General features: G+C 73.0%; 52 protein-coding genes, 1 pseudogene and 1 riboswitch (1 of these 54 only partly in view). Of the genes and pseudogenes, 23 read left to right on the top strand and 30 right to left on the bottom strand.

Annotated features, from left to right (window positions below; genetic code table 11):
- Window positions 1-865: the 5' portion of an adenosylmethionine--8-amino-7-oxononanoate transaminase gene (locus tag ABTY59_RS30765; RefSeq protein ID WP_352022349.1), read on the bottom strand. 416 nt of this gene lie to the left of the window's left edge; only the first 865 of its 1281 coding nucleotides appear in the window; the start codon lies at window positions 863-865; the stop codon falls past the left edge of the window.
- On the bottom strand, window positions 858-2117 hold the full coding sequence (gene bioB / locus ABTY59_RS30760) for a biotin synthase BioB (protein ID WP_352022348.1): 1260 nt from the start codon (window positions 2115-2117) through the stop codon (window positions 858-860). The genes ABTY59_RS30765 and bioB overlap by 8 nt, the downstream gene beginning before the upstream one ends.
- A gap of 143 nt (window positions 2118-2260) precedes the next feature.
- Between bioB and ABTY59_RS30755 the strand changes: the two genes are divergently transcribed.
- Both ABTY59_RS30755 and ABTY59_RS30750 read left to right on the top strand, forming a co-directional pair.
- Window positions 2261-3463 carry an 8-amino-7-oxononanoate synthase gene (locus ABTY59_RS30755; RefSeq protein ID WP_352022347.1) on the top strand — a complete coding sequence of 401 codons (1203 nt, stop codon included), beginning with the start codon at window positions 2261-2263 and terminating at the stop codon, window positions 3461-3463.
- 170 nt (window positions 3464-3633) lie between these two features.
- Window positions 3634-4071, top strand: a complete 438-nt coding sequence (locus ABTY59_RS30750) for an ATP-binding protein (RefSeq protein WP_352022346.1) — start codon at window positions 3634-3636, stop codon at window positions 4069-4071.
- A gap of 257 nt (window positions 4072-4328) precedes the next feature.
- On the opposite strand, the gene ABTY59_RS30745 is transcribed toward ABTY59_RS30750, so the two are convergent.
- From ABTY59_RS30745 to ABTY59_RS30735, 3 genes are all read right to left on the bottom strand, one after another.
- Entirely contained in the window at window positions 4329-4805 is a 477-nt protein-coding gene (locus tag ABTY59_RS30745) for a C40 family peptidase (RefSeq protein ID WP_352022345.1), read from the bottom strand.
- Window positions 4806-4808: 3 nt separating this feature from the next.
- Window positions 4809-4930, bottom strand: a riboswitch (cyclic di-AMP (ydaO/yuaA leader).
- Window positions 4931-5330: 400 nt separating this feature from the next.
- Entirely contained in the window at window positions 5331-5636 is a 306-nt protein-coding gene (locus ABTY59_RS30740; protein WP_352022344.1) for a hypothetical protein, read from the bottom strand.
- A 7-nt stretch (window positions 5637-5643) separates the two neighbouring features.
- Window positions 5644-6261, bottom strand: coding sequence for an ATP-dependent Clp protease proteolytic subunit (locus tag ABTY59_RS30735; RefSeq protein ID WP_352022343.1), 618 nt, complete (start codon window positions 6259-6261; stop codon window positions 5644-5646).
- A gap of 63 nt (window positions 6262-6324) precedes the next feature.
- Here ABTY59_RS30735 and ABTY59_RS30730 point away from each other — a divergent pair, with 63 nt between their 5' ends.
- On the top strand, window positions 6325-6603 hold the full coding sequence (locus ABTY59_RS30730) for a type II toxin-antitoxin system Phd/YefM family antitoxin (RefSeq protein ID WP_352022342.1): 279 nt from the start codon (window positions 6325-6327) through the stop codon (window positions 6601-6603).
- Between the two features lie 228 nt (window positions 6604-6831).
- On the opposite strand, the gene ABTY59_RS30725 is transcribed toward ABTY59_RS30730, so the two are convergent.
- Window positions 6832-7836 carry an ABC transporter permease gene (locus ABTY59_RS30725; protein ID WP_352022341.1) on the bottom strand — a complete coding sequence of 335 codons (1005 nt, stop codon included), beginning with the start codon at window positions 7834-7836 and terminating at the stop codon, window positions 6832-6834.
- 104 nt (window positions 7837-7940) lie between these two features.
- Between ABTY59_RS30725 and ABTY59_RS30720 the strand changes: the two genes are divergently transcribed.
- The 8 genes from ABTY59_RS30720 (at window position 7941) to ABTY59_RS30685 (ending at window position 14953) form a co-directional block, all read left to right on the top strand.
- Window positions 7941-8600 (top strand): TetR/AcrR family transcriptional regulator, encoded by a 660-nt coding sequence (locus tag ABTY59_RS30720; RefSeq protein ID WP_352022340.1) that lies wholly within the window; start codon window positions 7941-7943, stop codon window positions 8598-8600.
- A gap of 137 nt (window positions 8601-8737) precedes the next feature.
- Window positions 8738-9040: an urease subunit gamma gene (locus tag ABTY59_RS30715; RefSeq protein WP_352022339.1), complete on the top strand. Its 303-nt coding sequence runs from the start codon at window positions 8738-8740 to the stop codon at window positions 9038-9040.
- Window positions 9041-9054: 14 nt separating this feature from the next.
- Complete coding sequence (locus tag ABTY59_RS30710) at window positions 9055-9396, top strand: urease subunit beta (RefSeq protein ID WP_352022338.1); 342 nt, start codon at window positions 9055-9057, stop codon at window positions 9394-9396.
- A complete protein-coding gene (locus ABTY59_RS30705) occupies window positions 9389-11110 on the top strand; it encodes an urease subunit alpha (RefSeq protein WP_352022337.1) in 1722 nt (573 codons plus the stop codon). Before ABTY59_RS30710 ends, ABTY59_RS30705 begins: the two co-directional genes overlap by 8 nt.
- Window positions 11110-11772, top strand: a complete 663-nt coding sequence (locus ABTY59_RS30700) for an urease accessory protein UreF (protein WP_352022336.1) — start codon at window positions 11110-11112, stop codon at window positions 11770-11772. The genes ABTY59_RS30705 and ABTY59_RS30700 overlap by 1 nt, the downstream gene beginning before the upstream one ends.
- Before the next feature lie 44 nt (window positions 11773-11816).
- Window positions 11817-12494 (top strand): urease accessory protein UreG, encoded by a 678-nt coding sequence (gene ureG / locus ABTY59_RS30695; RefSeq protein WP_352022335.1) that lies wholly within the window; start codon window positions 11817-11819, stop codon window positions 12492-12494.
- Window positions 12491-13234 (top strand): urease accessory protein UreD, encoded by a 744-nt coding sequence (locus tag ABTY59_RS30690; RefSeq protein WP_352022422.1) that lies wholly within the window; start codon window positions 12491-12493, stop codon window positions 13232-13234. Before ureG ends, ABTY59_RS30690 begins: the two co-directional genes overlap by 4 nt.
- Window positions 13235-13429: 195 nt before the next feature.
- Window positions 13430-14953: an alpha/beta hydrolase gene (locus ABTY59_RS30685; RefSeq protein ID WP_352022421.1), complete on the top strand. Its 1524-nt coding sequence runs from the start codon at window positions 13430-13432 to the stop codon at window positions 14951-14953.
- 57 nt (window positions 14954-15010) lie between these two features.
- Here the strand turns inward: ABTY59_RS30685 and ABTY59_RS30680 are convergent, their stop codons facing one another.
- The gene (locus tag ABTY59_RS30680) at window positions 15011-16045 is read right to left on the bottom strand and encodes an NAD-dependent epimerase/dehydratase family protein (RefSeq protein ID WP_352022334.1); all 1035 of its coding nucleotides are present in this window, start codon (window positions 16043-16045) and stop codon (window positions 15011-15013) included.
- Window positions 16046-16108: 63 nt separating this feature from the next.
- Window positions 16109-16828 (bottom strand): lysophospholipid acyltransferase family protein, encoded by a 720-nt coding sequence (locus ABTY59_RS30675; protein WP_352022420.1) that lies wholly within the window; start codon window positions 16826-16828, stop codon window positions 16109-16111.
- Between the two features lie 79 nt (window positions 16829-16907).
- On the opposite strand from ABTY59_RS30675, the gene ABTY59_RS30670 reads away from it, so the two are divergent.
- The gene (locus ABTY59_RS30670) at window positions 16908-17921 is read left to right on the top strand and encodes a DUF3048 domain-containing protein (RefSeq protein ID WP_352022333.1); all 1014 of its coding nucleotides are present in this window, start codon (window positions 16908-16910) and stop codon (window positions 17919-17921) included.
- A gap of 84 nt (window positions 17922-18005) precedes the next feature.
- Window positions 18006-18116, top strand: a pseudogene (locus tag ABTY59_RS30665) (CGNR zinc finger domain-containing protein); the annotation flags it as partial.
- 13 nt (window positions 18117-18129) lie between these two features.
- On the opposite strand, the gene ABTY59_RS30660 reads toward ABTY59_RS30665, so the two are convergent.
- From ABTY59_RS30660 to ABTY59_RS30640, 5 genes are all read right to left on the bottom strand, one after another.
- Entirely contained in the window at window positions 18130-18333 is a 204-nt protein-coding gene (locus ABTY59_RS30660; RefSeq protein ID WP_352022424.1) for a hypothetical protein, read from the bottom strand.
- Between the two features lie 230 nt (window positions 18334-18563).
- The gene (locus tag ABTY59_RS30655; protein WP_352022332.1) at window positions 18564-19511 is read right to left on the bottom strand and encodes a cytochrome c oxidase assembly protein; all 948 of its coding nucleotides are present in this window, start codon (window positions 19509-19511) and stop codon (window positions 18564-18566) included.
- Between the two features lie 102 nt (window positions 19512-19613).
- Window positions 19614-20639: a 6-phosphofructokinase gene (locus ABTY59_RS30650; RefSeq protein ID WP_352022331.1), complete on the bottom strand. Its 1026-nt coding sequence runs from the start codon at window positions 20637-20639 to the stop codon at window positions 19614-19616.
- A 182-nt stretch (window positions 20640-20821) separates the two neighbouring features.
- The gene (locus ABTY59_RS30645; RefSeq protein ID WP_352022330.1) at window positions 20822-21550 is read right to left on the bottom strand and encodes a type 1 glutamine amidotransferase; all 729 of its coding nucleotides are present in this window, start codon (window positions 21548-21550) and stop codon (window positions 20822-20824) included.
- A 19-nt stretch (window positions 21551-21569) separates the two neighbouring features.
- Window positions 21570-22817, bottom strand: a complete 1248-nt coding sequence (locus ABTY59_RS30640; RefSeq protein ID WP_352022329.1) for a Mur ligase family protein — start codon at window positions 22815-22817, stop codon at window positions 21570-21572.
- Between the two features lie 126 nt (window positions 22818-22943).
- On the opposite strand from ABTY59_RS30640, the gene def reads away from it, so the two are divergent.
- A complete protein-coding gene (gene def, locus ABTY59_RS30635; RefSeq protein WP_352022328.1) occupies window positions 22944-23501 on the top strand; it encodes a peptide deformylase in 558 nt (185 codons plus the stop codon).
- 92 nt (window positions 23502-23593) lie between these two features.
- Here the strand turns inward: def and ABTY59_RS30630 are convergent, their stop codons facing one another.
- Complete coding sequence (locus ABTY59_RS30630) at window positions 23594-24241, bottom strand: TetR/AcrR family transcriptional regulator (protein ID WP_352022327.1); 648 nt, start codon at window positions 24239-24241, stop codon at window positions 23594-23596.
- Window positions 24242-24403: 162 nt separating this feature from the next.
- Between ABTY59_RS30630 and ABTY59_RS30625 the strand changes: the two genes are divergently transcribed.
- Entirely contained in the window at window positions 24404-25618 is a 1215-nt protein-coding gene (locus ABTY59_RS30625) for an acyl-CoA dehydrogenase family protein (protein WP_352022326.1), read from the top strand.
- 11 nt (window positions 25619-25629) lie between these two features.
- Here the strand turns inward: ABTY59_RS30625 and ABTY59_RS30620 are convergent, their stop codons facing one another.
- Complete coding sequence (locus ABTY59_RS30620; protein WP_352022325.1) at window positions 25630-26097, bottom strand: VOC family protein; 468 nt, start codon at window positions 26095-26097, stop codon at window positions 25630-25632.
- Between the two features lie 142 nt (window positions 26098-26239).
- Between ABTY59_RS30620 and ABTY59_RS30615 the strand changes: the two genes are divergently transcribed.
- Window positions 26240-27607 (top strand): cytochrome P450, encoded by a 1368-nt coding sequence (locus ABTY59_RS30615; protein ID WP_352022324.1) that lies wholly within the window; start codon window positions 26240-26242, stop codon window positions 27605-27607.
- 47 nt (window positions 27608-27654) lie between these two features.
- Here ABTY59_RS30615 and ABTY59_RS30610 read toward each other — a convergent pair whose 3' ends face one another.
- Together ABTY59_RS30610 and ABTY59_RS30605 are read right to left on the bottom strand one after the other, a co-directional pair.
- The gene (locus ABTY59_RS30610) at window positions 27655-28422 is read right to left on the bottom strand and encodes a putative protein N(5)-glutamine methyltransferase (RefSeq protein ID WP_352022323.1); all 768 of its coding nucleotides are present in this window, start codon (window positions 28420-28422) and stop codon (window positions 27655-27657) included.
- A complete protein-coding gene (locus ABTY59_RS30605) occupies window positions 28415-28897 on the bottom strand; it encodes a glutathione peroxidase (RefSeq protein WP_352022322.1) in 483 nt (160 codons plus the stop codon). The genes ABTY59_RS30610 and ABTY59_RS30605 overlap by 8 nt, the downstream gene beginning before the upstream one ends.
- 37 nt (window positions 28898-28934) lie before the next feature.
- On the opposite strand from ABTY59_RS30605, the gene ABTY59_RS30600 reads away from it, so the two are divergent.
- Window positions 28935-29162, top strand: a complete 228-nt coding sequence (locus ABTY59_RS30600; RefSeq protein WP_352022321.1) for a DUF6011 domain-containing protein — start codon at window positions 28935-28937, stop codon at window positions 29160-29162.
- On the opposite strand, the gene ABTY59_RS30595 is transcribed toward ABTY59_RS30600, so the two are convergent.
- Window positions 29151-29885, bottom strand: coding sequence for a hypothetical protein (locus ABTY59_RS30595; protein WP_352022320.1), 735 nt, complete (start codon window positions 29883-29885; stop codon window positions 29151-29153). The genes ABTY59_RS30600 and ABTY59_RS30595 overlap by 12 nt on opposite strands.
- Before the next feature lie 149 nt (window positions 29886-30034).
- Between ABTY59_RS30595 and ABTY59_RS30590 the strand changes: the two genes are divergently transcribed.
- Window positions 30035-31105, top strand: a complete 1071-nt coding sequence (locus ABTY59_RS30590) for an RNA ligase (ATP) (protein ID WP_352022319.1) — start codon at window positions 30035-30037, stop codon at window positions 31103-31105.
- A gap of 10 nt (window positions 31106-31115) precedes the next feature.
- Here the strand turns inward: ABTY59_RS30590 and ABTY59_RS30585 are convergent, their stop codons facing one another.
- Both ABTY59_RS30585 and ABTY59_RS30580 read right to left on the bottom strand, forming a co-directional pair.
- A complete protein-coding gene (locus ABTY59_RS30585; protein ID WP_352022318.1) occupies window positions 31116-31979 on the bottom strand; it encodes an acyl-CoA thioesterase in 864 nt (287 codons plus the stop codon).
- A gap of 12 nt (window positions 31980-31991) precedes the next feature.
- Complete coding sequence (locus tag ABTY59_RS30580; RefSeq protein ID WP_352022317.1) at window positions 31992-34550, bottom strand: DEAD/DEAH box helicase; 2559 nt, start codon at window positions 34548-34550, stop codon at window positions 31992-31994.
- A gap of 86 nt (window positions 34551-34636) precedes the next feature.
- On the opposite strand from ABTY59_RS30580, the gene ABTY59_RS30575 reads away from it, so the two are divergent.
- Window positions 34637-35428, top strand: coding sequence for a metal-dependent hydrolase (locus ABTY59_RS30575; RefSeq protein WP_352022316.1), 792 nt, complete (start codon window positions 34637-34639; stop codon window positions 35426-35428).
- Between the two features lie 111 nt (window positions 35429-35539).
- On the opposite strand, the gene ABTY59_RS30570 is transcribed toward ABTY59_RS30575, so the two are convergent.
- Both ABTY59_RS30570 and ABTY59_RS30565 read right to left on the bottom strand, forming a co-directional pair.
- Window positions 35540-37321, bottom strand: coding sequence for an ABC transporter ATP-binding protein (locus ABTY59_RS30570; protein WP_352022315.1), 1782 nt, complete (start codon window positions 37319-37321; stop codon window positions 35540-35542).
- The gene (locus tag ABTY59_RS30565) at window positions 37318-39123 is read right to left on the bottom strand and encodes an ABC transporter transmembrane domain-containing protein (RefSeq protein WP_352022314.1); all 1806 of its coding nucleotides are present in this window, start codon (window positions 39121-39123) and stop codon (window positions 37318-37320) included. The genes ABTY59_RS30570 and ABTY59_RS30565 overlap by 4 nt, the downstream gene beginning before the upstream one ends.
- 207 nt (window positions 39124-39330) lie before the next feature.
- Between ABTY59_RS30565 and ABTY59_RS30560 the strand changes: the two genes are divergently transcribed.
- Window positions 39331-40938 (top strand): peptide-N4-asparagine amidase, encoded by a 1608-nt coding sequence (locus ABTY59_RS30560; RefSeq protein WP_502995445.1) that lies wholly within the window; start codon window positions 39331-39333, stop codon window positions 40936-40938.
- A 49-nt stretch (window positions 40939-40987) separates the two neighbouring features.
- On the opposite strand, the gene ABTY59_RS30555 is transcribed toward ABTY59_RS30560, so the two are convergent.
- The 3 genes from ABTY59_RS30555 to ABTY59_RS30545 all read right to left on the bottom strand — a co-directional run bounded on the left by ABTY59_RS30555 (window position 40988) and on the right by ABTY59_RS30545 (window position 46040).
- Window positions 40988-42403, bottom strand: a complete 1416-nt coding sequence (locus tag ABTY59_RS30555; protein ID WP_352022313.1) for a Gfo/Idh/MocA family protein — start codon at window positions 42401-42403, stop codon at window positions 40988-40990.
- Between the two features lie 193 nt (window positions 42404-42596).
- Window positions 42597-45521 (bottom strand): FAD-binding and (Fe-S)-binding domain-containing protein, encoded by a 2925-nt coding sequence (locus tag ABTY59_RS30550; protein WP_352022312.1) that lies wholly within the window; start codon window positions 45519-45521, stop codon window positions 42597-42599.
- A gap of 39 nt (window positions 45522-45560) precedes the next feature.
- Complete coding sequence (locus ABTY59_RS30545) at window positions 45561-46040, bottom strand: MarR family winged helix-turn-helix transcriptional regulator (protein ID WP_352022311.1); 480 nt, start codon at window positions 46038-46040, stop codon at window positions 45561-45563.
- An 87-nt stretch (window positions 46041-46127) separates the two neighbouring features.
- Here ABTY59_RS30545 and ABTY59_RS30540 point away from each other — a divergent pair, with 87 nt between their 5' ends.
- The 3 genes from ABTY59_RS30540 (at window position 46128) to mltG (ending at window position 49146) form a co-directional block, all read left to right on the top strand.
- Window positions 46128-47972 carry an ABC transporter ATP-binding protein gene (locus ABTY59_RS30540; protein WP_352022310.1) on the top strand — a complete coding sequence of 615 codons (1845 nt, stop codon included), beginning with the start codon at window positions 46128-46130 and terminating at the stop codon, window positions 47970-47972.
- Window positions 47973-48015: 43 nt separating this feature from the next.
- Window positions 48016-48153 carry a hypothetical protein gene (locus ABTY59_RS30535; RefSeq protein ID WP_352022309.1) on the top strand — a complete coding sequence of 46 codons (138 nt, stop codon included), beginning with the start codon at window positions 48016-48018 and terminating at the stop codon, window positions 48151-48153.
- Between the two features lie 105 nt (window positions 48154-48258).
- Complete coding sequence (gene mltG / locus ABTY59_RS30530; RefSeq protein ID WP_352022308.1) at window positions 48259-49146, top strand: endolytic transglycosylase MltG; 888 nt, start codon at window positions 48259-48261, stop codon at window positions 49144-49146.
- Window positions 49147-49201: 55 nt separating this feature from the next.
- Here the strand turns inward: mltG and ABTY59_RS30525 are convergent, their stop codons facing one another.
- From ABTY59_RS30525 to ABTY59_RS30505, 5 genes are read right to left on the bottom strand one after another with little or no spacing between them, the layout of a single operon-like run.
- Entirely contained in the window at window positions 49202-50302 is a 1101-nt protein-coding gene (locus ABTY59_RS30525; RefSeq protein WP_352022307.1) for an NAD(P)-binding domain-containing protein, read from the bottom strand.
- 59 nt (window positions 50303-50361) lie between these two features.
- Window positions 50362-51573, bottom strand: coding sequence for an LLM class flavin-dependent oxidoreductase (locus ABTY59_RS30520; RefSeq protein WP_352022306.1), 1212 nt, complete (start codon window positions 51571-51573; stop codon window positions 50362-50364).
- Entirely contained in the window at window positions 51573-52604 is a 1032-nt protein-coding gene (locus ABTY59_RS30515) for an ABC transporter substrate-binding protein (protein WP_352022305.1), read from the bottom strand. The genes ABTY59_RS30520 and ABTY59_RS30515 overlap by 1 nt, the downstream gene beginning before the upstream one ends.
- 29 nt (window positions 52605-52633) lie before the next feature.
- Window positions 52634-53368 carry an ABC transporter ATP-binding protein gene (locus ABTY59_RS30510; protein WP_352022304.1) on the bottom strand — a complete coding sequence of 245 codons (735 nt, stop codon included), beginning with the start codon at window positions 53366-53368 and terminating at the stop codon, window positions 52634-52636.
- Window positions 53341-54201, bottom strand: a complete 861-nt coding sequence (locus tag ABTY59_RS30505) for an ABC transporter permease (RefSeq protein WP_352022303.1) — start codon at window positions 54199-54201, stop codon at window positions 53341-53343. The genes ABTY59_RS30510 and ABTY59_RS30505 overlap by 28 nt, the downstream gene beginning before the upstream one ends.
- Window positions 54202-54678 lie beyond the last annotated feature (477 nt).

Genomic DNA, 54678 nt, shown 5'->3' with positions numbered 1-54678 from the left:
GCGTCGCCGCCATCGACAGGTAGCCACCGGTCAGCGCCTTGCCCACGCACATCACATCGGGCGAGACCCCGGCCTGGTCGGCGGCGAACAGCGTGCCCGTCCGCCCGAACCCGGTCGCGATCTCGTCGAACACGAGCAGCACGTCGTGCGCGTCGCAGGCCTCGCGCAGCACCCGCAGATAGGCCGGGTCGTGGAAGCGCATGCCGCCCGCGCCCTGCACGACCGGCTCCACGACGACCGCGGCCAGCTCGTGCGCGTGCTCGGCGATCCGTGACCGCAGCAGCTCCGCGTACGCCTCCTCGTGACCGGCGGGCGGGGCGTCCACGAACACCTGCCGCTGGAGCACCCCCGTCCACAGCTCGTGCATCCCGCCCTTCGGGTCGCACACGGACATCGGCTGCCAGGTGTCGCCGTGGTAGCCGCCGCGCCAGGTGAGGAGCCGCTGCTTCTCCGGGCGGCCGAGGGAGCGCCAGTACTGCAGGCACATCTTCGCCGCCACCTCGACGGAGACCGAGCCGGAGTCGCTGAGGAAGACGTGCCGCAGCGGCTCCGGGGTGATCTCCACGAGCCGGGCGGCGAGCCGGACGGCCGGCTCGTGGGTGAGCCCGCCGAACATGACGTGGCTCATCTTCTCCAGCTGGCCGCGCACCGCCTCGTTGAGCACGGGGTGGTTGTAGCCGTGGACCGCCGACCACCACGAGGACATCCCGTCGACCAACTCGGTCCGTCCCTCGACGGGTTCGGCGAGGCGGAGCCGCACGCCGGACGCGGACTCGACGACCAGCGGCTCCGCCCGGCCCGGCATGGGGCCGTACGGATGCCAGACGTGCGCCCGGTCCAGGGCGAGGAGCTCGTCGTTACGCATTCGGTGCCAGGTCCGTGCCGGCGCCGCGGCGGCGCACGGCCACCAGGTCGGTACGGGCGCCGTTCGGCGCGGCCTCGGGCTCGGGCGCCGTGTGACCGCCGCACGGGCCGCAGCCGCCGGCCTCGTCCGCGTGCGAACCGCAGCCCGCCGAAGCCTCCGAACCGCAACCGGCCGATGCCTCCGTACCGCAGCCCGCCGGGGCCGCCGAACCGCAGCCGCCCGTCGCGCCCGCCGCCGCGAGCGCGTCCGCGCGGTGCTTCGGCAGCGTGGTCGTGCCCGCGCCCTCCACCTCGAAGCCCGCGTCCGCGATCATGTCCAGGTCGGCCTGGCCGGCCTGGCCCTCGCTGGTCAGGTAGTCGCCGAGGAAGATCGAGTTCGCGATGTTCAGCGCCAGGGGCTGCATCGACCGCAGGTGCACCTCGCGGCCGCCGGCGATCCGCACCTCGACGTCGGGGCAGACGAACCGGACCATCGCGAGGATCCGCAGGCAGCGCTGCGGGGTGAGGTTCCACTCCTTGGCGAGCGGGGTGCCCTCGAAGGGGATCAGGAAGTTGACCGGCACCGAGTCGGAGTCGAGCTCGCGCAGCGCGTAGACGACGTCGACCAGGTCCTCGTCGGTCTCGCCCATGCCCGCGATCAGACCCGAGCAGGCCGAGAGACCGGCGGCGTGCGCCTTCTGCACGGTGTCCACGCGGTCCGCGTACGTGTGGGTCTTGGTGATCCCCGCGTACGTCGCCTCGGAGGTGTTCAGGTTGTGGTTGTACGCGTCGGCGCCGGCCTCCCGCAGCCGCTCCGCCTGACCGTCCGAGAGCAGACCGAGGCAGGCGCACACCTCGACGCCCTCGTTCTGCTCCTTGATCGCCTCGATCGTCTTGCCGACGCGCTCCACGTCCCGGTCCGTCGGCCCGCGGCCGCTGGCCACCAGGCAGACCCGCTTGGCGCCGCCCGCGACACCCGCCGCCGCGGCCTGGGAGGCCTCGTCCGGCTTCAGCCAGGTGTACTTGAGGATCTCGGCCTTCGAACCGAGCCGCTGCGAGCAGTACGAGCAGTCCTCGGGGCAGAGGCCGGACTTCAGGTTGACCAGGTAGTTGAGCTTCACCCGGCGCCCGAACCACTGACGGCGGACCTTCCCGGCCGCCGCCACCACATCGAGCAGTTCGTCGTCGGAGGTCGCCAGGACGGCGAGCGCTTCTTCACGGGTCGGCAGCTCGCGCCGCAGCCCCTTCTCCACCAGCGTGTTCAGCAGGTCCATAAACGGAGATCCTTGCCTACCGCCCGCCCCCGGGCCAAGGAGGATCCGAACAAACGCCCCCGATCGAGGTGTGTGGATGACCACATCCCGACCTCGGCATCCTGCGGTTAGGGTCTGTGCGCTGCCTACAAAAGGATCGCCGCATGCCACGGGACGAGGACGCACGCGCCGCGGGCGCCGACGACACGCGGGCCGGGGGCCCGCGCCGTACCGCCTTCGACTGGACCGACGCCGAGGCACGCCGCCGGGCCGAGGCCGGTCTCGTCCGGACACTGCGGCCCAGGGCGGCCGAGTCGGACCTCCTGGACCTGGCGGGCAACGACTACCTCGGCCTCACCCGCCGCTCCGAGGTCACCGAGGCGGCGGCCGAGGCGGCCAGGCGCTGGGGTGCCGGCTCCACCGGCTCGCGGCTCGTCACCGGCACCACCCGGCTGCACACCCGCCTGGAGCGCGAACTCGCCGACTTCTGCGGCTTCGAGGCGGCCCTCGTCTTCTCCTCCGGCTACACGGCCAACCTCGCCGCCCTCACCGCGCTCGGCGGCCGGGACGCGCTGATCGTCTCCGACGCCTCCAACCACGCCTCGATCGTGGACGGCTGCCGCCTCGCGCGCGCCGAGACCGCGGTCGTCCCGCACACCGACCCCGAGGCCGTCGCCAAGACCCTGGACGCGCACCCGGGGCGCCGGGCGCTGGTCGTCAGCGACTCCGTCTTCTCCGTCGACGGCGACAAGGCGCCGCTCCGCGCGCTCGCCGAGGCCTGCCGCGCGCACGGCGCCGGGCTCGTCGTCGACGACGCCCACGGCTTCGGCGTCCTCGGCGACGGCGGCCGGGGCGCCCTGCACGAGGCCGGCCTCGCGGGAGACGAGGACGTCGTCGCGACCCTCACCCTCTCCAAGTCCCTCGGCAGCCAGGGCGGTGCCGTCCTCGGCCCGGCCCGGGTGATCGAGCACCTGGTGAACGCGGCCCGCACCTTCATCTTCGACACCGGTCTCGCCCCCGCCGCCGCGGGCGGCGCGCTCGCGAGCCTGCGCCTGATCGCGGCCGAGCCGGGCCTCGCCGCGAGGGCCCGTACGGTCGCCACCTCCCTGCACCGGCTCCTCACGGAGGCCGGGCTCACCGCGGCGCGGCCCGACGCGGCCGTCGTCTCGGTGCACGCCCCCTCCCCGGAGGCGGCGCTGCGCTGGGCGGCGGACTGCCGCGAACAGGGCCTGGCCGTGGGCTGCTTCCGGCCCCCGTCGGTGCCCGACGGCATCTCGCGGCTGCGCCTCACCGCCCGGGCCGATCTGTCGGACGCGGAGATCGGGCGCGCGGTGGACACGATCCTGCGGACCGCCCCCGCGGTCTGACGGACCGTCGGCAGGTCCAAAGGCGGCCACGGGCCGCAGAGTTCACCGCTTCGGGCGACAGATGGGGACATATCTTGGTGGAACGCCTGCCGGGGCGGCACGATCGGTGGGACTCTGACGCGAAGCGCGATCCGGGGCCGAAGCCCCGGCGGGAAAGGGACAGCGTCGCCATGGCAGACCACCAGGAAGCATCCGTCACGCTGCCGAGCGATCCCGCGTCGGTCCCCACGGCCCGGCGGTACGTCGCGGAGGTCCTCGACGGGTGGGGCCTCGGGGGCGCCGACGACCTGGCGGACGCGATCCGCCTGATGGTCTCGGAGCTCGCCACCAACGCGGTCCTGCACACCTTCGGCCAGTCGCCGACCTTCACGGTCGACGTCCGTCTGGAGCGCGAGGAGCAGTTGCACATCGGCGTCACCGACAGCCACCCGCGCTGGCCCCGACGCCTCCCGGCGGCGGTCCAGCAGGACAACGGCCGGGGCATGGTCATCATCCGCTCCCTGGCCGCGGAGGCGGGCGGCCGGCTCTCGGTCACTCCGACCGAGGAGGGCGGCAAGACTGTCTGGATCACGCTTCCGTGGACTCCGGCGACCGTCTCGTACGTCTAGGGGGTGTTTCGGAAGTCCCGCACAGCACCCGCGGCGCCCGGCACGCCCCCTCGCCGCACCGGCCGAAGACCCGAGTAGCTCCGCTACGAGGGCCTTCGTCCGGCACGCCGAGGGCACGCACCGGACACCGCGGGCACCGCACAGGACTTCCGAAACACCCCCTGGTGCCGTGACCCCGGTGGACGGTCCCGGGATCCGGGTGCGGGGGTGCGGCGGCGCCACCGCACCCCCGGGGCCGGGTCAGTGCCCGGCGGGCGTCATCGGACGCGGCCGTAGTAGACCTTCGACGACCAGATCTTGTCGAGCTTCACCCAGGATCCCGTCTTGGGGGAGTGCCAGATCTTGCCGCCACCGGCGTAGATGCCCACGTGGTAGACCCTTCCACCGGAGTGGAAGAAGACCAGGTCCCCCTGTTGTCTGCCGGCCGCGGAGATGTGCCGGGTCTTGTTGTACTGCTGCTGCGCGGTGCGGGGCAGCGACTTGCCCGCCTTCTTGTACGCGTAGAGCGTCAGGCCGGAGCAGTCGAACCTGGTGGGTCCGGCGCTTCCGTACCGGTACGGGGCTCCCTTCTTGGACGCGGCGACGCTCAGTGCCTTGTTCGCGTAGGTCGTGGCTGCCTGGGCCTCGGACGCCGCACCTGGTGCGAGCATCGTGCCGCCGACGGCGGCGAGGGTGAGAGCCGAGACGGCTCCGGCCCGGGACAGCAGGGACGGGACGTGCATCTGCGCAGTCATGCGCAACCCTTCGTCAGCCGCCTGCGAAGGATGACCTGTCGGGTTCGGGCTGGCGAAGATGCCCGGCCGCGGCTGCGGCTTCACCCCAAGGGACGGCCCCGCTGCGGAAACAGCGCGTACGTCCCGTACTGCTCGGGTCCTCCACTCCTGCCGATCCACTCCTGTCGACCAGACGTCCGGGACGGCGGCAGGACTCGGCGTCCGCCCGGACCGCCCCGCCTCGGATGGCGGGGGCTTGTCGTCGACAGGGATCTTGACCCACGACATGGGCGAAAACCGAGCTGAAACGGCGATATGTGAGGCTCCTCACGACTGATCCATTCGGGTGGACAGGCTGCTTTCGTGATCGTCGGAGGTTTGGCCGACGAGCCCCGCACCAGCGGCGGAATGCCCGATTCCGCCAAATGCGTACACCTGTTGCGCAACTCACCCCGTGCACATGTCGACTCGTCGACTACGCCGAACGGGCGAGAGGTTCTGCGATCCGTGTCGGCCGTACGGACCTCGACACGACATGCCGGAATGTCAACTCGCGCGCGTGTGGGGGACGGTGACCCGGCCGGTGCGGCGCTCGCCGTCCAACACCCGCAGGGCGCGCGCCAGTGTGTCCGCGTGCACCTCGCTCTCGCCCCGCATATGCATGAGCGTCAGGGCCTCGCGCAGTGCCTCCGCCCGTCCGACCAGGGCCTGCGCCGCGCGCAGTGCCCCATAGGTATGCGTACCCCTGGAAGGGTTGATCCTTCCGAGGAGGTCGACGACTTCGAGGTACGCGTCGATCAGCTCGCCCTCGGCCCGCGTCAGCGCGGGCAGCGGCGGCAGCTCGGGCACCACGGCCGGCTCACCGCGCCGCGGCGGCGTCGCGCCGGCTCGTGATCACGTGGTCCACCAGGCCGTACGCGACGGCCGCCGGCGCGTCCAGGACGGTGAGCCGGTCGATGTCGGCCTCCACCCGCTCCCGCTCCTGCCCGGTGTACTCCGTGAGCATCCCGGCCACCAGGGCGCGCAGCCGCAGCAGTTCGCGCGCGTGGATGTCGAGGTCGCTCGGCTGCCCCTGGAGGGGTTCGTCCATGCCCGGCTGACGGAGCGTGGCCCGGGCGCCGGGGAGCATCATCCGCTTGCCCGGAGCCCCGGCGGCGAGCAGGACGGCGGCGGTGGACTCCGCCTGGCCCAGGCAGGTGGTCTCCACGTCGCAGGAGAGCGTCCGCATCGTGTCGTGGATGGCGGTCATGGCGGTGATCGAACCGCCGGGGGAGTTGATGTAGAGCGCGATGTCCCGGCCGGGGTCCGCGTACTCGAGGTGCAGGAACTGGGCGATGACGTCGTTGGCCGAGGTCTCGTCGATCGGCGTGCCGAGGAAGACGATGCGGGCTTCGAGCAGCTTCGAGTACGGGTCGAGGGTCCGGGTTCCGTAACTGGTCCGCTCCGTGAACTCGGGCAGAACGTAGCGGGCGTCCATGGCTGAGCACCTCCAGCTGTCTGTAAAAAATGTACAGGACGTACAGGCCGTAAGATGAGGAGCATGACCTACGAGATCCCGGTGACGCAAGCGCGGGCTGAGCTCGCCGACCTCATCAACCGTGTGGTGTACGGCGGTGAGCGCGTCGTCGTCACCCGCCACGGGAAGCCGCTCGTCGCATTGGTCTCCGCCGCTGACCTGGAGGAACTGGAGGCGGCCGAGAAGCCGGCCGACGAGCAGGTGGTCACCTCGCTCTCCTCCTTCCGCCCGGTCGACTCCGCTCCCGGCGAACAGGGCCGCTTCGGCATCGCCGCCCACCACCGCGAGCCCGGCACCTCCTGACGGCGGTGTCCTGACCGGTTCCTGACGGCGCACGAAGGCCGCGCACCCCCGTCCGCTACAGCGGGGGTACGCGGCCGTCTTCGGGTGCGGGCCTCGGCTCATGGCACCGGCCTCGGCTCACGGCACCGGCCTCGGCTCGCGGCACCGGTCTCAGTTCACGGCACCGGCCCTCAGCCCATGCCGCCGGTGTCAGTTCACGGCACCGGTCCCAGCCCACCGGCTGGGATCTCAGCCCACCGGCACCGGCACCGGCGCACCGTCCGCTGCGGGAGCCGCTTCCGCCCGGCGCCGCCGCGCGCCGAGAGCCGTCGCGGTCAGTCCCGCCGCCGCCCAGAGGGCGAGGACGAGCAGCGGGCCGCCCGCCGCCGCGCCGTCGAAGGCCGACACCGACCGGAGGGCGGAGCCCCCGGCGCCCGGCGGCAGCCACTGGCCGAGCGCGCCCACCCCGGTGGGCAGCAGCTCCGGCGCGCTCGACATCCCGGAGAACGCGTTGCCGAGCAGGATCGTGAGGGCGGCACCGAGCCCGAAGCCGGGCTTCCCGAGGAGCGTGGCGAGGCCCGCGAAGGCCGCACCGATCGCCAGGACGGTCAGGCCGAGCACCCCGGCCTCGGCCCACCAGTCGCCGGCCAGCGCGCCGAGCCAGCTGTCGGCGAGCGCCGCGCCCACGAGGCCCGCGAGCGCCGAAGCACCCACCAGGACCCCGGCCGCCCGCGCGCCGCGCAGCCCGAGCAGGACGGTCACGATGCCGGTGGCCGCCCCGGCGAGGGCGAGCGGCAGCAGGCTCGCGCCGAGCACGGCGCCGCGCGGGTCGCCGGCCGGTGCGGCGACCACGTCCGTGACCGTGACCGCGCCCGCCGGGGCCTGCGCGGTCACCGCCTCGCGCAGCAGTCCGGCCACGACGGGGCTGCCCGCGGAGGCCGTCAGGAGTTCCGTACCGCCCGGGGTGATGACCACGGCTCCGTATACGTCGCGGTCCTCGATCGCGGCCCGGGCGGCGTCGCCGTCCGGGTACCGGTGGATGTCGAAGGCCCCCTCGTGCCGTCCGAGCTTCTCCGCGACCGCGTCGGCGGCGGTGGCGGGCCCGGCCACGCCGATCGGGAGGTCGCGGGGCGCGATCCGCGCGGCCGGCCAGGCGAAGACCGCGAGGGCGAGGGCGGCGACGACCGGTATCAGGAGGAGCACCGCGAGGGTTCTGCGCCCCGCGGCGGCTGAGGGGGCGGTGGCGGCGGGCATGACGGCCTCGATTCAAAGAGAAGGATCGTTCGTTTTACTTGACCCCAGCGTGATCCCGTCGTGGGGAAGTTGTCAAGAATGAACATTCGTTTTAGGTTCTGGTCATGGCACGTGTCTCCCAGGAACACCTCGACGCCCGGCGGCGCCAGATCCTCGACGGCGCCGCGCGCTGCTTCGCCCGCAACGGCTTCCACGCCACCTCGATGCAGGACGTCCTCGCCGAGGTCGGGCTGTCCGCCGGCGCGGTCTACCGCTACTTCCGCGGCAAGGAGGAGCTGATCGCCGCCATCGCGACCGAGGCCTTCACCGCGATCCGGGGCGCCTTCGAGGAGGCGTCCCGCACCACGCCGCCGCCCACCCCCGACGTCCTGCTCGGTGCGGTCCTCCGGCTCTTCCTGGAGGAGCGGGTCGAGGGCGCCGACCGGCAGGCCTTCGCGCGCCTGATCATCCAGGTGTGGACCGAGACCCTGCGCAACGAGCGACTGGCCGGGACCCTCGCGGAGGGCTACGACGGCATGCGGGTCGCCTGGACGCGGCTCGTGACCGCCTACCGCGAGAGCGGACTCCTGCGCGCGGACGTCCCTTCCGACCATGTGGCACGCACCCTCATCGCCACCGCCCAGGGCTTCATCGCCCAGCAGGCCCTGTTCGGCGACGTGGCGGTCGAGGTCCTGGAGGACGGTCTGCGTGGCCTGATGTCGATGTCCCTGCCCGAGGGAGGGCCCGCCGATTCGACGATCATGAAATCGCAAAGCCGGAGTTAACGAGCCGGAAAAACTTCCGCCCTAACGTGCAATGTCTGGCCCTGCGGCGCATCTCCGCAGTTCAACAGAGTGTTGACGGTCGGTAGGGTCCGCAGCTGTCCGGGTCGCGTCCCGGTCGACGACTGTGAGGTGGAAGAGTGCAACTGAGCCCGCACGAGCAGGAACGCCTGCTCATCCATGTGGCGGCCGACGTGGCCGAGAAGCGCCGGGCCCGCGGTGTGCGGCTCAACCACCCGGAGGCCGTCGCGCTCCTCACGTCCCACATCCTGGAAGGCGCCCGGGACGGCCGTACCGTCGCGGAGCTGATGGCCTCCGGACGCAAGGTGCTCACCCGTGACGAGGTCATGGAGGGCATTCCGGAGATGATCCACGACGTCCAGGTCGAGGCCACCTTCCCGGACGGCACCAAGCTCGTCACCGTCCACGACCCCATCGTCTGAACGGGCGGCCGCCGATGATCCCCGGAGAGATCCTGTACGCGGACGGTCCCGTCGCCCTCAACGAGGGGCGCCCCGTCAGCCGTCTGACCGTGCTCAACGCCGCCGACCGGCCCGTCCAGGTCGGCTCCCACTACCACTTCGCCGAGGTCAACCCCGGCCTGGAATTCGACCGCGCCGCGGCCCACGGGCAGCGGCTGCACATCGCCGCCGGCACCGCCGTCCGCTTCGAGCCCGGCATCCCCGTCGAGGTCGAACTCGTGCCGATCGCCGGCCGCCGGATCGTGCCGGGCCTGCGCGGCGAGACCGCCGGCCCCCTCGACCTCCCCGCAGACCACAAGGACGGCGACCGTGCCTGACCTCGACCGCGCCGTCTACGCCGACCTGTTCGGCCCCACCACCGGCGACCGCATCCGGCTCGCCGACACCGACCTCCTCGTCGAGATCGAGGAGGACCGCTGCGGCGGCCCCGGCCGCGCCGGCGAGGAAGCCGTCTTCGGAGGCGGCAAGGTCGTCCGGGAGTCGATGGGGCAGGCCCGCACCACCCGTGCCGAGGGCGCCCCCGACACCGTCATCACCGGCGCCGTGGTCATCGACCACTGGGGTGTCGTCAAGGCGGACATCGGCATCCGGGACGGCCGCATCACCGCCCTCGGCAAGGCCGGGAACCCCGACACCATGGACGGGGTCCACCCCGACCTCGTCATCGGCCCCGAGACCGAGATCATCGTCGGGAACGGCAGGATCGTCACCGCCGGAGCCGTCGACACCCACGTCCACTTCATCTCGCCGACCGTCGTCGAGCAGGCCCTCGCCACCGGCGTCACCACCCTCGTCGGCGGCGGCACCGGACCCGCCGAGGGCACCAAGGCGACCACGATCACGCCCGGCCCCTGGCACATGGCCCGGATGTTCGAGGCCCTGGACACCTTCCCCGTCAACATCGGCCTGCTCGGCAAGGGCAACACGATGTCCCGCGAGGCCATGCACTCCCAACTGCGCGGCGGCGCCCTCGGCTTCAAGATCCACGAGGACTGGGGCGCCACCCCCGCCGTCATCGACGCCTGCCTGAGCGTCTGCGAGGAGACGGGCGCCCAGCTCGCCATCCACACCGACACGCTGAACGAGGCCGGCTTCGTCGGCGACACCCTCGCCGCGATCGCCGGACGCACGATCCACGCGTACCACACCGAGGGCGCCGGCGGCGGGCACGCCCCCGACATCATCACGGTCGTCTCCGAGCCGTACGTCCTGCCCAGCTCGACCAACCCGACCCGGCCGCACACCGTCAACACCATCGAGGAACACCTCGACATGCTGATGGTCTGCCACCACCTCAACCCGGCCGTCCCCGAGGACCTCGCCTTCGCGGAGTCCCGCATCCGGCCCTCCACGATCGCCGCCGAGGACGTCCTCCACGACCTGGGCGCCATCTCGATCATCTCCTCCGACTCCCAGGCCATGGGACGGATCGGCGAGGTGATCATGCGGACCTGGCAGACCGCCCACGTGATGAAGAAGCGGCGCGGCGCCCTGCCCGGCGACGGGGCCGCCGACAACCACCGGGCCCGCCGCTACGTCGCCAAGTACACGATCAACCCGGCCGTCGCCCAGGGCATGGACCACCTCATCGGCTCGGTCGAGCCCGGCAAGCTCGCCGACCTGGTCCTCTGGGAGCCCGCCTTCTTCGGCGTGAAGCCGCTCGTCGTCGTCAAGGGCGGTCAGATCGCCTACGCGCAGATGGGCGACGCCAACGCCTCCATCCCCACCCCGCAGCCGATCCTGCCCCGCCCGATGTTCGGCGCGCTCGGCCGCGCGGCGGCGGCCGGCTCGGTCAACTTCGTCGCCCAGGCGGCGATCGAGGACGACCTGCCCCGGAAGCTCGGCGTGCACAAGGAGTTCGCCCCCATCGGCTCCACACGGCGGGTCACCAAGGCCGACATGCGCGAGAACGACGCCCTGCCCCGGGTCGAGGTCGACGCCGACACCTTCTCGGTGAGCATCGACGGCGAGACGGTCGAACCGGCCCCCGCCGTCGAACTGCCCATGGCCCAGCGTTACTTCCTCTTCTGATGTCGCGCGCCACCCTCCTCGTGCTCGCCGACGGACGGTTCCCCGCCGGCGGGCACGCCCACTCCGGCGGCGCCGAGGCCGCCGTCCGGGCCGGCCGCATCAAGGACGCCGCCGGCCTGGAGTCCTTCTGCCGGGGCCGGCTCCACACCACCGGCCTCACCTCCGCGGCGCTCGCCGCCGGAGCCGCGCACGGACTCGACCCGTACGCGCTCGACGCGGCGGCCGACGCCCGTACCCCCTCACCCGCCCTGCGCGCCGCCGCCCGCAGACTCGGCCGCCAGCTGATGCGGGCCGCCCGCGCCACCTGGCCGCACCCCGAACTCGACGCGCTCGCCGCCGCGTTCCCGCGCGGCGCGCACCAGCCCGTCGTCCTCGGCACCGCGGCGCGGGCCGCCGGGCTCGGCCCCGAGGACGCGGCGCACTGTGTCGCGTACGAGACGGTCGGCGGCCCGGCGATCGCCGCCGTCCGCCTGCTCAGCCTCGACCCCTACCAGGCCACCGCCGTCCTCGCCCGCCTCGCCCCCGAGATGGACGACGTGGCCGCACGCGCCGCCGCGGCCGCCCGGCAGGGCGTCGACGCGCTGCCCGCCGCCTCCGCGCCGCTGCTCGACGTCACCGCCGAACAGCACGCCGCCTGGCCCGTCCGCCTCTTCGCGTCCTGAGCGCCACCACCCCGAGCACCCACCGAAGCACCCGGGAGTCCCCCATGCACCTCGACCACGCCCACGCCCACCACGGCGCCGTCTCCGCCGACGCCCACCGCCCCGACGGCACCCGCCGCGCCCTGCGCATCGGGCTCGGGGGACCGGTCGGCTCGGGCAAGACCGCCACCGTCGCCGCGCTCTGCCGGGAGCTGCGCGAGAGCCTCTCCCTCGCCGTCGTCACCAACGACATCTACACCCGGGAGGACGCCGAGTTCCTGCTCCGCAACGCGGTCCTGCCGCCCGAGCGCATCCAGGCCGTGGAGACCGGCGCCTGCCCGCACACCGCCATCCGGGACGACATCTCCGCCAACCTCGAAGCCGTCGAGGACCTGGAGGACACCGTCGGACCGCTCGACCTGATCCTGGTCGAGTCCGGCGGCGACAACCTCACGGCCACCTTCTCCAAGGGGCTCGTCGACGCCCAGATCTTCGTCATCGACGTGGCCGGCGGCGACGACATCCCCCGCAAGGGCGGGCCCGGCGTCACCACCGCCGACCTCCTCGTGATCAACAAGACCGACCTCGCCCCGCACGTCGGGTCCGACCTGGACCGGATGGCCCGCGACGCCAAGGAGCAGCGCGGCGAACTCCCCGTCGCCTTCACCTCCCTGCGCGGCGAGGACGGCGTCGCGCCCGTCGCCGACTGGGTCCGGGCACAGCTCGCGGCGTGGACCGCGTGAGCCTGCGCGCCACCGCCCGGATCGCCGCCGACGCCGACGGCGGACTGCCGCTCCTGGTGAGCGACGGCCCCCTCGCCCTGCGCCGCACCCGGGCCGCCGGACCGTACACCCGGGTCACCGTCGTCGGGGCGATGAGCGCCCCGCTCGGCGGCGACCGGCTCGCGATCGAGACCGAGGTGCGGGACGGGGCCCGGCTCCAGGTCGACTCGGCCGCCGCCACTCTCGCCCTGCCCGGCCGGAGCGCCGAACCCGCCGCGTACGACGTGCGGATCTCCGTCGGCGACGGCGCGGTGCTGCGCTGGCTGCCGGAGCAGCTCGTCTCCGCCGCCGGTTCGCACCTGCGGATGCGGACCACCGTCGACCTCGCGCCCACGGCACGGCTCGTGCTGCGCGAGGAGCAGGTCCTCGGCCGGCACGGCGAGCCGCCCGGCACCCTCGTCACCCGCCTCACCGTCCGCAGGGGCGGCCGCCCCCTGTTCGACCAGGAGCTGGCTTTCGGCCCCGGCGCACCCGGCGGCTGGGACGGCGGCGCGGTCCTCGGCGGCCACCGGGCCACCGGACAACTCCTCGTCGTCGACCCCGCGTTCGCGGAGAAGCCGGTGGAGGCACGGCTGTACGGGGAGAACGCGGTGGTCAGCCCGCTCGCGGGGCCCGCCGCCCTCGCCACCGCCGTCGCCCCGGACGCGCTCGCGCTGCGCGGGCTCCTCGACCGGGCACTTGCCGGACTCGTCCCGTTCTGACCGTCTCCGCACGTTCACCGCTCAGCGGTACACCCGTCACCGGTTATTGGTTCGGTAAAGAAACACGTGTACGCATTTCACCCCGAGCCCCAGGGACGAAAGGATCCCCCGGACACACAGACTCCTTCTGGGGGAGGACCATTGAGACGCACAGCAGTGCTCGGCTCGGCCGGCACTCTGATAGCGGGCACGCTCATGGCGACCGCGCTCGCGGCGCCGACGGCCGGCGCCGTCACCGGCCACGACCGGGACGACGAGGCGCGCGGCGCGGTCGTCGCCGCCGCGCTGGCCGCGAAGGCCGGCATCGACTGGCAGGACTGCCCGGCCGACTGGGGACTGGAGAAGCCGATCCAGTGCGGCTGGGTCACCGTCCCGGTCGACTACGCCAAGCCCTACGGCAAGAAGATCAAGATCGCCGTGGACCGCGCCAAGTCCACCGGCACGCCCGCCGAGCGCCAGGGCGCCCTGCTCTACAACCCCGGCGGCCCCGGCGGCTCCGGCCTGCGCTTCCCGCGCCGGGTCACCACCAAGAGCGCCCTCTGGGTGAACACCGCGAAGGCGTACGACTTCGTGGGCTTCGACCCGCGCGGTGTCGGCCACTCGGCGCCCATCTCCTGCGTCGACCCGACCGAGTTCGTCAAGGGCCCCAAGGCGGACCCGGTGCCGGACAGCGAGGCGGACAAGCTCGCCCAGCGCAAGCTGGCCGCCGAGTACGCCAAGGGCTGCGCCGAGAAGAGCGGCGACATGCTGCCCTACATGACGACGCGCAACACCGCCCGTGACCTCGACGTCATCCGGGCCGCGCTCGGCGAGAAGAAGCTCAACTTCATCGGCGTCTCCTACGGCACCTACCTGGGCGCCGTCTACGGCACGCTGTACCCGGACCACGTGCGCCGCATGATCGTCGACAGCGTGGTCAACCCGGCGAAGAGCAACATCTGGTACCAGGCCAACCTGGAGCAGGACATCGCCTTCGAGGGCCGCCTCAAGGACTGGATGACCTGGGTCGCCCAGAACGACGCCACCTACCACCTCGGCGACACCCTGGCGGAGGTCCAGCAGCAGTGGGTGACCCTGCGCGCCGCCGCCAAGAAGGCGCCCCTGGGCGGCAAGGTCGGACCGGCCGAGCTCATCGGCTTCTTCCAGAGCGCCCCGTACTACGACTCCTCGTGGGCCCCGGTCGCGGAGGCCTGGAGCGCGTACGCCGCGGGTGACCCGCAGCCGCTCATCGACGGTGCCGCCGCGGACCTCACCGACACCGCCGGCAACGCCGCGTCGGAGAACGGCAACGCCGTCTACACCGCCGTCGAGTGCGCCGACGCGCCCTGGCCGACGAGCTGGAACAGGTGGAACCGGGACAACTCCCGCCTCCACGAGCAGTACCCGTTCATGACCTGGGCGAACGCCTGGATGAACCTGCCCTGCGCGACCTGGTCCGCGCCGCGCCAGAAGCCGACCGAGGTCAAGACCGGCAAGGGTCTGCCCCCGGTGCTCATCGTCCAGTCCGAGCGTGACGCGGCCACGCCGTACGCCGGCGCGGTCGAGCTGCACAAGCGCTTCAAGGGCTCGCGTCTCATCACCGAGAAGAACGCGGGTTCGCACGGCGTCACCAGCCTGGTGAACGCGTGCATCAACCCGAAGGTCGAGACGTACCTGCTCACGGGCAAGGTGGACAGCCACGACGTGACGTGCGAGCCGCACGCCACGCCCAAGCCGTAACACCCGCACCACGCCAGGGGGCGGTCGCCACACGGCGGCCGCCCCTCCGCGCGTGTCTCAACGCGCGGCGAGCCAGGCGTCCTCGGCGGCGTAGTCGAAGAAGTCCACCCCGTACTTCGCGAGTCCGGGGAAGGCCTCCCGCCACTCCCGCCCCTTCAGGTGTCCGGCCAGCCACTCGACCGTCGCGGGCAGCGACTCCGCGTACGACACCACCGGCCGGTAGCCCAACGCGCGCTCCGCCGCCGTCATGTCGTAGACGACGGGGTGCGGCGCGGTCCACGGGGTGAGCCCCACGAGGTCCCCCGGCGGCGCCCCCTCGATCAGCACCGTCTCGCTCTCCACCCCCAGGACGGCGTCGATCGCGGCCCCGATCTCCGCCACCGTCGGCGCCTCCGGGTCGGCGCCGTTCAGCACCCGGCTGCCCGGCCGGGCCGCCGCGAGCCGGACGAGCTCCGCGAGGTTGTCCACGTGCGCCGGATGGAACCGCGAGGCGCCCCCGTACGACAGCAGGCGCACCGGCCGCCCGTCGAGCGCCCGCTTCACGAACCACAGCTCGCGCGGCCCCGGGCAGTACGGGCCGTGGATCGCGCCCGCCCGCAGCAGCGTCGTCGGCAGCGCCCCGCCCGCCGCGAGCAGCTCCCGCTCCAGGGCGATCTTCCGGGTGCCGTACGTGCCGTCGCCCGGCGCGACCGTCCGCCAGTCCTCCGCCACCGGCACGGGGAACGCGGGAAAGCCGTCCGGCCGGTCCTGGGTGTCGAAGCTGCGGCCCCGCTCGTCCTCGTACACGGCACCGCTCGACACCACCACCGCCGAGCCGATCCGGTCGGCCAGACCCGTCAACTGCCGTGCGTGGCCCCGGTCGTACGCGACGATGTCGACGAGCACGTCACACCCGTCGCCGAGCCCCGCCGCGAGCGCGCCCTCCTCGTTCCGGTCGAGCCGCACCGACCGCACCTCCCGCGGCCACCCCTCGTCCCTGGCGCCGCCCCGCGAGGCGGCCGTCACCTCCCAGCCGTCCGCGACGAGCGCCCGCACGGCCGCCCGCCCCACCTGTCCCGTCGCACCCAGCACGAACGCGTTTCCCTTGGTCATGCGAGGGACCGTACGGGCACCCGGGCCGCGGATCGGCGGATTGCGCCGTGCGCGGATCCGCCCTCAGCGTTCCCCTCCCGGGAACTTCTCGGGAGGCCCGTCACCGCCGGACTCCGCAGCCTTCACCACCGCCGCGTACTCGTCCACGTACTCCTGTCCCGACAGGCGCAGGATCTCGTACATGATCTCGTCCGTCACCGCGCGGACCACGGCCTTCTCCCCGGCCGAACCGGCGAACCGGGAGAAGTCCAGGGCCTCTCCGAAGCGGATGGTCACCCGGCGGATCCTCGGCACGACCTTCCCCGGCGGCTGGATCTCGAAGGTCCCCACCATCGCGCAGGGCACCACCGGGACCCCGGCGGTCAGCGCCATCACCGCCACCCCCACCTTGCCCTTGTACAGCCGTCCGTCGTGCGAGCGCGTCCCCTCCGGATAGATCCCCAGGAGCTCGCCGCGGCCGAGGACCCCGAGTCCCTCCCGGATCGCCGCCTTCCCGGCCTCCTTCCCCGACCGGTCCACCGGGATCTGCCCGGCGGCCCGGAAGAAGGCCGCCGTGAGCCGGCCCTTGAGCCCCGGCCCCGTGAAGTACTCCTGCTTCGCCAGGAAGGTGATGCGCCGGTCCAGGACGACCGGCATCAGGAAGTGGTCCGAGAAGGAGAGGTGATTGCCGGCGACGATCGCCGCCCCCTCCTCGGGGATGTGCTCAAGCCCCTCGATCCGCGGCCGGAACAGCAGCCTGAGGAGCGGCCCGAGCAGGACGTGCTTCATCAGCTGGTAGAACACGCGCGACCCCCGTTCGTCGTCCGTCACGCCCCGTTGTATCCCCGCACGGGCCCGTGGTCCACTGGTGGGGGAGCGTCACATGACAGGCGAGCGCGGGGCCAGGCGCCCCGGCCGCGTCCTCACCGCGCTGCTGTGCGCGCTGACGGCGGCCGGGTTGTACGGCTGCTCCGGCTCGGGCCCGTCGGAGCCCAGCCCCACGCCGACGACCACGCCCGCCACACCGCCCCCCACCGCGCCCACCGGCCTCTCGCCCCTCACGGGACTCCCCGCGCGGCCCGCCCCCGTGCTCGCCGTGAAGATCGACAACGTGCCCGCGGCCCGCCCCCACACCGGCCTCGGCGCGGCCGACCTCGTCTACGTCGAACAGGTCGAGGGCGGGGTGACCCGGCTCCTGGCCGTCTACTCCTCCCGCCTGCCCGACCTCACCGGACCCGTCCGCAGCGCCCGCGAGTCCGACATCGCGCTGCTCGGCGACTTCGACCGCCCCGTCCTCGCCTACTCCGGCGCCCAGTCCGCCCTGAACCCGCTCCTCCGGGCCGCGCCCCTCGACCTCGTCACCGAGAGCACCACCCCCGGGGCCTTCCGGCGCTCGGCCGACCGGCCCGCCCCGCACAACCTCTACCTGCGCCCCGGCCGCGCCCTGGCCGCCGCCCCCGGGGCGGGCGAGGCCCGGGACATCGGCTTCCGCTTCGGGCCGGCGCCGCCCGGCGGCACCCCGGTCACGCACACGAGCGTCCGCTACCCGGCGGCGCGCTACACCTTCACCTGGTCCGCCGCCGACCGCGCCTGGCGGGTGGCCATGGACGGCCGCGAGGCCCGCGCCACCGACACGGGCCCGCTCACCCCGGAGACCGTCGTCGTCCAGTACGTGACGATCCGCCCCTCCCGGTTCCACGACCGGTTCGGCGCGGTCTCCCCGTACAGCGAGACCGTCGGCGACGGCCGCGCGCTCGTCCTGCGCGACGGCCGCGCCCACGAGGCCCGCTGGTCCCGCCCCTCGGCCGCGTCCGGCACCACCTTCACCACCCCGGCCGGGGCGCCCCTGCCCTTCGCCGCGGGCCAGGTCTGGATCGTCCTGGCCCCGAAGGCATAGGGACGGAGCCGCTCAGTGCCGTTCGCCCAGGTCCAGGCGGTCGGCCAGGCCGGCCGCCGCGAAGGCCGCCAACAGCTCGTCGGCAACCGCTACCTCCTGCGCCACGGCCGCCGTCACTGGTGCTCGGTCCGCTGCGGCGACCGCGCCCGCGCCGCCCGCGCCTACGCCCGCCGCACCGGCGCCGCGACGGACTGAACAGGCGGGCCTCTCAGGGGTTCGTGGGGCCCGGCGGCCTGGGGCGTGGAGCGGGCGGCACGGCGCTGTCCGCCGCCGCCATCCCGATCGTCGCCACGACCAGCACGATCAAGCCGAACCAGAGCCAGCCGCTGCTGCCGAGCGCCACCGTGTAGGCCGTCGTCAGCACCAGCGCTGCGCAGGTCAGCACCGCCATCGTCTTCGTGGGACCGGACATCAGCCCGCCTCCTCCCGACCGGGGCGCGGAAGCCGTCCAGCCCATCGTGACCCCAGGAGAGGGGCGTGCGCTACTCCCCGGACGCTCCGGCGTGCGCCGGGACGCGAAACGGGCGCCGGACGGTCGGCCGGGATCACGAGCCTGCACCGGCCGCGACGGCGGCCCGGAAACGCGAACCGGGCCCGGCGCCGCGAGCGGCACCGGACCCGGCCGGAGTGGTCGAAGGCGCGTCAGCTCCGCGCCCGGAGGGACGCGAGGTACGCGTTGTACTCCTCCAGCTCCTTGTCGCCGTCCCGGTCGGCGGCCCGGTCCTTGCGGACCGCCTGCCGCTGCTCGGAGTGGTACCACTGGTAGACCAGGGCGATCAGGACCAGGACGGACGGGATCTCACTGAACGCCCAGGCGATGCCGCCCGCCGCGTTCTGATCGGCGAGGGCGTCGATCCCGAGCGAGGCCGGCGGGTTCTCGTACGCCTTCACCAGCGGCTGCGACGCCATCATCATCGCGATGCCGAAGAACGCGTGGAAGGGCATGCCCGCGAACAGCTCCAGCATCCGCATCACGTAACCCGGCCGGTGCGGGCCCGGGTCCACGCCCATGATCGGCCAGAAGAAGATCAGGCCGACCGCGAGGAAGTGCACCATCATGCCGATGTGCCCGGCCTTCGAGCCCATCAGGGAGTCGAAGAGCGGCGAGAAGTAGAGCCCGTAGAGGCTCGCGATGAACATGGAGATCGTGAACGCCGGGTGCGTGATCACCCGCATGTACCGGCTGTGCAGCAGCTTCAGGAGCAGCTCGCGCGGCCCCGTCGAACCCCGGCCCGCCACCGGCAGCGCCCGCAGCGCGAGGGTCACCGGAGCGCCGAGCAGCAGCAGGATCGGCGACAGCATGGAGATCACCATGTGCTGCACCATGTGCACGCTGAACATGACCATGCCGTAGTCGTTGAGCTTGGTGCACATCACCAGCGCGATCGACAGCACGCCCACGGTGAAGAGCACCGTGCGGCCGACCGGCCACGCGTCACCGCGCCGCCGCAGCCGGGCGACGCCCCAGCCGTAGAGACCGAGCGCCGCCAGGCATCCGATCATGAAGAAGAGGTCGGGAGAGAACTCCAGGCCCCGCCCCAGCGTGAACGGCGGCAGATCCGTGGTCATGCCGTGCCCGCTGTGATCCATCCGTACACTCCTGGAGCCCGATTCGCGCTTGTTGTCCGCACCAGACTAGAACCGCCCCCGGCCGCGACTGCGACCGGGGGCGGGTGTCACGGACGGCAGCGGTCAGAGCACGCACTCCGCCTCGGCGTACCGGTCGGCCGGGACCGTCTTGAGGGTCTCGACGGCCTTCGCCAGCGGGACCATCGTGATCTCCGTGCCGCGCAGCGCGGTCAGCATGCCGAACTCGCCGCGGTGCGCCGCCTCGACGGCGTGCCAGCCGAAGCGGGTCGCGAGGACGCGGTCGTACGCGGTGGGCGTGCCGCCGCGCTGGACGTGTCCGAGGATGACCGGGCGGGCCTCCTTGCCGAGGCGGCGCTCCAGCTCGGCGGAGAGCTGGTTGGCGATGCCGGTGAAGCGCTCGTGGCCGTAGATGTCGGTGCCGGCCGTCTTGAAGTCCATCGAGCCCTCGCGCGGCTTCGCGCCCTCCGCCACGACCACGATCGCGAACCGCTTGCCGGCCTCGAAGCGCTCGCCGACCCGGGAGGTCAGCTCGTCGATGTCGAAGGGGCGCTCGGGCACGACCACGGCGTGCGCGCCGGCGGCCATGCCGGAGTGCAGCGCTATCCACCCGGTGTGGCGGCCCATGACCTCGACCACGAGGACCCGCTGGTGGGACTCGGCGGTGGTCTTCAGCCGGTCGAGGGCCTCGGTGGCGACGGTGACGGCCGTGTCGAAGCCGAAGGTGACGTCGGTCGAGGCGATGTCGTTGTCGATCGTCTTCGGGACGCCGACGATGGGCAGGCCCGCCTCGGACAGCAGGTTCGCCGCCTTGAGGGTGCCCTCGCCGCCGATCGGGATGATCGCGTCGAGGCCCAGGTCGGCGACGTGGCCCTTGGCGCGCTCGACGCCGTCGACCAGGTGAGCGGGCTGGACCCGGGAGGAGCCGAGGATGGTGCCGCCGCGGGCCAGGATGCCGCCCACCGCGTCGAGGTCGAGCTTCCGGTAGTCGCACTCCAGGAGGCCCTTCCACCCGTCGTGGAAGCCGATGACCTCGTCGCCGTGGTCGACGACGGCGCGGTGCACGACGGACCGGATGACAGCGTTCAGACCGGGGCAGTCTCCGCCGGAGGTGAGCACGCCAATGCGCATAGCCCAAATACCTTTGCAACGTGGGCCGACTCCCGGACCACGTCGTCCGGCTGGATCCCCGCCACCCTATCGTCGCAGGGTGACGGGGCCGAACCGGATGTCCGCACAGTGGACAACGTACGTTCGTACGAGGGACCGCCGGCGGTGCGCGGGTTGACCCGGACGGGCCGGGTCGCCGCTGCTCAGGCGGGCTGGGTCGCCGCCGCGATGCGCTCGGCGCGCAGCGCCTCGTACCAGCGGTCGTCCGTCGGCGGCAGCGCGTTGACGTCGAGCGCCAGCTTCAGGAGCAGGTCCGCGATCTGCGGGTTGCGCGCCATGACGGGGCCGTGCATGTACGTGCCGAAGACCGTGTCGTTGTACGCGCCCTCGGTGCCGTCGCCGGTCCCGTTGCCGTTGCCGTAGACGGTCCGGGCGAACGGCCGCGCCGTCGGGCCGAGGTGGGTGATGCCCTGGTGGTTCTCGAAACCGGTCAGCTGGGGGAGGCCCAGCCGCGGGTCGATGTCACCGAGGACGTCGCCGACGCAGCGGGCGCCCTCGCCGCGGGTCGTGGTCACGTCGAGCAGACCGAGACCGGGCTGCCGCTCGCCGACGTCGTTGATGAACTCGTGGCCCAGGATCTGGTAGCCGGCGCAGACCGAGAAGATGATCGCACCGTTGGAGGCGGCCCGGGACAGGCCGCCGTCGCGGAGGAGCCGCTCGGCCGCGAGCCGCTGCGGACGGTCCTCGCCGCCGCCGATCAGGTAGATGTCGCCCGAGGTCGGCACCGGCTGGTCGCTGCGGACGTCGACGCGCTCGACGTGGAGTCCGCGCTGTTCGGCGCGGCGCTGGACGACGAGGACGTTGCCCTGGTCGCCGTAGGTGCTGAGCAGGTCGGGGTAGACCCAGACCAGGCGCAGGCTGCTGTCAGTCATGCTGCAAGTCCTCTACGGGTCAGTTGCCGACGCGGCGGCGGACGTCCTGGAAGGCGGTGTAGTTGGCGATCAGCTCGATCTGCCCGGGCGGGGCCATCGCGACGGCCTCGTCCAGCGTCTCGCAGACGCGGAAGTCCACACCCGCGACCTCCAGGCGGACCGCGAGGTCCAGCTTCCGGTCGCCGATCACCATGATCGGGTGGCCGGCGAGCCGGCCGTAGTCCACGTCCCACAGCCAGGAGGTGTCCGTGCCGTCGGCGCCCCGCGCGTTGACGGAGAGGATCACCGGGGCGGGCGGCCCGTCGATGAGGGAAAACGTTTCGAGCCAGCCGGCCGGGTTCTTCGCGAGGAGCAGACGCAGGTCGCGGTTCTGGAAGGAGACCACGTCGTAGCGTCCGGCGACGGCCTGCACCTGGTACATGCGCTCCAGGGCCACCTGCGGCGGCACCCCGAAGACGGCGGCGACGGCGGCCGAGGTGGCGGCGTTCGCCTTGTTGGCGCGGCCGGGCAGCTGGAGACGGATCGGCCAGGCCGAACCGTGCGGGTCGAGCACGTGGTCGCCGCTGAGCGCCCAGCTCGGGGCGGGACGGCGGAAGCCGCACTCGCCGCAGAACCAGTCGTCGCCGGGACGCTGCATCACACCGCCGCAGGCGGGGCACGACCAGGCGTCGTCCTTCCACTCCTGACCGGCGGCGACCCACACCACGTTCGGGGAGGAGGAGGCGGCCCACACGATGAGCGGGTCGTCGGCGTTGGCGATGACCACGGCCTTCGTGCCGTTGAGGCCCTCGCGCCACTTCTCGGCGAGCATCCGGGTCTCGGCCGCGCGGTCCAGCTGGTCGCGGGAGAGGTTGAGCAGCGCGATCGCCTTGGGGGTGGTGTCCCGTGCGACGCCCGCGAGGTACTTCTCGTCGACCTCGATCACGCCGAACTTGGAGTCCGAGCCGCCGGCCAGCGCCGAGGTGATGCCGGCGGGCATGTTGGCACCGAGGGCGTTCGAGACCACGGGGCCGGCGGCACGGAGGGCCTCCGCGATGAGCCGGGTCGTGGTCGTCTTGCCGTTCGTCGCCGACACCAGGACGACGTCCAGATGCTGCGCGAGCCGTCCCAGCAGGTCGGGGTCGAGCTTCAGCGCCACCTTGCCGCCGATCACCGATCCGCTGCCGCGCCCCGCCGCACGCGACACCGCGGCCGCGGCCCTGCCCGCCGTCACGGCCAGCTTGGCGCGCGGCGACAGCGGCTCTGGATTACCGGGGTGTCCTGACATCGTTCTTGTTCCTCCTTGCGTCGGTCCGGGCTCAGCCTATCGAGATCCGGTCGGCAGCCCGAACAGCGGCACCGCCGAGCGGCCGCGGGAAACGCGGAGGTCACGGCGGACCGTACCCTTACCGCCATGCGAAACCGCCCCATCCCCGGCAGTTCCGGCCGTGTCCGAGAGATGACGCTCCTCGGCGACCCCGTGCTGCACACGCCCTGCGCTCCCGTCACCGACTTCGGCCCCGAACTGGCCCGGCTCGTCGAGGACATGTTCGCCACGATGTACGCGGCGCACGGCGTGGGCCTGGCGGCGAACCAGGTCGGCGTGGGCCTGCGGGTCTTCGTGTACGACTGCCCCGACGACGAGGAGAACCGCCACCTGGGCCACGTGGTGAACCCGCGTCTGGTGGAGGCGGACGGCGACGAGATCCGCGGCCCCGAGGGCTGCCTCTCCCTGCCGGGCCTGGAGGCGCCGACGCCCCGTTTCGACCGCGCGGTGGTCGAGGGCGTCCGCCTGGACGGCACTCCGATACGGATCGAGGGCACGGGATTCTTCGCGCGCTGCCTCCAGCACGAGGCGGACCACCTGGAGGGCGGGGTGTACGCGGACCACGTCACGGGGTGGCGCAAGTCACGCCTGATGCGGGCGGTCCGCAAGGAGCCGTGGGGGAGCGGAGCGGACCGTATCGCCTAGGGGTGTCCTGTCGGTCAGTCGGGGCTCGCGCGCCTGGCCACGACGGCCGCCCGGGGCTGCCGTCATGAAGTCCGTCCAGAAGCCGGGCTCGTCTAGAAGCCCGGCCCGCCCGGGAGGTCGTCGGCCTCGGCGAGGCGGCCCCAGAGCAGGTCGGCCAGGCTCTTGACCAGGTCCGCGCGGGAGCAGGGGCGCTCGCCCAGCCACCAGTCGCCGGCCGCGTGCATCATGCCGACGATGCCGTGCCCCCAGATCCGGGCCTGGGTCTGCCCGGCCGGACCGGGGTCGACCCGCTCGGCGATGACCTGGCCGAGCTCCTCGCCCATGCGGCGGAGCAGCGGGGCGGAGTGGCGGCCGACGTCGAAGCCCTGCTCGGTCTGGTGCGACTCCTCCGCCGGGTGCATCAGGAAGCGGTAGACCTGGGGCATCGCCTCGATGGAGGCCAGGTAGGTGTCGAGGGTGGCCTCGACGCGGCGGCGCCGGTCGGCGGGCGCGTCGAGCGAGGCCCGGAGCGAGGCGAGGAGCGCGTCCGTGTGCCGCGTGGCCAGGGCGCGGTAGAGCCCGCCCTTGTCGCCGAAGTGGCGGTAGAGGATCGGCTTGGTGATCCCGGCCTCGGCGGCGATCGCGTTCATGGAGGCCTTGGGGCCGTCCCGGAGCACCACCCGGTCCGCCGCCTCCAGCAGCTCGCGGCGCCGCTGCTCGGCGGGCGTCTGCTGGTCGGTGTCCCGGTGTGCGATGTCCATGTGCGTGTCTCCCCGCCCGTGCGATTCGTGAGGCTGTCGCAACGTAACACCCGGCCGGGATCGGGTGTCGGTCGGCCCGAACCGCTCCACCGCAGGTTGACAGCCTCTACCCACCGGTAACAGACTGCTGTTACCGCAAGTAACGTCATGCTGGGAGGGAACATGGGAGAGTTCGCGCTCGAACTCAACGAGGACCAGAAGCAGGTGCGCGACTGGCTCCACGGCTTCGCCGCCGATGTGATGCGCCCCGCGGCCGCCGAGTGGGACGAGCGTGAGGAGACTCCCTGGCCGATCATCCAGGAAGCGGCCAAGCTCGGCATCTACTCCCTCGATTTCTACGCCCAGCAGTTCTTCGACCCGACCGGCCTGGGCATCCCGATGGCGATGGAGGAGCTCTTCTGGGGCGACGCCGGCATCGCCCTCTCCATCGTCGGCACCGGCCTCGCCGCCGTCGGCGTCCTCGCCAACGGTACCGAGGAGCAGATCGGCACCTGGGTCCCGCAGATGTACGGCGACGCGAACGACGTCAAGGTCGCCGCCTTCTGCTCCTCCGAGCCCGACGCCGGCTCGGACGTCGCCTCCATGCGCACCCGGGCCGTGTACGACGAGGCCAAGGACGAGTGGGTCCTCAACGGCACCAAGACCTGGGCGACCAACGGCGGCATCGCCAACGTCCACGTCGTCGTCGCGGTCGTCGACCCCGCGCTCGGCTCCAAGGGCCACGCCTCCTTCATCGTGCCGCCGAACACCCCGGGCCTGTCCCAGGGCCAGAAGTTCCAGAAGCACGGCATCCGCGCCTCCCACACCGCCGAGGTCGTCCTGGAGGACGTCCGGGTCCCCGGCTCCTGCCTGCTCGGCGGCAAGGACAAGCTGGACGAGCGGCTGGCCCGCGCCCGGGAGAAGGCCAAGGCCGGCGGCGAGCGCGTGAAGAACGCGGCCATGGCCACCTTCGAGGCCTCCCGCCCGGCCGTCGGCGCCATGGCCGTCGGCACCGCCCGCGCGGCCTACGAGGTCGCCCTCGACTACGCGAAGACCCGCGTCCAGTTCGGCCGCCCGATCATCGAGAACCAGGGCGTCGCCTTCCAGCTCGCCGACATGGCCACCCAGATCGACGCCGCCCGCCTGCTGGTCTGGCGCGCCTCCTGGATGGCCACCGCCGGCAAGCCCTTCACGGCGGCCGAGGGCTCCATGTCCAAGCTGTACGCGAGCGAGGTCGCCAAGAAGGTCACCGCCCAGGCCATCCAGATCCTCGGCGGCAACGGCTACACCCGGGAGTACCCGGTGGAGCGCATGCACCGCGATGCCGCCATCTACACGATCTTCGAGGGCACGAGCGAGATCCAGCGCATGGTCATCAGCCGCGCCCTCGCGAAGTAGCCGTCCGGTCCTCACACGAGGCAGAACTCGTTGCCCTCCGGGTCCTGGAGGACCACCGCGTAGTAGTCCATGCCGTTCGGCTCGTCCATCGTGTACAGCACGGTCGCGCCGAGCGCCGTCAGCCGGGCCACCTCGCCGTCCACGCGCTCGCGGCGGACGGCGAGGGGGACCTCGCGGCCGCCGCCGACCTTCAGGTCGAGGTGGACGCGGTTCTTGACGGTCTTGGCCTCGGGGACGCGCTGGAACCAGACGCGCGGACCCACGCCCTTCGGGTCGACGATGGACTCCGGCAGCTCCCCGGCGTCCTCGCCGAGCTCGTCCTCCGGCACGCCGATCGCCTCCCAGTAGGCCCGCCAGGTCGCGTGCCCGGCGGGCGGCGGATCCGGGACGTACCGCAGGGCGGCCAGCCAGAACGGCACCAGGCGCTGGGGGTCGGCGCAGTCGATGGTCAGTTGCAGGGTCAGCTCGGGTCGCTCCATGACGACGAGCCTCCCAGAAGCCACTGACAATGCCGTGGACCGCGAGCGGTTCAAGTCAACCGGCCGGATCCGAGCGGGTGTTCGCTCGCGGCTCGTCTGAGGCACAATCACCGGGCCAGTGACGACCAAGGGGGAACCGATCATGGCCAGCACCACCGGAACCGCGGCACCTCAGCTCGCGGGAAGTCCGCTCCTCGGCTCCATGTTCGAGCTCAAGAGCGACTCGCTCGGCACCTTCCTGCGCGCCCGGCGCGAGCACGGCGACGTCGTGAAGATCACCGCGGGCCCGCCCGGGATCCGCGCCACGATCTACGGCGTCTTCTCCGCCGAGGGCGCCCAGCAGGTCCTCGCCGGCGAGTCCGCCAACTTCCGCAAGGACAACGCCTTCTACCAGGAGATCCGCGAGTCCTTCGGGAACGGCCTGCTGACCAGCCAGGACGAGGACTACCTCCGCCAGCGCAGGCTCGTCCAGCCGCTCTTCACCAAGCGCCGGGTCGACGGCTACGCGGCGGCCGTGGCGGCCGAGATCACCACCCTCGTCGGCGAGTGGCAGGACGGCGCGACCGAGACCGTCGACGTCCTCCACGAGATGACCCGCTTCGCCCTGCGCGCGGTCGCCCGCATCCTCTTCGGCACGGACGTCGACGCGGCCGTCGAGATCGTCGAGCGCAGCTTCCCCGAGCTCAACGCCTACGTGCTGAGCCGCGGCTACGCCCCGCTCAAGGTCCCGCGCGACTGGCCCACCCCCGGCAACCGCAAGGCCGCCGCCGTCCACCAGGCGCTGTACGAGGTCTGCGACCGCATCATCGCCGAGCGACGCGCCTCCGGCCGGGCCTCCGCCGAGGGCGACGACCTGCTCACCCTGCTCGTCGAGGCCGAGAGCGCCGAGGACGGCAGCTTCGACGCCACCGAGCTGCGCGAGCAGGTCCTCATCTTCCTCCTGGCCGGGCACGAGACCACCGCCACGTCCCTCGGCTTCGCCCTCCACCTGCTCGCCAAGCACCCGGAGGTGCTCAAGCGGGCCCACGAGGAGGTCGACCGGGTCCTCGGCGGCCGGACCCCCGGCGCCGCCGACCTCGACGCCCTGCCCTACGTGACCCGGGTCCTCAAGGAGACGATGCGGCTCTATCCGGCGGCCCCCGCGATCGGGCGCCGCGCCGTCGCCGCCACCGTGGTCGACGGCGTCGCCATCCCGGCCGGTGCGGACGTCGTCGTCGCCTCCTGGGTCACCCACCGGCACCCCGCCTACTGGGAGGACCCGGAGCGATTCGACCCGGACCGTTTCACGCCCGAGGCGGAGGCGGCGCGCCCCCGGTACGCCTGGTACCCCTTCGGCGGCGGTCCGCGGGCCTGCATCGGGCAGCACTTCTCGATGCTGGAGTCGGTGATCGCCCTGGCGATGATCCTCCAGAAGCACGGCCTCGAAGCCGTCGACACCGAGGTGCCCGTCGGCTCCGCCATCACCCTCTACGCGACGGGCCCGGCCCGCTGCCGGCTGCTGCCGCGCTGAGAGCGGGGGAGCGGCCCGGTACCGGGCCACTCCCCCCGACGCCTCCCCTACGGCCTCGTCGCGACGACGACGGTCGCCCACCACTCCTCGGAGGTGACGAGGCGCGGCGCCAGACCGGCCGCGGCCATCACGGCGAGCGCGGTCTCCGCCTGCCGCTCGCTCGTCTCCACCAGCAGATGCCCGCCCGGCGCCAGCCACTCCGGCGCCTCGGCGGCCACCCGCCGCATCACGCCGAGACCGTCGACGCCGCCGTCGAGCGTCACGCGCGGCTCGTGGTCGCGGGCCTCGGACGGCAGGAGCGCGATCTCCTCGGTCGGGACGTACGGCACGTTGGCGACCAGCACCTCGACCCGGCCCCGCAGCTCCCGCGGCAGCGGCGCGAAGAGGTCCCCCTCGTACACCCGGCCGCCGCGCGGCTCCACGTTCCGCCGGGCGCAGCGCACCGCCGCCGGCTCGATGTCCGAGGCGTGCACCTCCGCGCCCTCGACCTCGGCGAGCAGCACCGCGCCCGCCGCTCCGGAGCCGCAGCACAGGTCGACGCAGACGGCACCGGGCCGGGCCAGCTCCACCGCCCGGCCGACGAGGAACTCCGTACGCCGCCGGGGCACGAACACCCCGCCGTCCACCTCGACGCGCAGCCCGGCGAAGTCGGCCCACCCCACGACGTGCTCCAGGGGCAGGCCGGAGGCCCGCCGCTCGACCATCAGGTCGAGCTCGGCGGGCCCGGCGGCGGTCGCGAGGAGCATCTCCGCCTCCTCCTCGGCGAAGACGCACCCGGCGGCCCGCAGCCGCTCGACGACCCCCAGTTCAGACAAGCTGGGCCTCGATCGCGGAGACGATCTCCGGGGCGTCGGGCTCGGTCCGCGGACGGAAGCGGGTGACCTCGCCGTTCCGGCCGATCAGGAACTTCTCGAAGTTCCACTGCACGTCACCGGCCTCGCCCTCGGCGTCGGCGACCTTCACCAGCTCCGAGTAGAGCGGGTGGCGCCCGTCCCCGTTGACGTCCGTCTTCTCCAGGAGCGGGAAGGACACGCCGTACGTGGCGGAGCAGAAGGTCGCGATCTCGTCGGCGCTGCCCGGCTCCTGCCCGGCGAACTGATTGCAGGGCACACCGAGCACGGTGAAGCCGCGCTCCCCGTACTCCTTCTGCAGCCGCTCCAGACCCGCGTACTGCGGGGTGAGCCCGCACTTCGAGGCCACGTTCACGACCAGCACGGCCCGGTCGCGGTAGTCGGCGAGGGAGACCGGCTCGCCGGTCAGGGTCTTCAGGGGGATGTCGTACAGGCTCATGGAGTGCTCCTCGTCGGAAATAGGGTTTGATCTCAGCATGGGAGACGAACCACTGGCAATCGCGATCGATTCCGCACCGGGGCCGGGACCGCGCCGCGTGTACTGCCGCCTGTGCGGTCGCCCCCTGACCGGCGCGGACTCGCGCCGCACGGGCCTGGGGCCCACGTGCGACGCGAAACTCCACCCGGCGCCCCCGGACATCCGCACCCGCCGCCACGAGGTGGCCCAGGACACCCTCCCGGGCCTGGACCAGTCAGCCGGCTGAGGCGATCAGCTCGGAGTACGCCACCCAGCGCTCCTCCGGAGGGAGCGCGAGGAGCGCGACCTTGCGCGCGAGCAGCGGATCGGGACGGCCGGCGAGCCGCGGCACGGCGTGCTCGACGAGCCAGGCCTGGAGCTCGGGCAGGAGCGCCTCGCCGTCCATGTCCCAGGGCAGGACGAACGGATCGTCCCGGAGCAGTTCGTCGATCCGGTACGCCACCCAGTCACCGAGGTGCCGGTCCTCCGTGCCGCCGCGGGGAGCGGCGCCCCAGACGTCCAGCAGCGGCCCCATCGAGCCGTGGACGTCGAGGCACAGCTCCCAGACGGCCCCCACGGGGTACATGGGCTCAGCGGCGGCGAGCGTCTCCCGCCACCACACGTCGAGGAATCCTTCGATCGCCTCCGCCTGCTCGGACGGCCAGTCCCGCCAGACGATGCGACCGAGGCCAGTGCGCACGTACCCCATGCCGGAGAAGCGCCCGGCTGCCACGAAGGCGAGGAACTCCGGCAACAGCCGCCGGACCACGGCCGGATGGTCGTCGAAGTGGCTGGGCACCTCGTGGAAGAACTGCCGCACCAGATCGTCGCCCAGCGGCGCCCTCGGAACCGCGAGCAGCGCCAGATCCCCGGCGCCGTAGCAGTGGAGACAGCCCTCTGCGGGCGCGGTCATCCCGCCGAAGACGGCGTCGACGCGGCGAAGTGCGGAGGCAAGGGCGGGAGAGGGCACGGCACGGTCCTGACGGGACTCCGCCGACGCGGCACGCCGGGCGAAGATCGCGACGCTACCAGCCGTCAAAACCGTTGGGCCAGTGGTTTCACGGCCCGTCAGGGTGAGTCGCGATGAGACCGAAACCCGAGCGACCGGAGTCCTGACCCATGTCCACCCTGCGCGTCACCGCCGAAGTCCTGACCGTCCATCCGCATCCGAACGCCGACGCCCTGGAGCTCGCCCAGGTCGGGCTCTACCGGGCCGTCGTGGCCAAGGGGGCGTACGAGACGGGCGACGTCGCCGTCTACATCCCCGAGCAGGCCGTGCTGCCCCTCGCGCTCGTCGAGGAGCTGGGGCTCACCGGGCGGCTCGCCGGAGGGAACGCGGACCGGGTGAAGGCGGTGCGGCTGCGCGGGGAGCTGTCGCAGGGGATCGTGTGCCGGCCCGCGGCGCTCGCCGGAACCGACCTGGCGCGGGCCGCGGCCGACGGGGTCGACTTCGCGCAGACCCTCGGGATCACCAAGTGGGTGCCGCCGATACCGCCGACGATGAGCGGGGACGTGGAGCCCGCTCCCGACCTGCTGCCCTGGGTCGACATCGAGAACCTGCGGCGCTACCCCGACGTGTTCGAGCCCGGTGAGCCCGTCGTCCTGACGGAGAAGCTGCACGGCACCGCCTGCCTGCTGACCTTCCACGCCGAGGACGGGCGCGTGCAGGTCTCCTCCAAGGGGTTCGGCGGGAAGGGGCTCGCCCTCCGGGAGGACCCGCGCAACCTGTACTGGCGTGCCGTCCACGGGCACGGGCTCGCCGCCGTCGCCGAGCGGCTCGCGCAGCGGCTCGGCGCCCGCCGGGTCGGGCTCTTCGGCGAGGTGTACGGCTCCGGGGTGCAGGACCTCGCCTACGGCGCCGACGCCCGCTCCGAGACCGTCGGTTACGCGCTGTTCGACGTGTCCGCCGAGATCGACGGACAGGTGCGGTGGCTGGACCCGGAGGAGGTCCTGGAGAGCGGCGAGGTCCCCCTCGTACCGCGCCTGTACTCCGGGCCGTACGACCTCGACACCGTCCTCGCGCACGCGAGCGGCCGCGAGACCGTCTCGGGACGGGAGGCGCACCTGCGGGAGGGCGTCGTCATCCGGCCCGCGACCGAGCGGTACAGCCCGGTCACCGGCGGCCGGGCCATCGCCAAGGCGGTCAGCCCGGCCTACCTGACCCGCAAGGGCGGCACCGAGTACGAGTGAGGGGGGAGGGTCAGAGCTTCCGGAACAGGCCCTCCTGGACCACCGACACCAGGAGCCTGCCCTCGCGGTCGTAGATCCGGCCCCGCGCGAGTCCCCGGCCGCCCGTGGCGATCGGGGACTCCTGGTCGTACAGGAACCACTCGTCGGCCCGGAACGGCCGGTGGAACCACATCGCGTGGTCCAGCGAGGCCATGTCGAAGCCGCGCGGGCCCCACAGCGGCTCGACCGGGATCCGGACGGCGTCCAGGAGCGTCATGTCCGAGGCGTACGTGAGGGCGCAGGTGTGGACGAGCGGGTCGTCGCCCAGCGGGCCGACGGCCCGCATCCACACCGCCGAGCGCGGTTCCGCGCCCTTGACCTCCTGCGCGGTCCAGCGCAGCCGGTCCACGTACCGGAGGTCGAAGGGCATCCGGCGGGCCATCCGGTCCAGGGCCTCCGGCAGCGTCCCCAGGTGCTCCCGGACCTCGTCCGCCAGGTTCGGCAGGGTCTCCGGGTCGGTCAGGTGCCGCGGCGGCAGCTGGTGCTCGAACGCGCCCTCCTCCGGCCGGTGGAAGGAGGCCGTGAGGTTGAAGATCGTCCGCCCTTCCTGGATCGCCGTGACCCTGCGGGTCGTGAACGAGCGGCCGTCGCGCACCCGCTCCACCTGGTAGACGATCGGCACCCCGGGGCGGCCCGGCCGCAGGAAGTAGGCGTGCAGCGAGTGCACCGGCCGGTCGCCCTCCGTGGTGCGGCCGGCCGCGACCAGGGCCTGTCCGGCGACCTGCCCGCCGAAGACCCGTTGCAGGGACTCCTGCGGGCTGCGCCCGCGGAAGATGTCGACCTCGATCCGCTCCAGGTCGAGCAGATCCACGAGCCTCTCGGCGGGGTTGGTCACCACAGCACTCCTCTACAGCTGTCCGACGGACGTCACACGGACCACCGCACGACCCTCCTCGTCGGAGGCCGCGAGGTCCACCTCCGCGCTGACGCCCCAGTCATGGTCGCCGTTCGGGTCGGCGAAGGTCTGCCGGACGCGCCACAGCCCGTGCGCCGCGTCCTCCTCGATCGCGAGCAGCTTCGGACCGCGCGCGTCCGGACCCGTACCCAGATCGTCGTACTCGTCCCAGTAGGCGTCCATCGCCTCGCCCCAGGCGTCCGCGTCCCAGCCGGCCTCGGCGTCCAGCTCGCCCAGCGCGTCGACGTTGTCGAGGGCGGCCAGCTCCACCCGGCGGAACATGGCGTTGCGCACCAGGACCCGGAAGGCGCGGGCGTTCGCCGTGACCGGCTTGACCTGGTCGGCCTTCTCCTGCGCCTCCTCGGCCGTCTGGATCTCCGGGTTCGCCAGCTGCTCCCACTCGTCGAGCAGCGAGGAGTCCACCTGGCGCACCATCTCGCCCAGCCAGGCGATCAGGTCCTCCAGGTCCTCGGTCTTCAGGTCGTCCGGGATGGTGTGGTCGAGCGCCTTGTACGCGCTCGCCAGGTACCGCAGGACGATGCCCTCGGTCCGCGCCAGCTCGTACCAGGAGGTGAACTCCGTGAACGTCAGGGCCCGTTCGTACATGTCACGGATCACCGACTTCGGCGACACCGGGTGGTCGCCGACCCACGGGTGCGACTTCCGGTAGACGTTGTACGCGTGCCAGAGCAGCTCCTCCAGCGGCTTCGGGTACGAGATGTCCTGGAGCCGCTCCATCCGCTCCTCGTACTCGACGCCGTCCGCCTTCATCTGCCCGACGGCCTCCCCGCGCGCCTTGTTCTGCATCGCGGCGAGGATCTGGCGCGGGTCGTCGAGGGTCGACTCCACCACGGACACCATGTCCAGGGCGTACGAGGGGGACTCCGGGTCCAGCAGGTCGAAGGCGGCCAGCGCGAACGTCGACAGCGGCTGGTTGAGCGCGAAGTCCTGCTGGAGGTCGACCGTCAGCCGGATCGTGCGGCCCTCGGCGTCCGGCTCGGCCAGCTGCTCCACCACACCGCCGTCGAGCAGCGAGCGGTAGATCGCGATGGCCCGGCGGATGTGCCGCAGCTGCGCCTTGCGCGGCTCGTGGTTGTCCTCCAGGAGCTTGCGCATCGCCTCGAAGGCGTTGCCGGGGCGGGCGATCACCGAGAGCAGCATGATGTTGGTGACCTTGAAGCGGGAGGTCAGCGGCTCCGGCTCGGCGTCGATCAGCTTCTCGAAGGTGGTGTCGCTCCAGGCGACGAAGCCCTCGGGGGCCTTCTTGCGCACCACCTTGCGGCGCTTCTTCGGGTCGTCGCCGGCCTTCGCGAGCGCCTTCTCGTTCTCGATGACGTGCTCGGGGGCCTGCGCCACCACGAAGCCGGCGGTGTCGAACCCGGCCCGCCCGGCCCGGCCCGCGATCTGGTGGAACTCACGGGCGCGCAGGGTCCGCACCCGGTTGCCGTCGTACTTGGTGAGGGCGGTGAAGAGCACCGTGCGGATCGGCACGTTCACGCCGACGCCGAGGGTGTCCGTCCCGCAGATCACCTTCAGGAGACCCGCCTGCGCGAGCTTCTCCACGAGCCGCCGGTACTTCGGCAGCATGCCCGCGTGGTGCACGCCGATGCCGTGCCGGACGTACCGCGAGAGGTTCTGGCCGAACTTGGTCGTGAAGCGGAAGTTGCCGATGAGCTCGGCGATCTGGTCCTTCTCCTCGCGCGTGCACATGTTGATGCTCATCAGCGACTGGGCCCGCTCGACGGCCTGCGCCTGCGTGAAGTGCACGATGTAGACGGGCGCCTGCTTGGTCTCCAGGAGCTCGGTCAGGGTGTCCGTGATGGGCGTGAGCCGGTACTCGTACGACAGCGGGACCGGCCGGGTCGCCGAGCGGACCACGGAGGTCGGCCGCCCGGTGCGACGGGTCAGGTCCTTCTCGAACATCGACACGTCGCCGAGCGTCGCCGACATGAGGACGAACTGCGCCTGGGGGAGTTCGAGCAGCGGGATCTGCCACGCCCAGCCGCGGTCCTGCTCGGCGTAGAAGTGGAACTCGTCCATGACGACCTGGCCGATGTCGGCGTACTTGCCGTCGCGCAGGGCGATCGAGGCGAGGACCTCCGCCGTGCAGCAGATCACCGGGGCGTCGGCGTTCACGGAGGCGTCGCCGGTCAGCATGCCGACGTTCTCGGTGCCGAAGAGCTTGCACAGGTCGAAGAACTTCTCCGACACCAGCGCCTTGATCGGCGCGGTGTAGAAGGTCACCTGGTCGTTGGCGAGCGCGGTGAAGTGCGCACCCGCCGCGACCAGCGACTTTCCCGATCCGGTGGGTGTGGACAAGATCACGTTCGCCCCGGAGACGACCTCGATCAGCGCCTCTTCCTGGGCCGGGTAGAGCGTGATGCCCCGGTCCTCGGCCCAGGAGGAGAAGGCCTCGAAGAGGGCGTCGGGGTCGGCGGTCGGCGGCAGCTGATCGATAAGGGTCACGCCCCCATCTTGCCCGCATTCCGCTCGGATGAGGGAACCGGCCATCAGCGGTCTTGATCACGGACGATAGGCTCGTCCGTCGACCGGCCGTCAACTGGGCGCCGGCAGGGGAGAAACGGGGCGGCTCAACCATGATGGGACCGGCGCACTCGCTGTCCGGAGCGGCGGCCTGGCTGGGCGTCGGAGCGGCCGCCGCCGCCTTCGACCACCCGATGCCCTGGCCGGTTCTCGTGGTCGGCGCGCTCATCTGCGCGGGCGCCGCCCTCGCCCCGGACCTCGACCACAAGTCGGCGACCATCTCCCGGGCCTTCGGACCCGTCTCCAAGGGCCTCTGCGAGATCGTCGACAAACTGTCGTACGCCGTCTACAAGGCCACCCGCTCCTCCGCCGACCCCCGCAGGTCCGGCGGCCACCGCACCCTCACCCACACCTGGCTCTGGGCGGTCCTGATCGGCGCCGGGGCCTCCGTCGCGGCGGTCACCGGCGGCCGCTGGGCCGTCCTCGCGATCCTCTTCGTGCACCTGGTCCTCGCCGTGGAGGGCCTGCTCTGGCGGGCCGCCCGGATGTCCAGCGACGTCCTGGTCTGGCTCCTCGGCGCCACCAGCGCCTGGATCCTCGCGGGCGTCCTCGACCAGCCCGGCAACGGATCGGACTGGTTCTTCACCGGCCCGGGCCAGGAATACCTGTGGCTGGGCCTGCCCATCGTCCTGGGCGCGCTCGTCCACGACATCGGCGACGCCCTGACCGTCTCCGGCTGCCCGATCCTGTGGCCCATCCCCGTCGGCCGCAAGCGCTGGTACCCCATAGGCCCGCCCAAGGGCATGCGCTTCCGCGCCGGCAGCTGGGTCGAGCTCAAGGTCCTGATGCCCGCCTTCATGCTCCTGGGCGGCGTCGGCGGGGCGTCGGCACTCGGCTTCCTCTAGTGCCGTGCCGGGCGTCGCGACCCGGTGAAGCATTCCGGTCACACCACTGGCCGTACGCGCGCGAGGGGGCCCGCACCGGACATCCGGTGCGGGCCCCCTCGCCGTGCCGCCTCAGCCGTGCCAGGAGCGCCACAGGGCCGCGTACGCGCCGTCCGCCGCCACCAGATCCTGGTGACTGCCCAGCTCGCTGATCCGGCCCGCCTCGACCACCGCGATCAGGTCGGCGTCGTGCGCGGTGTGCAGCCGGTGCGCGATGGCCACGACCGTGCGGCCCTCCAGGACCCGGCCCAGTGAGCGCTCCAGGTGCCGGGCCGCGCGCGGGTCGAGCAGTGACGTCGCCTCGTCGAGGACCAGGGTGTGCGGGTCGGCGAGGACCAGCCGGGCCAGCGCGATCTGCTGGGCCTGCGCCGGGGTCAGCGCGCGGCCGCCCGAGCCGACCTCGGTGTCCAGGCCCCCGTCGAGCCCCCGGGCCCAGACCTCCGCGTCCACCGCCGCGAGCGCCGCCCACAGATCGGTGTCGGCGGCCCCGGCCCTCGCCAGGAGCAGGTTGTCGCGGAGCGAGCCCACGAAGACATGGTGCTCCTGGTTGACCAGGGCCACGTGCTCGCGGACCCGCTCGGCGGGCATCCGGGCCAGCTCGGCGGCGCCGAGGGTCACCGAACCGGTCCTCGGGGCGTAGATCCCCGCGAGCAGCCGGCCGAGCGTGGACTTGCCCGCGCCGGACGGGCCGACCAGGGCGAGGCGGGTGCCGGGCGCCACGTCGAGGGACACCTCGTGCAGCACGTCGACGCCCTCGCGGTAGCCGAACCGGACCTCGTCCGCCCGCACCGCACGGCCCTCGGGCCGCACCTCCCGGTCGCCCGCGTCGGGCTCGATGTCCCGGACGCCGACGAGCCGGGCCAGCGACACCTGCGCGACCTGGAGCTCGTCGTACCAGCGGAGCACGATCCCGATCGGGTCCACCAGCATCTGCGCGAGCAGCGCGCCCGTGGTCAGCTGCCCCACGTCGATCCAGCCCTGGAGCACGAACACCCCGCCGAGCAGCAGGACCGCGCACAGCACCGTCGTATGGGTGAGGTTGACGACGGGGAAGAGCACCGAGCGCAGGAAGAGCGTGTACCGCTCCCAGGCCACCCACTCGGAGATCCGCCGGTCCGACAGGGCGATCCGCCGTGCGCCGAGGCGGTGCGCCTCGACCGTGCGGCCCGCGTCGACGGTCTCGGCCAGTGCGCCGGCCACCGCCGCGTACCCCGCGGACTCCGCGCGGTACGCGGACGGCGCCCGCTTGAAGTACCACCGGGCGCCCACGATCAGCACCGGCGCCGCGAGCAGGGCGGCGAGCGCGAGCGGCGGCGCGGTGACCGCGAGGCCCCCGAGCAGCAGCCCCGCCCACACGACGCCGATGGCCAGCTGGGGCACGGCCTCCCGCATCGCGTTCGCGAGCCGGTCCACGTCCGTCGTGATCCGGGAGAGCAGATCGCCCGTCCCGGCCCGTTCGAGGACGCCCGGCGGCAGGCCGACCGCGCGGACGAGGAAGTCCTCGCGCAGATCCGCGAGCATCTCCTCGCCGAGCATCGCCCCGCGCAGCCGCACCAGCCGCGTGAACACGGTCTGCACGAGCAGCGCGAGGGCGAACAGCCCGACCGTGCGCTCCAGATGGAGGTCACGGGCCCCGTCCGCGAGTCCGTCCACCACCGAACCGAGCAGGTACGGGCCGGCCATCGAGGCGGTCACGGCGACCGCGTTCACCCCGATGAGCAGCGCGAACGCCCGGCGGTGGCGCCTCAGCAGCTCGCGGACGTAGCCACGGACGGTGGCCGTCCCGGCGACGGGCAGCGTCGTCGCCGTCTTCGGGGCCGCCGGGTCGTACTCCGGCGGCGCGAGGCCGATCATGCCGATTCCCCTTCCAGTGCGTCGAGTCCGCCGGTGCGGCCGCCGGCCGTGGCGAGCTCCTCGTCCGTCTCGCGGGTGACCACCGCGCGGTAGCGGGGCTCGGCGGCGAGCAGCTCGCGGTGGGTGCCGACGGCGACTGCCTGACCCCCGTCGACCAGGACGACCCGGTCGGCGCGGTCCAGGAGCAGCGGCGAGGAGGCGAGCACCACGGTGGTCCTGGCCCGCCGCAGCTCCGCGATCCCGCCGGCGACGGCCGCCTCGGTGTGCGCGTCGACCGCCGAGGTCGGCTCGTCGAGGACGAGCACCTCCGGGTCGGCCACCAGGGACCGGGCCAGGGCGAGGCGCTGCCGCTGTCCGCCGGAGAGCGAGCGGCCGCGCTCGGTGATGCGGGTGCGCATCGGGTCGCCGCCGGTGTCGACGGAGGCCTGCGCGAGCGCGTCGAGGACGTCCTCGCACCGGGCGGCGGCGAGCGCCTCCTCGGCGCGGACGGCGCCCGAGGCGGGCACGTCGAGCAGCTCGCGGAGGGTGCCGGAGAGCAGGACCGGTTCCTTGTCCTGGACGAGGACGACGGTACGGGCCCGCTCCAGCGGCAGCTCGTCGAGCGGCACCCCGCCGAGGAGGACCGAGGTGTGGTCGGCCTCCGCCTCGGCCGGGTGCCCGCCGAGCCGGTCCGCGAGCCGGCCGGCCACGTCCGGGTCGCCGCAGACCACGGCGGTGAAGAGCCCGGCGGGGGCGCGCAGCCCGGTCAGCGGGTCGTACAGGTCGCCGCCGGCCGTGTCCTCCCGGGCCTCCGGGAGGGGGGTCGTCGTGCGGGCGAGGGCCAGGACCCGGGCGGCGCGCCGCGCGGACGGGCGGGAGAAGGAGAAGGCCTGGGCGATCTCCTCGAAGTTGCGCAGCGCGTGATGGGTGAGGGCCACGGCGCTGTAGACCGCGACCAGTTCGCCGACCTCGATCCGTCCGTCGAGCGCGAGCTTCGTCCCGTACGCCACGACCGCGATGAGCAGCAGCCCCGGCAGCACGACCTGGATCGCGGCGATCAGCGCCCACATCCGCGCGCTGTGCACGGCGGCCCGGCGGACCTCCTGGGACGCGGCGCGGTAGCGGCCGAGGAACAGCTCCTCGCCGCCGATGCCGCGCAGCACCCGCAGCCCGGCGACCGTGTCGGAGGCCAGTTCGGTGGCCCGGCCCGCCTTCTCGCGCTGGACGTCCGCCCGGCGGGTGGCGCGGGGCAGCAGCGGCAGCACGGCGAGGGCGAGGACCGGGATGCCGGCGGCGACCACGATGCCCAGGGCCGGCTGGTAGACGACGACGCCCACGCAGATGATCAGCAGGGTGACGGCGGCCGCGGCGAACCGGGACAGCGCCTCGACGAACCATCCGATCCGCTCCACGTCACCCGTGGACACGGCCACGACCTCGCCCGCGGCGACCCGCCGGGTCAGGACGGAGCCGAGTTCGGCGGTCTTGCGGGAGAGGAGCTGCTGCACCCGGGCGGCGGCGGTGATCCAGTTGGTGACGGCGGTGCGGTGGAGCATCACGTCACCGGCGGCGATCGCCGCCCCGAGGACCACGAGCAGCACCCCGGCGAGCGCGAGCCGCCCGCCGTCGCGGTCCACGACCGCCTGGACGGCGAGGCCGACGCCCAGCGGCAGACCGGCGATGCCGAGGTGGTGCAGCAGCCCCCAGAGCAGGGACTTCACCTGCCCGGCGAGCTGTTGACGGCCGAGCCAGAGGAGGAATCGGGTGCCCGAACGGACATCGGGGATCCCGGGGTCGGCGTAGGGAAGATCTCGAATCTGCATGGCTGCCCAGGATCTCCGGGTCTCGTCTGGGGGATCGCGCGCCGGAGGGGCGCGACGGCGGTGTCCGACTACGCGGGGGAAACCGTGCAAGGTTCGCTTTTCCGTCGACGTGCGGCAATCGATTTTCCCGTCGGGGGGAACAGATCGCGCCATGTCCGCTCATCGTCCTCTGGACCGCACTCCAGGACCGCGCTTCACTTCCGGCCCATGAGATCACTCAAGATCACGAGCGTGATCGGTGGCCTTGTGCTCGCCGCCGGAGCGCTGTTCACCGCCCACCCGGCGGCCGCCGACGGTCCGAACGGCCCGACGCCGCCCGCCGAGTTCACCAGCGACTGGCACGACCCGGTCACCGCCGCCCCGCCCGTCGCCACCCCCGGGACCCGCAGCTGCGAGGTCACCCTCGCCGACGCACAGTTCCGCGACTTCACCCCGTACCAGGGGAGCTATGTCCCGCCGAAGGAGTGCGGCACCCGCTGGAACAAGGTCGTCCTGCGCCTGGAGGGGAGGGTGAAGGGCCGCCAGTACGACCGGCTCGGCCACCTCTCCGTCGGCGGCGTGGAGATCCTCCGCACCTCCACGCCCCAGCCCTCGCCCGACGGCATCGCCTGGTCGGTCGAGAAGGACGTCACGCGCTACCGCGACACCCTCAGCCGCCCGCAGCCCGTCGAGATGCTCATCGGCAATGTCGTGAACGAGACGTACACGGGCGTCATCGACGTCCACGTCACCCTCACCTTCCACACCGCCCAGGGCCGGACGAAGCCCGCCGCCGGCACGCCCGACCGGGTCCTCCCGCTCACCGACGCCGGCCTCACCACGCCGCGCAACACCGAACGCGTCCTCGCCGAGGTGTACGCCACCGGTTCGGGCGGCGGCTGCGAGGAGTACTGGTACCTGTCCGTCCCGGACGCCGGCCCCTACTCCTGCCGGGCGACCGACGGGCCGCACCGTGAGGTCCGCGTCTCCGTCGACGGCCGGCTCGCGGGCATCGCCGCCCCCTTCCCCACCGTCTGGACCGGTGGCTGGTCCAACCCGTTCCTCTGGTACGTCACCCCGGGGCCGCGGGCCTTCGACGTCCAGCCGATCGTCTACGACCTGACGCCCTTCGCGGCCCTGCTCAACGACGGGAACACCCATCGCGTGGAGGTCTCGGTCGCCGGGGTCCCGGCCGGTCTGAGCGGCTGGTCGGTCCCCACCAACGTACTGCTCTGGCAGGACGAGGGAAGCCGCGTCGTCACCGGCGGCCTCGACCGCCACGAGGAGAGCGCACCGCTCAACTCGGTGGTGTACACGGCTGGTTCACCGCATCGCGTGGACACGGAGGCGAGCCACCGGCTCACCGTCGCCGGGCACCTGAACACCTCGCACGGCCGGGTCGACACCACCGTGAGCAGGACCGTGGCCGCCGACATCGTCCACCGCTGGGGACAGGACGAGAACCCGGACGCGCTGACCGCGCGCTGGACCGACCGGGAGACCGTGACCAGCGGCCGCACCGTCACCCGCGTCGACCGCTCGTACACGATGGACGGCGAGACCACCATCGGCGCCGGTGACCGGCTGCGGACCGTCCTCACCCTCGGGGACCGCGCCGACACCGTCGTCCTGCGCGACGGACGGCGGCTCTCCTGGTCGCGTCTCGACGACACGTACACCGGGGACGCCACGTACACCACCGGCGTCCCCCGCGACCAGCGGCACGCGGTCGGCACCACCCACGAGCGCTACCGGCTGTACGGCTCCGGGGGCTGCCACGACCGGAGCCTGACGACCGTCCAGGGCACGCTCACCCAGGACCTGCGGCGCTGCTGAACGCAGCGGTGTCCGGCCCCGCCCACCGCGGCCGGGGCCGGACACCGGGTCAGACGGGCTTCGCCGAGTCCACGCCCGAACGGGCCTTCGTCCACTCGCCGCGCGTGAAGTCGGGGATCTCCTGCGCCGCGCCGTCCGCCTTGATCGAGGCGTGGCTGAGCGGCACCGGGGCCGTCCAGGTGGCCGCGTCGTACACGTCGAAGTCCGGCGGAAGGCCCAGCTGGAGGCACTGCATCAGGCGGTAGACCATGATGTAGTCCATGCCTCCGTGGCCGCCCGGCGGGTTGGCGTGCTCCTTCCACAGCCAGTGGTCGAACTCGGCGGCGTACGCCGAGAAGTCGCCCCACGCGTCGTCCTTGTGGTCCGGCTCCAGATAGATCCGGGCCGGGTAGTCCTCGAACACCCCGCGCGTCCCGCCCAGGCTGTTGATCCTGCTGTACGGGTGCGGGGTCGAGACGTCGTGCTCCAGGCGGATGAGCCGGCCCTTGGCCGTCCGGACCATGCTGATCGTCCGGTCGCTCTCGATGTACGTCTCCTTCCAGCTCGGGTCGCCGGGCGGCATGTGGGCCGCTCGGTACTCGGCGAGGCCGAGCGCCGGAGTCCCGAAACTGCTGATGCTCACCACCCGGTCGCCCCGGTTGACGTCCATGTAGCCGGCGACGGGACCGAAGCCGTGGTTCGGGTAGAGGTCCCCGCGCAGCCGCGTGTGCCACAGGCGCCGCCAGGGCCCCTCGTAGTACTTCGGATCGAACATCAGGCCGCGCAGGTCGTGGTTGTACGCCCCCGCTCCGTGCAGCAGCTCCCCGAACTTGCCCGCGTGCGCCATCCGCAGCACCCGCATCTCGTTCCGCCCGTAGCAGCAGTTCTCCAGCTGCATGCAGTGGCGCCGGGTCTGCTCCGACAGGTCGACCAGCTCCCACAGTTCGGCGAGCTCCATCGCGACCGGACACTCCACGCCGACGTGCTTGCCGTTCAGCATCGCCGTCCTCGCGATCGCGAAGTGGGTGTCCCAGGGGGTCGCCACGTACACGAAGTCGACGTCGGTGCGGGTGCAGAGGTTCTCGTAGTCGTCCTCGCCGTTGGTGTACAGGGCGGGGGCGGGCTGTCCGGCGGCGACGACCGACGCGGCGGCGCGCTCGGCCTTCGCGCGCACCGGGTCGCAGACGGCGACCACCCGGACCCAGGGGAGGGAGAGGAAGTTTCCGATCATGCCGGCACCGCGGTTGCCGAGCCCGACGAGGGCGATCCGCACGGTGGAGCGGCGCTCGAACGGCACCCCGGCCATGGTGGCGCCCCGGCGCTTCGGCACGGCCGGCGCCTCCGGTGCGGCGGCGGGGGCGGGCCCGGTGGCGGCCCGGGCGGTCTGCCCGCTCGCGGCGGCGATGCCGAGCCCGGCTCCGGCCGCTCCCGCGGTGGTCCTGAGCACCGTGCGGCGGGTCGGGGGGCGCGGTGTCTGGTCGTCCATGGAACCTCCCTGCTGACGGGTGGTTGGACTGTACTGTTCCGGTTCGTCCGCCGAGCCGCACCGGCCGCGGATGATCACCCGAACATACGAAGGCCCCCTCACCGTAGGGGGTGAGGGGGCCTGTCCGCCCCGGGCGCCGGGCAGATTGACGGATAGTCAGGGGGTCGTCGGCGCGTTCGCGTGCGCGGGGCGCTCAGGGGCGCGTGGCGCGTTCCAGCGCGAGGAGCACCGAACGGTAGCTCCGGCCCGTCGCCCGGTCCATCCCGATCTCGCACATCCGGTTGGCCGAGAGGTGCGCGTCGAACGGCCGGGCCGTGACCTCGGCGGCCTCGCGGGCCGTCGCCGAGGCCGTCAGCTCGGGATGCAGCATGCCCCGGTCCCCGGCGAAGGCGCAGCAGCCCGCGTCGACCGGGACGACGACCTCCTCCGCGCACGCCCCGGCCAGCGTGGTGAGCCGGTCCTCGTCGCCCAGGTGCCGCATCGAGCAGGTCGGATGGACCACGGCCGAGGCGACCCGGCGCCGGACGTCGAGCCGGGGGAGCAGCTCGTCCGCCGCCCACACCAGGGAGTCCACCACCGTCAGCTCGGCGTGCAGCTCCCGGTTGTCGTCCGTCAGGTAGGGCACCACCTCGTGGGCGATCCCCAGCGTGCACGAGGAGGCGTCCACCACGAGCGGCAGCTTGCCGCCGGCCGTCCAGCCCCAGGCGGCCTCGACGATCCGGTTCGCCATCACCTCGTTGCCCCGCTCGTACCCCTTCGAGTGCCAGATCGTCGCGCAGCACGTTCCGGCGACGTCGTCGGGGATCCACACCGGGCGCCCGGCCCGCGCCGACACCGCGACCACGGCCTCCGGGAGCGAGGGTCCCCGCTCGCCGTCCGGGTTCCCGAAGATGCGGTTCACACACGCCGGGTAGTAGACGGCGACGGCCGCGGGACGGTGGGTGCGGGGCAGCCGGCGCGGTCCCGCGCCCGGGATCTCCGGCAGCCACTCGGGGACGAGGTCGGGGCGGACGGCCTTGCGGGCGAGCCCCGTCACCGATGCCAGGACCCGGTCGCCGATCCGGTCGGCGGCGGCCACCGCGAGCCGCGCGGAGGCCTCGACCGCGCGGAAGTTCTTCGCGGCGAGGGCGGCGATCCGCTCCTCGCGCGGCGAGTGCCGCTCGTGCCGGAACTCCTTCATCAGCGCCCCCGTGTCGATCCCGACCGGGCAGGCCAGCGCGCAGGTGGAGTCGCCGGCGCAGGTGTCGACCGCGTCGTAGCCGTACGACTCCAGGAGCCGGGCCTCGACGGGGGAGCCGTCGGACTGGCGCATCATCTCCCGGCGCAGCACGATCCGCTGGCGCGGAGTGGTCGTCAGGTCCTGGCTGGGGCAGGTCGGCTCGCAGAAGCCGCACTCGATGCACGGGTCGGCGATCCGCTCCACCGCCGGGATCGACTTCAGGCCGCGCAGATGGGCCTGGGGGTCGCGGTCCAGGACGATCCGCGGGGCGAGCACCCCCGCCGGGTCGACCGCCTCCTTGACCCGCCACATCAGGTCGGTCGCCCGCGTACCCCACTCCAGTTCCAGGAAGGGCGCGATGTTGCGGCCGGTGGCGTGCTCCGCCTTCAGCGAGCCGTCGAAGCGCTCCACGGTCAGCTTGCAGAACTCCTCCATGAAGGCTGCGTACCGCTGGACGTCGGAGGGGTCGGCCGCGTCGAAGGCGAGCAGGAAGTGGAGGTTCCCGTGGGCCGCGTGGCCGGCCACGGCGGCGTCGAAGCCGTGCCGGGCCTGGAGGTCGAGCAGCGACGCGCAGGCCTCCGCGAGCCGGTCCGGCGGCACCGCGAAGTCCTCGGTGATCAGGGTCGTACCGGAGGGGCGGGAGCCACCGACGGCCGTCACGAAGGCCTTGCGGGCCTTCCAGTAGCCGGAGATCCGCTTCGGGTCCCGGGTGAAGGCGTTCTCCACGGAGGCCACCGGGGCCACCAGGCCGAGGCCGTCGAGCACGGCCTGGGCGGCCCGCTCGTACGCCTCCAGCGCCGCCGTGCCGGGGGCCCGGAACTCGACCAGGAGCGCCGCCGTCCCCTTCGGCAGCTCCGCCCAGTCCGCGGGCACGCCCGGCACGCTCACCGAGGCCCGCAGCGTGTTCCCGTCCATCAGCTCCACGGCGAGCGCCCCGGCCTCGTTGAACAGGGGCACCGCCGCGGCGGCGGACGGCAGCGAGGGGAAGAAGAGCAGGGCCGTGGACACCTCGCGGTCCAGCGGCACGGTGTCGAAGACGACCTCGGAGATGAAGCCGAGGGTGCCCTCGGAGCCGACCATCAGGCCGCGCAGGATCCGCACCGGGGTGTCGCCGTCGAGGAAGGCGTCCAGCCGGTAGCCGTTGGTGTTCTTGATGGCGTGCTTGGCGCGGATCCTGGCGGTCAGTTCGGCGTCGGCTTCGATCTCCGCCTTCAGCGCCATCAGCTCCGCGCACAGCCTCGGCTCGGCGCGCGCGAGCTCCGCGTCGGCGTCCGGGGCCGCCGTGTCGACCACCGTCCCGCTCGGCAGGACGACGGTCAGGGAGGCGACGGTCCGGTACGAGTTCCGGGTGGTGCCGGCCGTCATGCCCGAGGCGTTGTTGGCGACGACCCCGCCGATCGTGCAGGCGACCGCGCTGGCCGGATCGGGCCCCAGGACCCGCCCGTACGGGGCGAGCGCCGCGTTGGCCCGCACCACGGTCGTGCCGGGCCGGATCCGGGCCCGGGCCCCGCCGTCCAGTACCTCGACGCCCGCCCAGTGGCGGCGCACGTCCACGAGGACGTCCTCGCCCTGGGCCTGCCCGTTGAGGCTGGTCCCGGCGGCCCGGAAGACCACCTCGCGGCCCTTGCCGTGGGCGTACGACAGGACGGCGTAGATGTCGTCGATGTCCTCGGCGACCACGACGACCTGCGGGACGAAGCGGTACGGGCTGGCGTCCGAGGCGTACCGCACCAGGTCGGAGATCCTCGACAGGACCTTTCCCGGTCCGAGGAGCTCGGTGAGCTCCTCGCGCAGCCGCCGCGGCGTGCCCCGGGCCTGGAGCTCGGGCACCCGGTCCGGGGCGGGGGTCCGGCTCGTGCCGGGACGGAGGGCCTTCGGGTCGGGTTCGAGCAGCGGCATGTCACGGCTCCCCTTCGGCGCGTCCCCGGGCCCGACGGGTCAGCAGCCGCGCTCCGGGCCGGGGTCGACCAGGGCGGACAGCAGACCTTCGAGCACCTCGCGCTGTTCGACGGTCAATGGAGCAAGGATGTCCTCTGCGGCGGCCCGGCGCGCGCTGCGCAGCTCGCGCAGCGTGGCGCGGCCCGCGTCGGTGAGCTCGATCCGCACCACGCGGCGGTTGCTCGGGTCGGGCACGCGGCGCACCCGGTCGCCCGCCTCCAGACCGTCGACGAGACTGGTCACGGCCCTCGGGACGACCTCCAGACGGGCCGCGAGGTCGGCCATCCGGGGCGGCTCGCCGAAGTGGGCGACCGTGCGGAGCAGCCGGGACTGCGCGGGCGTGATGCCGACCGGCTCCAGGTGACGCTTCTGGATGCGGTGCAGTCGCCGGGTCAGGCGCAGCAGCTGCTCGGCGAGGAGCCCGTCGGTGTCGGACCCGGTCCGCGGATCGGAGCTGCTCGGGCGGTCGGAGGTGCTCATGCGGGAACAATATCAGGACCTTGTTCATTGTGAGTATAGGTAACAATGAGCTATGCTCCGATGGATCGTCTACCTTCGAAGGAGCCCATGCGCCCCCACGACCAGTCCGACTGGACGCCCCCGCCCCGCGACTCCGGCCGGCCCCAGGAGCCCGCCCAGGTGCGGCGGATCCTTCGGCTCTTCCGTCCCTACCGCGCGCGCCTCGCGCTCGTCGGCCTCCTGGTCGGCGCCGCCTCGCTCGTGTCGGTCGCCTCGCCCTTCCTCCTCCGGGAGATCCTGGACGTCGCCATCCCCCAGGGCCGTACCGGGCTGCTCAGCCTGCTCGCCCTCGGCATGATCGCCACCGCCGTCCTGACCAGCGTCTTCGGCGTGCTCCAGACCCTCATCTCGACCACCGTCGGCCAGCGCGTCATGCACGACCTGCGCACCGGGGTCTACGAGCAGCTCCAGCGGATGCCGCTCGCCTTCTTCACGCGCACGCGGACGGGCGAGGTGCAGTCCCGCATCGCCAACGACATCGGCGGCATGCAGGCGACCGTGACCTCCACGGCCACCTCCCTGGTCTCCAACCTCACCGCCGTCGTCGCGACCGTCGTCGCCATGCTCGCCCTCGACTGGCGGCTCACCCTCGTCTCGCTGCTCCTGCTGCCGGTCTTCGTCTGGATCAGCCGCCGCGTCGGCCGCGAGCGCAAGAAGATCACCACCCAGCGCCAGAAGCAGATGGCCGCCATGGCCGCGACCGTCACCGAGTCGCTCTCGGTCAGCGGCATCCTGCTCGGCCGCACCATGGGCCGCGCCGACTCGCTGACCAGGTCCTTCGCCGAGGAGTCCGAGCGCCTGGTCGACCTCGAAGTGCGCTCCTCCATGGCCGGGCGCTGGCGGATGTCCACCATCGGCATCGTCATGGCCGCGATGCCCGCCCTGATCTACTGGGCCGCCGGCATCGCCCTCGGCTCGGGCGGCGCGGAGATCTCGCTGGGCACCCTCGTCGCCTTCGTCTCGCTCCAGCAGGGCCTCTTCCGGCCCGCGGTCAGCCTGCTCTCCACCGGCGTGCAGGTGCAGACCTCCCTCGCGCTCTTCCAGCGCATCTTCGAATACCTCGACCTGCCCGTCGACATCACCGAGCCCGACGAGCCCGTCCGGCTGCCGCGGATCCGCGGCGAGGTCTCCTTCGAGAAGGTCGTGTTCCACTACGACCCCGAGGGGCAGAGCCGCCCGACCCTGGACGGCGTCCACCTGACCGTCCCCGCCGGCGGCAGCCTGGCCGTCGTCGGCCCCACCGGCTCGGGCAAGTCCACCCTCAGCTACCTGGTGCCCCGGCTGTACGACGTCACCGGCGGCCGCGTCACCCTCGACGGGGTCGACGTGCGCGACCTGGACTTCGACACCCTCGCCCGCGCGGTCGGCGTCGTCTCCCAGGAGACGTACCTGTTCCACGCCTCCGTCGCCGACAACCTCCGCTTCGCCAAGCCGGAGGCCACCGACGAGGAGATCGAGGCCGCCGCCCGCGCCGCCCAGATCCACGAGCACATCGCCTCGCTCCCCGAGGGGTACGACACCCTCGTCGGCGAGCGCGGCTACCGCTTCTCCGGCGGCGAGAAGCAGCGCCTCGCCATCGCGCGCACCATCCTGCGCGATCCGCCGGTGCTGATCCTCGACGAGGCGACCAGCGCCCTCGACACCCGCACCGAGCAGGCGGTGCAGAGCGCCATCGACGCCCTGTCGGCGGGCCGCACCACCATCACCATCGCGCACCGCCTCTCCACCGTCCGCGACGCCGACCAGATCGTCGTCCTGGAAGCCGGCGAGATCACCGAGCGCGGGACGCACGAGGAGCTGCTCGTCCAGGACGGGCGCTACGCCGAACTGGTCCGCCGGGACGCCCGTACCGAACAGGCGAACGTGGGAGCGGTTGTTCCCCAGAACGTGTGATCGTGCCGGGATTCATTGCCCGACCCCCGTGCGGCATCGGAGGATGACGGAGTGCGAGCGAAGGGCTGCAGACCGCGACCGCACCGTCCCACTGATGTACCGCATGAGGAGAAGCACCACCATGAACGTCATCACCAACCTGCTCGCCGGCGTCCTCCACTTCCTGGGCTGGCTCGTCTGACGATCGCAGTGCCCGGCGCCGTCGGCCCCCCGTCCCAGGGGGCCGGCGGCGCCGCCGCGTGCGCGGTTCCCCGGAATCGCACACGGCCCGGGTTAGCGTGCGCCCATGACCTACCGGTCGCCGTCCCCGTACGCACCCCCGCGCCGTCCCCGTCGCCCCTCCCTGCCCCGGCCACCCCGCCGCGCCCGCCTCACCCGTCGCGGCCGGCTCGCGCTGCTCCTCGGCGCCGTCCTCACCGTGACCGTCGGCGTCACCGTGCCGCTGCTGCTCACCCGTGACGATCCGGCCGTCGAGCAGCCCCGCCACCTCCTCGTCCCGGAGGGCTGGCGGGCCGGCCAGGTCTACGAGGCCGTCGACCGGGCACTCCATCTGCCCGACGGCACCGCGCGGAAGACCGCGACCACCCCCGGTGCGCTCCCGCTGCCCGCCGCGGCCGGCGGCAACCCCGAGGGGTACCTCTTCCCCGCGACCTATCCGGTGCTCTCGACGACCACCCCGCAGGCGCTGCTGCGCTTCATGGTGGACACCGCGGGCAAGCGGTACGGCGCGGGGCGGATCACCGAGGGAGCCCGGGCGCACGGACTCAGCGTCCACCAGACCGTCGTCGCGGCCAGCATCGTGCAGGCGGAGGCCGACAACCCGGAGGACATGGCGAAGGTGGCCCGCGTCGTCCACAACCGTCTCGCCCGGGGCATGGCGCTCCAGATGGACTCGACGCTCCACTACGCCCTCGGCCGCAGCACCGTCGACACGAGCTTCGAGGACACCAGGTCCGACAGCCCGTACAACACGTACGCGCGCAAGGGCCTGCCGCCGACGCCCATCGGGAACCCGGGGGACGAGGCCCTGGACGCGGTGATCCGGCCGGCCGACGGCGACTGGCTCTACTTCGTCACGGTGGCCCCGGGGGACACCCGCTTCACCGCGGACTACGCGACCCACCAGGCGAACGTGGCCGAGTTCAACGCGAACCGGGACGCGGCGAAGCCCTGACGGACGGGCCGGCCGGACAGCGCGCCCTGCCCGGCCCGTCAGCCCCGCCCGCCGCTCAGGCGGTCGCCGTGGCCGCCGGTTCGCGGCGCAGGAGGCGGCGGATGTCGGAGACGGCCGCGCGGCCGGCCCGGTTGGCTCCGATCGTCGACGCCGAGGGGCCGTAGCCGACGAGGTGGACGCGCTCGTCCCGTACCGCCCGGGTGCCCTCCACCTGGATGCCGCCGCCCGGCTCCCGCAGCCGCAGCGGCGCCAGGTGGTCGATCGCGGCCCGGAAGCCGGTCGCCCACAGGATGACGTCCACGTCGACGGTCCGCCCGTCGTCCCAGGCCACCCCGGTCGGGGTGATCCGGTCGAACATCGGGAGCCGGTCCAGGATCCCGCGCGCGCGTGCGGCGCGGATCGTGTCGTTCAGGGGGAGCCCGGTGACCGAGACGACGCTCTGCGGCGGCAGCCCGCGCCGCACCCGCTCCTCGACGAGCGCGACGGCCGCGCGGCCCTCCACCTCGCCGAAGGGCCCCTCGCGCCAGACCGGCTCGCGCCGGGTCACCCAGGTCGTCCCCGCGGCGACCTCGGCGATCTCCATGAGGTGCTGGGTGCCGGACGCCCCGCCGCCCACGACCAGCACCCGCTGTCCGGCGAACGCCTCGGGCCCCGGGTACCCGGCGGCGTGCAGCTGGCGGCCCCGGAAGGTCTCCTGCCCCGGGTAGCGCGGCCAGAACGGACGGTCCCAGGTGCCCGTCGCGTTGATCAGGGCCCGGGTCGCGTACACGCCCTCCGAGGTCTCGACCCGGAGCCGGCCGCCGTCGCCCTCACGGACGGCCGTGACGTCCACGGGGCGGTGGACCCGCAGGTCGAAGGTCCGCTCGTACGTGTCGAAGTACGCGCCGATCACCTCCGACGAGGGGCGTGCGGGATCGGCACCCGTCAGCTCCATGCCGGGCAGCGCGTGCATCCCGTGCACCTTGCCGTAGGTGAGGGAGGGCCAGCGGAACTGCCAGGCGCCGCCCGCCGCCGGGGCGTGGTCCAGGACGACGAAGTCCCGGTCCGGCTCCAGGCCGCCGCGCCGCAGGTGGAAGGCGGCCGAGAGCCCGGCCTGTCCGGCGCCGATGACGACGACGTCCACCGTCCTGACCTCTTCGAACCCGAAATCGTTCACGCTTCCACCAACCGGGGCGGGCATGCGCTTCTTCCCGCGCCCCCGCCCCGTGGTGGCGTCTACCTCCCGCCGGGCACGAGCAGCGGCGCGCCGCCCGGGGCCGATGCCGGACGCCCGTTCGCCGCCGGGACGCCGAGCAGCGGGGACGCCGGGGCCGAGGCGAGCAGACCGCGCGCCGCGAGCTCGGGCGTCACGCCCTCACCGAACCAGTACGCCTCCTCCAGGTGCGGGTAGCCGGACAGGACGAAGTGCTCGACGCCCAGCGCGTGGTACTCCTCGATCCGGTCCGCGACGTCGGCGTGGCTGCCGACCAGCGCGGTCCCGGCCCCGCCCCGCACCAGCCCGACGCCCGCCCACAGGTTCGGCGAGATCTCCAGCCGGTCGCGGTCCAGGGAGCCCCCGCCGTGCAGCGCCAGCATCCGCTGCTGGCCGACCGACTCGCTCTTCCCGAGCAGCTCCTGCGCCGCGGCGACGGTGTCCGCGTCGAGGTCGGAGAGCAGCCGGTCGGCGGTCGCCCAGGCCTCGCGGGCCGAGTCGCGCGAGATCGTGTGCAGCCGGATCCCGAAGCGGACCGTGCGGCCGCGCTCCTCCGCGAGCCGGCGGATCCAGTCGATCTTCTCCTTCACCTGCCACGGCGGTTCGCCCCAGGTCAGATAGACGTCCGCGTGCTCCGCGGCGACGGGACCGGCCGCCGCGGACGAGCCGCCGAAGAAGATCTCGGGCAGCGGGTCCGGGGGCAGGGCGGTGAGCCCGCCGTCGATGCGGAAGTGCTCGCCCCGGAAGTCGTACGGCCGTCCGGCCCACACGCCCCGGACCACGGAGAGGAACTCGGCCGTCCGCGCGTACCGCCGGTCGTGGTCCAGGTGGTCGCCGAAGCGCCGCTGCTCGGCCGAGTCGCCGCCGGTCACGACGTTGAGCAGGAGCCGGCCCCGGGTGATCCGCTGGTACGTGGACGCCATCTGCGCCGCGAGCACCGGCGAGATCACTCCCGGCCGGAACGCCACCAGGAACTTCAGCCGCTCGGTGTGCTGGGCCAGCGCGACCGTCGTCAGCCAGGCGTCCTCGCACCAGGTGCCGGTCGGGGTCAGCACGGCCTCGAAGCCCAACTGCTCGGCCGCCTTGGCGATCTGGACGAGGTAGTCGATGTCGGGAGCGCGGACCCCGGACACGGCGCGGTCCCGGGTGATCCCGCCGTCCGTGTAGGCGTGCCGGTCGACGAGGGTCCGGCCGTCGCCGCCGGTCGGCAGGAACCAGTGCAGGTGGACGGTCATCAGGAGGCCTTTCCGTAGCTGCGCGCCGGGGTGGTGGACGGCGGCAGGTCCTTGTTGAAGCGGGTGTCGACGTAGTCCGAGAAGCGGAAGGTGCGGGGGATGAGGCCGAGTCCGGCGAACGTGTCGGCGATCTGCTGCTCGGAGGCGATCGCCCCGTCGTCGAGGGCCACCGGGATCCGTGTCCCGTTGCTGCGCTTCACGGCCGCCAGGGCGACCTCGTACGGCAGTCCGGTCTCCTTCGACCAGACCTTCGCCCACTCCTCGGGGTGCTCGAACACCCAGCCCTGCGCACGGCGCAGCCGCTCGACGAAGTCGCCGATCGCCGTGGCCTTCTCCCGGTCGGCCAGCGCCGAGGGGGCGGCGACCTGGAAGCCGAGGCCGTTCACGAGGCCGCGCCCGTCGGTCAGGACCCGGCCCTTGCCGCTCAGCAGGACCTGGGAGGTGTACGGGTCCCAGACCGCCCAGGCGTCGACCTTGCCTCCGGTGAACGCGGCCAGGGCGTCGGCCGGCTGCAACAGGCTGACCTCGACGTCGTCCAGGCCGAGCCCGGCCTTCCGGAGCGAGGCGATCAGCTGGAAGTGGGCGGAGCTCCCCTGCGCGACGGCGATCCGCTTCCCCTTCAGATCCCGCGCGGTGCGCAGCGGTGAGTCCTTCGGGACGAGGATCGCCTCGCCCGCGGAGTCGCCGTGCGTCGCCGCGACCACGGTGATCTTCGAGCCGGCGCCGGCGGCGAAGACGGGCGGGGTGTTTCCGACGGAGCCGAAGTCGACGGCTCTGGCGTTGACCGCTTCGAGGAGCGGTGGGCCGGAGGTGAACGTCGACCACTTCACCCGGTACGGGAGGTCGTCGAGCTCACCGGCGGCGCGCAGCAGCGCCTCGGCGCCGCCCTTCTGGTCGCCGACGTTCAGGACGAGGGATCCCTTGCCGTCGGAGTTCGAGGCGTTGCCGGCCGCGGAGGCACCGGAGCAGGCGGAGGCGAGCAGGGCGAGCGGCACGAGCAGCGCCGCGGCGGACAGACGGAAGGACTTCATGACGGTCTCCTTGAGAGAGGGGGCTTCGGTCAGGCCGTCGCGCTGCCGGCGAAATCGCTCTCGGACACGCCGAGTTCGGCGAGCAGCCGGCTGCGGAGCGCGGCGAGCCCGGGATCACCGGGGGAGCGGGGCCGGTCCAGGTCGACGGCGGTGTCGTACGCGATCACGCCGTCCCGCATCACCAGGGCGCGGTCCGCGAGCAGCAGGGCCTCGTCGACGTCGTGGGTCACGAGCAGGACCGTGCAGCCGCGCCGCTGCCACAGCTCGGCGACGAGCCGCTGGGCCTTGATCCGGGTCAGCGCGTCGAGCGCGCCGAACGGCTCGTCGAGCAGCAGCAGATCCGGGTCCCGCACCAACGCCCGTGCGAGTGAGGCGCGTTGGGCCTCGCCGCCCGAGAGGGTCTTCGGCCAGGCCCCCGAGCGGTGGTCGAGCCCCACCTCGGCGAGCGCCTTCTCCGCCACCGTCCGGCCCGGTTTCCCCGGGAGCCCGAGCAGCACGTTGCGCCAGACCTTCTTCCAGGGCATGAGCCGCGGCGCCTGGAACGCGACGGCACGGCGGCGCGGCACGAGGACCGTGCCGGAGATCTCCCGGTCGAGACCCGCCAGGATCCGCAGGAGCGTCGACTTGCCGCAGCCGCTGTGCCCGAGCAGCGCCGTGAACTGGCCGGCGCGCAGGGTGAGATCGAGTCCGTCGACGACGGGACGCCCGTCGAAGGAGCGGGTGAGGCCCTGGACGGTCACTGCCCGGTGAAGGTCGGTCGCCATTGCAGAAGCAGCCTTTCGAGTGTGCGGACGAGGGCGTCGGCGAGCAGGCCGAGGAAGGCGTAGACGACCAGGCAGACGACGATCACGTCGGTGCGGAAGAACTCCCGTGCCTGGTTCATGAGGAAGCCGATCCCGGCGTCGGCGTTGATGGACTCGCCGAAGACGAGCGCGAGCCAGGCCGTGGCCAGGGAGTACCGCAGTCCGGTCATCGCCCCGGGCAGCGCGCCCGGCAGGACGACGTGCCGGACCAGGCCCCAGCGGCCCAGCCCCAGGGACTCGCCCGCCTCGACGAGTTGCGCGTCGACGCCGCGGATCCCCGCGTACACGTTCAGATAGAGGTGGAAGGCGACGCCGAGGGCGATCAGCGCGACCTTGGGGGCCTCGCCGATTCCCAGCCAGATGATGAACAGCGGGATCAGCCCGACCCACGGCACCGTCCGCAGCATCTGCACGGGAGCGTCGACGAGGTCCTCCCCGAGCCGCGAGAGCCCGGACACCAGGGCGAGCGCGATGCCGACCACCCCGCCGAGCAGCAGTCCCACGGCGACCCGCCGCAGCGAGACCCCCATGGCGTTCGGCAGCGTCCCGTCCACGAGCAGTCCACCGGCGGCGCGGGCGATCGTCCCCGGCGAGGCCAGCACGTCCGCCGGGAGGAGCCCGGCGGAGCTGCTCGCCTGCCAGAGGACGAGCAGCAGCACCGGACCCACGGTCCGGCGCAGCCAGCGCGGGACGGCCGGGCCGCGGCCGGGTCCCCGGGCGGCGGTGAGAAGTTCGACATCCGGCAAAGGCGATATGTCGGGCAGGGAGGAGGGTGGGGCGTGGTCGACCGTCATGACGGACTCCGGGGGAGGGGGAGGTGAAGGTACGCGTCAGCGGCCGTGGGCGCGGAACGGGCACGCGCGCACGGCGGTCAGAGCGTCAGAAGGGTGCTACCGGTACGGGTGAAAGGGCGTCAGCGGCCGCGTCGACACGCGGCGGAGGCCACCCGCAGCAGGTCGATGTGACCGCGCGTGGTGAGCAGGGCTGTACGCAACATGGCGCGAACGTAGCGGCCGCCACGCGCCGGGTCAACGGTGTCTCGGACGGTGGACGCGGGCCGGCACGGCCGACCGGGTCCTCCCGCCCACCACCGGCGCTTTGCACGCACCGACCGAGCGGGGGCGGTGGCGCGTCCCCCGCCCGACGTGCGTCCGCGCCCCGCGCGTGATCGACACCCCCTAGGGGGTGTTTCGAAAGTCCCGCACAGCACCCGCGGCGCCCGGCACGCCCCCTCGCCGCACCGGCCAAAGACCCAAGTAGCTCCGCTACGA

The organism is Streptomyces sp. NPDC096079, assembly GCF_040303145.1.
GTDB lineage: Bacteria > Actinomycetota > Actinomycetes > Streptomycetales > Streptomycetaceae > Streptomyces.
Note: the sequence above shows the minus strand (reverse complement) of the source record. Positions and strands in the feature narration are given on the sequence as shown.

Excerpts from the sequence above, each read along its gene's own strand:
- ABTY59_RS30535 (WP_352022309.1), top strand. The coding sequence starts at position 48,016 with ATGACGGAGTGCGAGCGAAGGGCTGCAGACCGCGACCGCACCGTCCCA.
- ABTY59_RS30570 (WP_352022315.1), bottom strand. The coding sequence starts at position 37,321 with ATGATCGGCCTCGCGCCGCCGGAGTACGACCCGGCGGCCCCGAAGACG.
- ABTY59_RS30680 (WP_352022334.1), bottom strand. The coding sequence starts at position 16,045 with ATGACCAAGGGAAACGCGTTCGTGCTGGGTGCGACGGGACAGGTGGGG.
- ABTY59_RS30645 (WP_352022330.1), bottom strand. The coding sequence starts at position 21,550 with ATGACTGACAGCAGCCTGCGCCTGGTCTGGGTCTACCCCGACCTGCTC.
- ABTY59_RS30600 (WP_352022321.1), top strand. The coding sequence starts at position 28,935 with ATGGGAGACGAACCACTGGCAATCGCGATCGATTCCGCACCGGGGCCG.
- ABTY59_RS30555 (WP_352022313.1), bottom strand. The coding sequence starts at position 42,403 with ATGGACGACCAGACACCGCGCCCCCCGACCCGCCGCACGGTGCTCAGG.
- ABTY59_RS30745 (WP_352022345.1), bottom strand. The coding sequence starts at position 4,805 with ATGACTGCGCAGATGCACGTCCCGTCCCTGCTGTCCCGGGCCGGAGCC.
- ABTY59_RS30700 (WP_352022336.1), top strand. The coding sequence starts at position 11,110 with ATGTCGCGCGCCACCCTCCTCGTGCTCGCCGACGGACGGTTCCCCGCC.
- ABTY59_RS30710 (WP_352022338.1), top strand. The coding sequence starts at position 9,055 with ATGATCCCCGGAGAGATCCTGTACGCGGACGGTCCCGTCGCCCTCAAC.
- ABTY59_RS30630 (WP_352022327.1), bottom strand. The coding sequence starts at position 24,241 with ATGGACATCGCACACCGGGACACCGACCAGCAGACGCCCGCCGAGCAG.
- ABTY59_RS30640 (WP_352022329.1), bottom strand. The coding sequence starts at position 22,817 with ATGTCAGGACACCCCGGTAATCCAGAGCCGCTGTCGCCGCGCGCCAAG.
- bioB (WP_352022348.1), bottom strand. The coding sequence starts at position 2,117 with ATGGACCTGCTGAACACGCTGGTGGAGAAGGGGCTGCGGCGCGAGCTG.
- ABTY59_RS30655 (WP_352022332.1), bottom strand. The coding sequence starts at position 19,511 with ATGGATCACAGCGGGCACGGCATGACCACGGATCTGCCGCCGTTCACG.
- ABTY59_RS30685 (WP_352022421.1), top strand. The coding sequence starts at position 13,430 with ATGGCGACCGCGCTCGCGGCGCCGACGGCCGGCGCCGTCACCGGCCAC.
- ABTY59_RS30510 (WP_352022304.1), bottom strand. The coding sequence starts at position 53,368 with ATGGCGACCGACCTTCACCGGGCAGTGACCGTCCAGGGCCTCACCCGC.
- mltG (WP_352022308.1), top strand. The coding sequence starts at position 48,259 with ATGACCTACCGGTCGCCGTCCCCGTACGCACCCCCGCGCCGTCCCCGT.
- ABTY59_RS30575 (WP_352022316.1), top strand. The coding sequence starts at position 34,637 with ATGATGGGACCGGCGCACTCGCTGTCCGGAGCGGCGGCCTGGCTGGGC.
- def (WP_352022328.1), top strand. The coding sequence starts at position 22,944 with ATGCGAAACCGCCCCATCCCCGGCAGTTCCGGCCGTGTCCGAGAGATG.
- ABTY59_RS30560 (WP_502995445.1), top strand. The coding sequence starts at position 39,331 with ATGAGATCACTCAAGATCACGAGCGTGATCGGTGGCCTTGTGCTCGCC.
- ABTY59_RS30725 (WP_352022341.1), bottom strand. The coding sequence starts at position 7,836 with ATGCCCGCCGCCACCGCCCCCTCAGCCGCCGCGGGGCGCAGAACCCTC.
- ABTY59_RS30620 (WP_352022325.1), bottom strand. The coding sequence starts at position 26,097 with ATGGAGCGACCCGAGCTGACCCTGCAACTGACCATCGACTGCGCCGAC.
- ABTY59_RS30660 (WP_352022424.1), bottom strand. The coding sequence starts at position 18,333 with ATGTCCGGTCCCACGAAGACGATGGCGGTGCTGACCTGCGCAGCGCTG.
- ureG (WP_352022335.1), top strand. The coding sequence starts at position 11,817 with ATGCACCTCGACCACGCCCACGCCCACCACGGCGCCGTCTCCGCCGAC.
- ABTY59_RS30735 (WP_352022343.1), bottom strand. The coding sequence starts at position 6,261 with ATGGACGCCCGCTACGTTCTGCCCGAGTTCACGGAGCGGACCAGTTAC.
- ABTY59_RS30590 (WP_352022319.1), top strand. The coding sequence starts at position 30,035 with ATGTCCACCCTGCGCGTCACCGCCGAAGTCCTGACCGTCCATCCGCAT.
- ABTY59_RS30505 (WP_352022303.1), bottom strand. The coding sequence starts at position 54,201 with ATGACGGTCGACCACGCCCCACCCTCCTCCCTGCCCGACATATCGCCT.
- ABTY59_RS30755 (WP_352022347.1), top strand. The coding sequence starts at position 2,261 with ATGCCACGGGACGAGGACGCACGCGCCGCGGGCGCCGACGACACGCGG.
- ABTY59_RS30540 (WP_352022310.1), top strand. The coding sequence starts at position 46,128 with ATGCGCCCCCACGACCAGTCCGACTGGACGCCCCCGCCCCGCGACTCC.
- ABTY59_RS30550 (WP_352022312.1), bottom strand. The coding sequence starts at position 45,521 with ATGCCGCTGCTCGAACCCGACCCGAAGGCCCTCCGTCCCGGCACGAGC.
- ABTY59_RS30520 (WP_352022306.1), bottom strand. The coding sequence starts at position 51,573 with ATGACCGTCCACCTGCACTGGTTCCTGCCGACCGGCGGCGACGGCCGG.
- ABTY59_RS30750 (WP_352022346.1), top strand. The coding sequence starts at position 3,634 with ATGGCAGACCACCAGGAAGCATCCGTCACGCTGCCGAGCGATCCCGCG.
- ABTY59_RS30615 (WP_352022324.1), top strand. The coding sequence starts at position 26,240 with ATGGCCAGCACCACCGGAACCGCGGCACCTCAGCTCGCGGGAAGTCCG.
- ABTY59_RS30605 (WP_352022322.1), bottom strand. The coding sequence starts at position 28,897 with ATGAGCCTGTACGACATCCCCCTGAAGACCCTGACCGGCGAGCCGGTC.
- ABTY59_RS30670 (WP_352022333.1), top strand. The coding sequence starts at position 16,908 with ATGACAGGCGAGCGCGGGGCCAGGCGCCCCGGCCGCGTCCTCACCGCG.
- ABTY59_RS30565 (WP_352022314.1), bottom strand. The coding sequence starts at position 39,123 with ATGCAGATTCGAGATCTTCCCTACGCCGACCCCGGGATCCCCGATGTC.
- ABTY59_RS30625 (WP_352022326.1), top strand. The coding sequence starts at position 24,404 with ATGGGAGAGTTCGCGCTCGAACTCAACGAGGACCAGAAGCAGGTGCGC.
- ABTY59_RS30515 (WP_352022305.1), bottom strand. The coding sequence starts at position 52,604 with ATGAAGTCCTTCCGTCTGTCCGCCGCGGCGCTGCTCGTGCCGCTCGCC.
- ABTY59_RS30730 (WP_352022342.1), top strand. The coding sequence starts at position 6,325 with ATGACCTACGAGATCCCGGTGACGCAAGCGCGGGCTGAGCTCGCCGAC.
- ABTY59_RS30720 (WP_352022340.1), top strand. The coding sequence starts at position 7,941 with ATGGCACGTGTCTCCCAGGAACACCTCGACGCCCGGCGGCGCCAGATC.
- ABTY59_RS30580 (WP_352022317.1), bottom strand. The coding sequence starts at position 34,550 with ATGGCCGGTTCCCTCATCCGAGCGGAATGCGGGCAAGATGGGGGCGTG.
- ABTY59_RS30545 (WP_352022311.1), bottom strand. The coding sequence starts at position 46,040 with ATGAGCACCTCCGACCGCCCGAGCAGCTCCGATCCGCGGACCGGGTCC.
- ABTY59_RS30650 (WP_352022331.1), bottom strand. The coding sequence starts at position 20,639 with ATGCGCATTGGCGTGCTCACCTCCGGCGGAGACTGCCCCGGTCTGAAC.